Genomic DNA, 52,400 nt, shown 5'->3' on the forward strand with positions numbered 1-52,400 from the left:
CCGCGAACACCACCCACCGGAAGCCGTCCATGTTCTCCCGGTGCACCTCGGTGGCGCCCGCCGCGACTACCCGCTCGACCTCCGCGTCCAGATCGGGAGAGGTCATGTCCATGTGGAGCCGGTTCTTGCCCGGGGTCGGGTCGTCGACCTTCTGGAATCCCAGCTTCTGTCCCCAGCCGGGAACCCCGACCATGTAGAACCAGCCGTCGTTCTCCGCCTCGATCGTGCCGCCCGTCAGGTCCGCCCACCAGCGCGCGAGCGGCCCGGGATCCGTCGAATCGAACGTGATCATGCCCAGTGTCAGCGTCATGCCCGGACGTTAGCGCGTGGGACCGACATTCGGCCGTCGGAAGCAGACGCTAGATTGGCCACGCCCCCAAGATCGACTGCAGTCGCACGTGCGGCCGCGCCGCACGAACCGGAGTCCGATGAACGACGTGTCCCTCCCCCAGTCCCAGCCGGTGGCCACCCCGCTGTCCCCTGCCGCGATCTTCCTCGTCGCCACCGTGGCACCCGGCGGGGAGGCAACGGTCCGGGACCTACTCACCGATGTCACCGGGATGGGTCGTGCCGTGGGCCTGCGGGTTCCCGGCTCCAACCTCGAACTGGTGGTCGCGATCGGATCCGCTGCGTGGAACCGGCTGTTCACCGGGCCGCGGCCGGCGCAGTTGCACGAGTTCGTCGAACTGCGCGGCGACAAGCACGTCGCGCCCGCTACCCCCGGCGACCTGCTGTTCCACATCCGGGCCCAGACGCCGGACGCATGTTTCGAGCTCGCCCACCAGATCGTCAAGCGTCTCGACGGCGCGGCCACGGTGGTGGACGAGGTGCACGGATTCCGGTACTTCGAGAACCGCGACCTCATCGGGTTCGTGGACGGCACCGAGAATCCCAGCGGACAGCAGGCGGTCGCGGCAGTCACCGTCGGCGCGGAGGACGCGGGGTTCGCCGGCGGCTCGTACGTGCACATCCAGCGATACGTGCACACGATGGCCGACTGGGAGGCGCTGCCGGTCGACGAGCAGGAGCGGGTGATCGGTCGCAGCAAGCCCGACGACGTCGAGATGACCGACGACGTCAAGCCCGCCAACTCGCACGTCGCCCTCAATGCGATCAAGGACGACGACGGCAACGCGCTCGAGATCCTGCGCGCCAACATGCCGTACGGCCAGGTCGGCGACGAGATGGGCACGTTCTTCATCGGCTACTGCCGAACGCCCGCGATCACCGAGCGGATGCTCGAGAACATGTTCCTCGGCAGCCCGCGCGGCAATTACGATCGGCTGCTGGACTTCTCGGTGGCGGTCACCGGTTCGCTGTTCTTCGCACCCAGCGAGGACTTCCTCGACGCGCTGCCGCCGACCCCGGCCCTCTGACCCGGCCCTCTGACCCGGCCCTCTGACCCGGCCGTCTGACCCGGCCGTCTTACCCGGCTCAGCTGCCCGGCAACGCGCAGACGGTATCCAGTCCCAGCACGTGGTTGAGCCGGCCGAACGCGATCCAGGAGCCCAGACACATCGACAGCTCGACGATCTCGGCCTGGCTGTACCGAGCACTCATCCGCGCCCAGAACTCGTCGTCGAGGTTGTGGTGATCGAGCGCGTACCGCTCGGCGTACTCGGCGGCGAGCCGGACACGGTCGTCGAAGGCGTCGGTGGTGCGCCAGTTCTCGACGGCCTCGAAGAAGTCGTCCTCCACCTTCTGCCCGTCGCGCTCGGTGCGCCAGTCCATGCAGACGATGCAGCCGTTGATCTGCGCGATCCGCAGCCGGGCAGCCTCGAACTCCCGCAGGTCGAGCGTCGAGTTCGCGTACACGGACAGCGAGAATTTCGAGGCCGGGATCCCGATTCCGGGGACCATCTCGCCCCACACGTAGCCGACCGGGTCCTTGCCCTCTGGAATGTCGATGTTCATGGCGCCCAGTGTGCTCCGCCGAAGCCGTCGTGTGGTGCAGATTCTCACCACTCGGCAATCGAGTCCGGACTGCGTCGGAATTCGGGGGGCGGGTCAGCGGCGCGGCAGCATCGACGGAGACGGACGGAGCGGAACCTCGAGGGCGTCGTACAGGCCGGGCTCGGCCGCGACGAGCCAGTCGATCGCGTTGACCAGGCGCCCGACGGCGGTGGCGTTGCCACCGGCCGCGCGGCTGCCACCCTCGTCCGTGGCCTCGACGGTGACCTCGATCCGCGGCCGCCCCTCGACGATCACACGGTGCGCGCCGGCGCCGCCGTCGGGTGGCGTCGGCCAGTCCGGGGCGCACGACGGGTGGATCCGGGTGACGTGCTCGACGATGATCCGCGGGATGCCGGCGACGATGCCCTGCACCTCGAACCGCAGAGCGCCCTGGGTGCCCGCGGAGAAGTCCCCCATCGACGTGGTCGTGACGTCCGTTTCGAGGGCGCGCCGTTCGACGGTCTCGCCCACCTTGTCGAGTTCGAGCCCGAGCGCCCGCGCCATCAGCCGGATCTGGCCGCCCCACACCATCGTCGGGACGGTCGGCGCGATCATCGGCGGCTCGTAGTCCATCGGCTGGCCCATCCCGACGAGGTAGCGCACCGAGTCGGGCTGGTCGTAGTCCGCGTAGTCGAAGATCTCCTGGCAACGGATCACATCCACGGTGGAACCGAGCCCGCTGATCAGCAGCGGCAGCACGTCGTTGCCCCAGCCCGGGTCCACCCCGGAGACGAACAGCGACCCGCCGCCGAGCCGGATCGCCTCGAGCACGGGGTCACGGAGCTCGGGCGGCGCGCTGCGGTGGTCGTAGAGCGCGTACAGCGACGGCGTCACCACCACCGCACCGGTGCGCAGCGCGCGGACGATGTCGGCGAGTGCGTCGTCGGGCCGGACCTCGCCGGATGCCGCGTAGACGACCGCGCCGGGGCGAGTCGCGAGCACGTCGTCGATGTCGGCGGTCGCGGCGACACCGAGCTGCTCGCCGACGTCGCCCAACTCGCCGGCGTCGCGTCCCACCTTGTCGGGGTTGTGCACGACGACCGCGGACAGTTCCAGATGCGGGTTGGCGTGCACCGCGCGGATCGCCGCGCGGCCGACGTTGCCGGTGCCCCATACGACAGTGGTGATCATGCGCGGGACGCTAGCGAACCAGGTCGACTCGCGTACCCACTTCCGCACAGACGAAGGGACCCTTCGTCCGCTCGCAGCGGCCGAAGGGTCCCTTCAGGTCTCGATAAGTCGGCGGCTCAGGCCGTCAGCACGCTCTCGAGCGCGGAGTAGAACATGCCCAGGCCGTCGTCGCTCGGGCCGGTCAGCGACTCGGTGGCGTGCTCGGGGTGCGGCATGAGGCCGACGACGCGACCGTTGGCCGATGCGATGCCGGCGATGCCGCGCTGCGAACCGTTCGGGTTGTCGCCGGCGTAGCGGAACACGACGCGGCCCTCGCCCTCGAGCTCGTCGAGCACCTGCTCGGACGCCTGGTAGCGGCCCTCACCGGACTTGAGCGGCACGAGGATCTCGGCGCCGACCTCGTAGCGGGACGACCACGCCGTCGAGTTGGACTCGACCTTGAGCCACTGGTCGCGGCAGATGAAGTGCAGGCCCGCGTTCCGGGTCAGTGCGCCCGGCAGGAGACCCGCCTCGCACAGCACCTGGAAGCCGTTGCAGATGCCGAGGACCGGCATGCCGCCGTCCGCAGCCTTGACGACCTCGCCCATGACGGGCGCGAAGCGCGCGATGGCACCGCAGCGCAGGTAGTCGCCGTAGGAGAAGCCACCGGGAACGATGACCGCGTCGACACCCTTGAGGTCGGCGTCGCCGTGCCACAGGCTGACGGCCTCGCCACCGGCGAGGCGGACTGCGCGGGCGGCGTCGACGTCGTCGAGCGTGCCCGGGAAGGTGATGACTCCGATGCGCGCGCTCACTGGACTCGCGTGACCTTCCAGTCCTCGATCACCGTGTTCGCCAGCAGCGACTCGGCGATCTTGGCGAGCTCGTCGTCGCTGACGGTGTCGTCGACCTCGAGCTCGAAACGCTTACCCTGGCGAACATCCGACACACCGGCATGACCGAGTCGGGACAGGGCCCCGACAATGGCCTGCCCCTGCGGGTCGAGAATTTCGGCCTTGGGCATGACATCGACAACGACACGGGCCACGTGCTGCTCCTCGCTATGGCTGGTTTGCGCCCGGGATCGCACCGGGCATCCAGGAGTTTAGCGGGCTGCCCCGTGCGACTCCGCATCGAGTGAACGTCGGACGCCACCCCGCTGCCCGGTGTGATCCCGCATACTCGTCTCATGCGACTGACGCACTTCGGCCATTCCTGTGTCCTGGTGGAGCTCGACGGCGCGAAGATCCTGTTCGATCCGGGCAACTTCTCGCATGGATTCGAAGGGATCACGGGCCTCGACGCCATCCTGATCACCCATCAGCATCCCGATCACGCCGACCCGGCGCGGCTGCCCGCGCTGGTCGACGCGAATCCCGGCGCCGGGCTGTACGCCGACCCGCAGACGACGGCGCTGCTGGGCGAGGCGTGGACCGCGGTGTATCCCGGCGACGTGTTCAACGTCGGCGAGGTGCAGGTCACCGGCACCGGTGGCACCCACGCGGTGATCCACCCGGAGATCCCGTTGATCGACAACACCGCGTACCTGCTCGGCGACGCCGAGAACCCGGCCAAGCTGATGCACCCGGGCGACTCGCTGTTCGTCCCCGAGCAGAAGGTCGACGTTCTCGCGGTGCCGGCGGCGGCGCCGTGGCTCAAGATCTCCGAGTCCGTCGACTACCTGCGCGCGGTGCACCCGCGGGTCGCGGTCCCGATCCATCAGGGTGTGATCGCGAAGGAGGCCCGCGGCATCTACTACGGGCGGCTCACCGAAATGGGCCCGGGCGGAACCGAATTCCGCGTCCTGCCCGAGGAGTCGAGCGTCGAGGTGTCCTGAGGCGTCGGTCGCCATGGTGTGAAGCCCCGGGTGAATCTCGAACCGGTATCTCCGATCGGGACACCCGGGGCTTGTCCGTCGGTACTGTGCTGCACGAATGCCGCGCTCAGGGGGACGTTCGGCATCTCGGTGGACTACCGGCCGTGGGCACTTTCGTGATGCACGGCGAATTCGGCTCTCAGGGGAGGAAATTCGCATGGGGACTTCGACGCTCGGATGCGCCCGCGTCCTGGCCGCCGCGGCGGTCGTGTCCGCTTCACTGCTTGCGGTACCGGCGACGGCGTCCGCCGGTGGCGACACCTCGGTCAAGACCGCAGCCGCATCGGACGTCTCGGCTCCCTACCTGGTGAGCACCACGAAGAACTCCGACCGCAAGGTCACCATCTCGGTGTACTCACCGTCGATGGATCGCAACATCCCACTCGAGGTCATCCTCCCCGCCGACACCAGTCAGCCGCGCCCGACGCTCTACCTCGTCAACGGCACCGGCGGCGGYGAGGACCGGGCCACCTGGCAGCGGCAGACCGATGTCATGAACTTCTTCGAGGACAAGAACGTCAACGTCGTCACCCCGCTCGAGGGTGCGTTCAGCTACTACACCGACTGGGTGAAGGACGATCCGAAACTCGGTCGCCAGAAGTGGCAGACCTTCATGCTCGAGGAACTGCCGCCGGTCATCGACGAGGCCTTCGACACCAACCGGGTGCAGTCGATCGCCGCGATCTCGATGACCGCGACCTCGGTGCTCAACTACGCGATCGCCAAGCCCGGCTTCTACAAGAGCGTCGGCTCGTACAGCGGCTGCGCCGAGACCAGCACCTGGGCGGGCCAGAACGCCATCAAGGTGGTCACCGGCGTGCGCGGCGGCGTCGACATCACCAACATGTGGGGCCCTCTCGACGGGCAGGGGTGGATCGACAACGATCCCGTCGTCAACGCCGAAGGTCTGCGCGGAACCGAGCTCTACATCACCACCGGCTCCGGACTGCCCGGCCACCACGAGACGTTGGACGGGCCCGGCATCGACGGCCGGCCGATCGCACTGGCCAACCAGATGATCGTCGGTGGTGTGATCGAGGCGGCCACCAACTACTGCACCCACAACCTCGCGAATCGTCTCGCGCAGTTGAACATCCCGGCCACGTTCGATTTCAAGCCGGGCGGCACCCACTCGTGGGGCTACTGGCAGGACGACCTCCACAACAACTGGCCGATGATCGCCCGGTCGATGGGGATCTGACGCCTCACGCCACCTCGCGCACGCCCTCGCGCAGCGGCCAGCGGTACACGTCCGGCCGGGCGCCGTGGTGCAACGACAGGTCGACGGCGTCCAGCACGGCCTGCCGGGGCCCGACCTTGCCCAACTGCTTCGCGGAGACCGCCAGCCGGACGAGGCGTCCCCGCCGGGCGCCGCGGGACGCGCCGAGCACCATGGCGCGGCACCGCCACGGCTCGGCGCGGAAGCCGTCGCCGAGACCGATCACGTGGCTGCGCACGCTGGTCCCGTTCGCGAGGTCTCGGACCGCGCTCATCCCGGCGAGCAGCCGGAAACCGTTGGTCGGCAGGACCGCGACGGCACCGGGCGAGGCCACCCAGCGCGGCGCCGCGAACAACCGCGTCCGCAGCCCCACCTCCTCGAGCACCCGATCCGCGGCCAGCAACCGCAGCCGTGCCTCGTGCTCGGGCAGCAGCGCGAATTCGGCCCGCCGGCGTTTGGTGGCGGCCTGGTCGTAGCCGTGCAGGACGATCGCGTCACCACGGTCGCGCCGGCCGCGAAGCCATTCCTGCGTGAGCGAGTCCGAGACCAGTCGGTACTTGTCCTTGAGCCGCGGCGCGACCAGCAGCGACAGCGGCACGGATCTGCGGTCCAGTTCCGCCGCGAACTCGGCGACGACGTCGAGCGTCTCGTCCCTGATCCCCGACACCGACACGATCACCTGTCCGGTCATGCATCGAGGGTGGCAGCTGCAGGTGAACGCCGGACGGCGCCCACGCACACATTCGGTGGTCGAATGTGCGTGTGGGCGCCGTCGGGTGTCCTGAGGGGGACAGACCTAGCGGGGCAGCACGGCCTCGATCGCCGCGATCACCTCGGGGGCGTCGGGCTCGGTGCGCGGACGGAACCGGTTGGCGACGGTGCCGTCGGGGGCGATCAGGAACTTCTCGAAGTTCCACTGGATGTCGCCGGCCTCGCCGTCGGCGTCCGCGGCCTGGGTGAGCTCGGCGTACAGCGGGTGCCGGTTGTCGCCGTTGACCTCGATCTTCTCCGTCAGCGGGAAGGTGACGCCGTAGGTGGTGGAGCAGAAGCTCGCGATCTCCTCCGGCGTGCCCGGCTCCTGGCCCATGAACTGGTTGCACGGCACGCCGATCACGGTGAGGCCGCGCTCGGCGTACTCCGAGGCCAGCTTCTCGAGGGCCGTGTACTGCGGGGTCAGGCCGCACTTGGAGGCCACGTTCACCAGGAGGACCGCGCGGCCGCCGTACTCACCGAGGCTGGTCGGCACACCACCGAGGGTGTTGATCGTGATGTTCTGCAGGGGGCTCGTCATGTGCACCAACCTAGCGAAGGCCTCGGACTCGTGCTTCGGCCACGCGCGGGCACCCTGCGTCGGAAATGCCATCCGTCCCACGAACATCAGGCGCTCGCCAACTCTCGCTTGTCGGGAGCGGGTATCGGCGTGGAATGCACCTGCCCCTCCACCGGAGCCGACTGCGGCTCGTCGGGCCCATCGTCGTCGACCATGCTGTCCTCGTCGAACGGCAGCTCACCCGCCAGGACGGCCCGGACCCGATCGGTGTCGACGGACTTGGTCCACGTGCCGACCAGCAGCGTCGCGACGGCGTTGCCGGAGAAGTTGGTGACCGCGCGGGCCTCGGACATGAACCGGTCGATGCCGACGATCAGGCCGACGCCGTCGAGCAGTTCGGGGCGGTGGCTCTGCAGGCCGCCGGCGAGGGTCGCCAGTCCCGCACCGCTCACTCCGGCGGCGCCCTTCGATGCGATGATCATGAAAACCAGCAGCGAGAGCTGCTCGGTCAGCGACAGCGGCTTCCCCATCGCGTCGGCGATGAAGATCGACGCCATCGTCAGATAGATCGCGGTCCCGTCGAGGTTGAACGAGTAGCCGGTGGGCACGACGACACCGACGGTGGTGCGCTCGACGCCGATGTGTTCCATCTTCGCGATGAGCCGCGGCAGGGCCGATTCCGACGACGAGGTCGCGAAGATCAGCAGGTACTCCCGCGCCAGGTAGCGCACGAGCTTGAAGATCGAGACCCCGGCGACGGCGCGCAGGATGCTGCCGAGCACGCCGAAGACGAAGATCAGGCACGTCAGGTAGAAGCCGAGCATGAGCGCGCCGAGTTGGACGACGGCGCCGAGTCCGGTCTGCCCCACGACGTTCGCGATCGCACCGAACRCACCGATCGGCGCGAGCCACAGGATCATGGACAGGATCTTGAACACGAGCTTCTGCACGTGGCCGACGCCGCGCAGGATCGGCGCGCCCTGCTTGCCCATCGCCTGCACGCCGAACCCGACGAGCAGCGCGACGAACAGGGTCTGCAGGACGCTGCCCTCGGTGAGCGACGACAGCAACGACGTCGGGATGATCGACGCGACGAAGTCCATCGTGCCGCCGGACGCATGAGCCTTCTCGGCGAGGGCGGCACCGGTGTTCGCGGTGGCGGTGATGTCGAGGCCGCTGCCGGGGCTGAGCAGGTTGCCGACCACCAAGCCGATCCCGAGGGCGACGGTGGACATACCGATGAAGTACGCGAGCGCGAGACCGCCGACCTTGCCGACACTCGCGGCCGCACGCACCGACCCGATGCCAAGGACGATGGTGCAGAAAATGACGGGGCTGATCATCATCTTGATCAGGCTCACGAACATCGTGCCGAGCACGCCGAGAGACTTGCCCGCCTCGGGTGCCAGCCAGCCGACGAGGATGCCGGCGATAACCGCGACGACGACACCGGCGTACAACCAGTGGGTGCGGTCACGTGACTTCTTGTCCCGGGCGGGTTGCGCTGCGCCGGGTCTCCCTGTTGCACTCGTGCTCATCGGGTGTCCTCTTGATCGGGTGGATTCTCGACGAGTCGATACAGGTGATCAGGGTCACGTCGACTCGTCAGAGAATGTTGGTACCGATCCGAGCACCGGTGAAGGTTGTGTTCATTAGTTTCACGAGAGGACCGAGGTGCGCCGGGGCGTGACCCGCAAGCCCATGAGCGTCGCGACGCGACTGCTGATCTTGCAGCTCGTCGTGTTGACGCTGGTCATTGCCGCGCTCTCGGTGCTCATCGCACTCGACGAGCGACGTGATTCCGACGACGCCAGCCGTCGGGAGGTGACCGGTATCGCAGAGACCTACGCGTTGTCGGCGTCGACGATCGCGGCGCTGCGCAGTCCGGATCCCACCGCACTGCTGCAGCCCGAGGCCGAACGCATCCGGGCGGCGACGGACACCGACTTCATCGTGGTGATGGCACCGGACGGCACCCGGTACACCCACCCCGATCCGACACTGATCGGGCAACGTTTCGGGGGTCACATCGATCGCGCACTGGCCGGGGAGACGTTCACCGAGACTTATACGGGGTCGCTCGGCCCGTCGATTCGCGCGGTGACCCCGGTCCGCGACGGCGACGAGATCGTCGGTCTTGTCTCCGTGGGTGTCACCCGCGAGCGGATCGGCCAGCAGTTCGCGAACAGCCTGCCGTCGCTGCTGGGGATCTCCGCGATCGCCGTCGGGATCGCCGCGATCGGCGCGACCCTGGTCAGCAACCGGATCCGACGACAGACCCTGGGCCTGGACCCCGACCAGTTGCGCCGGATGTACGAGCATCACGACGCGGTGCTCCGCTCGATCGGCGAGGGGCTGATCGTGTTCGGACGGGACCGCGACGGGAGGGTTCGCGTGGACGTCGTCAACGACGAGGCCCGCCGGCTCCTGTGGCTGCCGGACGGTCCGATCACCGTCGACCAACTGCCCGAGACCCTCCGCCGCATCGGACCGGACGCCGACGAGGAACACGACGAGGTGCACGTGACCGCCGACCGCATCCTGGTGGTGGGACGGGCACCCGTGCTGTGGGACGGCAGACGCATCGGCACGGTCGTGACCCTGCGCGACCACACCGACCTGCAGAACGCGCTGGGTGAGCTGGACTCGACACGCAGCGTCGCCGAGTCCCTTCGCGCCCAGGCCCACGAGTACGCGAACCGGCTGCACACGATCGTGACGATGGTGGAGCTGGGCCACCACGACGAGGCGGTCGCGTTCACCACGGCCGAGTTGGCGACGTCGCAGCAGCTGATCGACCGGCTCATCGCGGCGGTGCACGAACCGGCGCTGGCGGCGCTGCTGCTGGGGAAAGTCACCGAGGCCGCGCAGCAGGGTGTGGAACTGACGGTCACCGAGGACACAGCCATGGGTCCGCTGACCACGCTGACGCCGCTGGAGATGGTGACCGTGGTGGGGAACCTGATCGACAACGCGATCGACGCGGCCCGCTCGACCGAGACCGACGAGACCGCCCCGTGGGTGGAAGTGACCGTCGCGGAGGAGGATTCGAACCTGGTGATCCGCGTCGCCGACAGCGGGCCGGGGATGGATCCGGACGCGCTGACACGAGCCATGACCCGCGGATACTCGACCAAGCAGGTCGACGGCCGCCCGGCGATGCAACGCGGACTGGGCCTGGCGCTGGTGGCGCAGGTGGTGGCCCGGCACGGCGGCCGTCTGCGCACCGAGCCGTCGCTGGCCGGAATGCTCGTCGTCGAGATTCCCCTGCACACGCCGGGTCGACGGGACGGCACCCGATGATCCGCGTCCTGATCGTGGAGGACGAGCCGTTGATCGCGGAGGCGCACCGCTCGTATGTCGAACGGGTCGAAGGCTTCTCGGTCCACTCCGTCGCCCATACCGCGAACGCGGCGATGCGGGCGGTCGCGGGTGCCGCGGCCGGCGACGACCCGATCGATCTCGTCCTGCTCGACATCGGACTGCCCGACGCCAACGGACTCGATCTGGCGGACGCGCTGAGCGGGCTGCGGCCCCGCCCCGACATCATCGCTGTCACCTCGGCCCGCGACCTCGCGGTGGTCCGGACGGCGGTCACCCGCGGCGTGCTGCTGTACCTGCTCAAGCCGTTCACGTTCGCCGCGCTGCGCGACAAGCTCGAGCACTACCGCGAGTTCCGGGCCACGATGTCGCGGGGCGGTACCGCCGCCAGCCAGCGCGACATCGACCGCGCGATGGCGGTGCTGCGCAGCGCCGACGAGCGCGCAACTGCACCGAAAGGTGTTGCACCGCAGACCGCGGACCTCATCGGCGCGTGCGTCCGCGACGCCGGCCGCCCGTTGACCGCGGCGGAGGTCGCCGCGGCCGTGGGGGTGTCCCGGGTGACCGCGTGGCGTTACCTCGAACGGCTCGCCGACGACGGTGCGGTGGGCCGGGAGACCGAGTACGGCAAGGCTGGACGACCCCAGGTGCGCTACGCCTGGGTCGCCACCACCGGCTGAGCGTGCTCGTCGAAGCGCCGCAGCTGCCGCAGCACCGTGAAGAGCAGCGCGGCCCGACCACCGGACGGAGCCGGTCCAGCCGCTGGTGAGCGAGCCCCGTACCGCACCCACCGCAGGGGCTGCGTACAGCAGACCCATCCCTGCCTGAACGAACGAGGGGCGTGGGCACCGTCGTGACCGGCACTCATCTCGGTCTTGAGCAGCAACGGCGCCTCACCGGACTTCGTCGCACGCAGCGCGGCAACCCATTTCGCGGGCTCCACGTACAGCACACGGGTGTCGTTGATGCTCGTGATCGCGAGGATCGCCGGGTAGTCCTTGGCGGCGACATTCTCGTACGGGCTGTAGGACCGCATGTACTCGTACACCTGCGGATCCTCGAGCGGGTTGCCCCACTCGTCCCACTCGATCACCGTCAGCGGCAGGTCCGGGTCCAGGATCGAGGTGAGCGGATCGACAAACGGCACGTTGGCGAGGATGCCGGCGAACAACTCGGGCGCGAGATTCGCGACCGCGCCCATCAGCAGGCCGCCCGCGCTGCCCCCGTCGGCGACCAACTGCGCCGGTGTCGTACGCCCCTCGTCGACGAGATGTCGTGCGCACGCGACGAAGTCGGTGAAGGTGTTCTTCTTCGTGAGCGTCTTGCCGTTCTCGTACCAGTGCCGACCCATCTCGCCGCCGCCGCGCACGTGCGCGACCGCGAACACCATGCCGCGGTCGAGCAGCGACAGCCGTGCCACCGAGAACGCCGGGTCCATGCTGGCCTCGTACGAGCCGTACCCGTACAGCAGTGTCGGCGCGGGGTCGCCACCGATTCCCTTGCGCCGCACGATCGACAGCGGGATGCGGGTGCCGTCCTCGGCGATGGCCCACTCGCGGTGCTGCTCGTAGTCGGCGGGATCGAACCCGCCGAGCACGGGCTGCGACTTGCGCAGCAGCAGCGCGCCGGTCGCCAGTTCGTAGTCGTACACACGGGAGGGTGTGATGAACGAGGTGTACCCCAGGCGCAGCATCGGCTGGTCCCATTCCGGGTTGGAGCCGAGCCCCACCGAGAACAGTTCCTCGTCGAACTCCATCTCGACCAGGTCGCCGTAGCCGTCCGCGGTGAGCGGCCAGATCGCCAGGCGCGTCAGCACGTCCCGCCGGTAGCTGAGCACCAGGTGGTCGGCGAACGTGTCGATGTCCTCGAGTCGGACGTCGTGGCGGTGCGGGATCAGGATCTCCATCGCACCGGGCTCCGACACCGGGGCCTGCGCCAACACGAAGTTCTCGGCCTTCTCGCCGTCGACCACGTCGTTGTGCAGGATCAGGAAGCGGTCCTCGCCGGCGATCACCGCGTGCTCGGCCGAGTACTCGACACCCTCGCGGCGCGGCAGGATCACCCGGAACTCGCCCTCGGGGTTCGCCGACTCGAGGATCCAGCCCTCGGTGGTCACCTTGGACCCGAGCCAGATCATCAGGTACTTCTCGCTGCGCGTGGACCCGACCGCCACCCAGTACCGCTCGTCCGGTTCGTGGAAGACCTGGACGTCCTGGTCCTGTGTGGTGCCGAGCTTGTGGCGCCACACGGTGTCGGGACGCCACGACTCGTCGACCGTCAGGTAGAAGATGTGCTGGTGGTCGATGGCCCACGTCGCACCGGGTGCGGTGTTCGGGATCTCGTCGGCGAGCAGCTCACCGGTCTCGAGATTCTTGAACCGCAGCGTGTAGCGCTCGTCACCGATGACGTCCACCGAGTACGCCAGCAGCGTGCCGTCGTGGCTGACCGAGAACGCGCCGACGGAGAAGAACTCGTGGCCCTCCGCCTCGATGTTGCCGTCGAGCAGCACCTGCTCGCCCGGCATCGCGGTGTCGGCCGACAGCTCCGGCGGCGTCCAGTCGTCCGGTCCCGAGATGGGGCACCGGCAGTTGACGCCGTACTGCTTGCCCTCGGCGGTGCGCGCGTAGTACCACCAGTTGCCCAGCCGCGTCGGGACCGACATGTCGGTCTCCTGCGTCCGCGACTTGATCTCCTGGAACACCTTCTCCCGCAACGGCTCCAGATGCTCGAGCTGCTGCGCGGTGTACGCGTTCTCCGCCTCGAGGTACTCGATGACCTCCGGGTCCTCCTTGGCCCGCAGCCACTCGTAGTGGTCCACGAACGTGTCCCCGTGATGGGTCCGCTCGAGCGGCACCCGCTTGGCGACCGGCGGAGTCAGCGCGCTCATCTCAGCCCACCCAATCCTCGAAGGACAGACCCGAGATGCGCTCGTAGGCCTCGATGTAGCGGGCGCGGGTCGCGTCCACGATCTCCTGCGGCAACGGCGGGGGCGGGGTGTCCGAGGCGCGGTCCCAGCCCGACGCGGGGCTGGTGAGCCAGTTGCGCACGAACTGCTTGTCGAAGCTCGGCTGCACCTTGCCCGGCTCGTAGCCGTCGGCCGGCCAGTAGCGCGACGAGTCCGGCGTCAGCACCTCGTCGGCCAGGACCAGGTTGCCGTCGGAATCGAGACCGAACTCGAACTTGGTGTCCGCGAGGATGATGCCGCGGTCGGCCGCGAACGACGACGCTCGGAAGTAGATGTCGAGGGTGTCCTCGCGCAGCTTGACCGCGAGATCCCGACCCACCTTGTCGACGACGGCCTGGAAGTCGATGTTCTCGTCGTGGTCACCCAGGTCGGCCTTGCTGGCGGGCGTGAAGATCGGATCCGGCAGCTTGCTCGCCTCGACCAGGCCCTCCGGCAGTTCGACGCCGCACACGGCGCCGGTGCTCTGGTAGTCCAGCAACCCCGAACCGGTGAGGTAGCCGCGGGCGACGCACTCGACGGGGACCATGTTCAGCTTGCGCACCACCAGCGCGCGGCCGAGCACCTCCTCGGGGATGCGCTCGTCGAGCGGGTCACCGGCAAGGTGGTTGGTGCCGCCCAACTTCTCGAAGAAGAAGACGCTCATCGCGGTGAGCACGCGCCCCTTGTCCGGGATCGGGGTGGTCAGCACGTGGTCGTAGGCCGAGATCCGGTCACTCGCGACCAGCAGCAGGTGCTCGTCGTCGATCGTGTACAGATCGCGGACCTTGCCGCCGGCCAGGTGGGTGTAGGAATCGAGTGAAGGACGCACGTGGCTACCCTATCGGTCCGGCGAATCGGCGCGCCCCACAGCACGCAACCGCTTGGTCAGTGTCTGCAGAACATGCCGTCCTCCTATCACCGACTGCCCGCCGAGATCACCGTCGCCTCGGTCCGGGACGGCGACGAGGGCTAGCGAGCGCCTGGGCGGAGCGGGCGCGACCGGGCGACACGATCGGCGCCGCGGCCGGTGGTGGCGTCACGCGTTCCCCGACGCCCCGGACGAGAAGGTGTTCGCGTGGGTGTCCGCCGAGTCGGCCGTCGTGCTCGACCTGCGCCACAACGTCGGCCTCGACCGCAAGTCGACGCTCGTCATCGGCCACTGGAAGCGCGGTGTCAGCGAGACCGGGTACGGCAAGGCCGCCGACCACGACCGCGACTTCACCGAACACGACGACCGACCCCGACTCCCCCGTCCCCCGTTCTCCCGCGTTTTGCGCACTTGTCGGGCCTTCCGAGCCCGGATTTGCGCGATAAGTGCGCGAAACGCGGGGTGGGTGGCGTCGGGAATAGGACCGCACCGAAGATCGTTAGCCTTGTTTCAGACTTGGTGTGCGCCGGGACACGGTCGGCTGATCCACCTCGGCATCGATCTACAGGAGAGTGATGGCGACCGACACGACCGCCGCAGCCAGGGCATCGGTGGGACTGCGCTCGGAACGCGGCCCGATCCTGTTGTCGCTGATGCTCAGCACGTCCCTCGTCGCGCTCGACAGCACGATCATCGCGACCGCGGTGCTCACCATCGTCGGCGATCTCGGCGGGTTCTCGCAGTTCCCGTGGCTGTTCTCGGTGTACCTGCTGGCGCAGGCGGTCTCGGTGCCGATCTACGGCAAGCTGTCCGACGTGTTCGGCCGCAAACCGATCATGCTGCTGGGCATCGCGCTGTTCGCGATCGGTTCTCTGCTGTGCGGCCTCGCGTGGAGCATGCCGGCGCTGATCGTCTTCCGCGCGATCCAGGGTCTGGGCGCCGGGGCGGTGCAGCCGATGAGCCTCACCATCGCCGGCGACATCTACACCGTGGCCGAACGCGCGAAGGTGCAGGGCTACATCGCGAGCGTGTGGGGCATGTCCGCCGTCCTGGGCCCGACGCTGGGCGGCGTGTTCTCCGAGTACCTGTCGTGGCGCTGGATCTTCCTCGTCAACCTTCCGCTGTGCGCGATCGCGGCGTGGATGCTGCATCGCAAGTTCACCGAGAAGACCACCGCCGCGCGGCGACGCATCGACTACCCCGGCGCAATCCTGCTCACCGGCGGCGCCGCGCTGATGATCCTCGGACTGCTCGAGGGCGGCCAGTCGTGGGAGTGGCTGTCCCCGATGGGTATCGGCATCTTCGTCGTCGGGGCGCTGCTGCTCGTCGGGTTCGTCCTCGTCGAGCGCCGCGTCGCCGAACCGATCCTGCCGCTGCACATGCTGACCCGCCGGGTGCTGGTCGCGAGCAGCCTGGTGTCGCTGTCCGTCGGCGCGATCCTGATGGGCCTCACGTCGTACGTGCCGACGTTCGTGCAGGGCGTGCTTGGCACCGGCGCGCTCGTAGCGGGCTTCGCGCTCGCAGTGCTCACCATCGGCTGGCCCATCGCCGCATCCCAGGCCGGACGGCTGTACCTGCGCGTCGGGTTCCGCACCACCGCGCTGATCGGCAGCGCCCTCGCACTCGTCGGCACCGCGCTGTTGCTGCTGCTCTCGGACGGCTCACCGGTGTGGCAGGTGGGCGCGACATGCTTCGTCATCGGATCCGGGATGGGCCTGATCGCCACCCCGACGCTGATCGCGGCGCAGTCCAGCGTCGACTGGACCGAACGCGGCGTGGTGACCTCGACCAACATGTTCGCTCGCTCGATCGGCAGCGCCGTGGGCGTCGCGGTGTTCGGAGCGCTGGTGAACTCGCGGGTCGGCGACACGGCCGAACCGGATCCGGGCGACCTGTCCGAAGCCATCCATCTGGTGTTCCTCGGCCTGTTCGGGATCGCGGTGCTGCTGACCGTGTCGTCGGCGCTGATGCCGAAGGCCGAGAAAGCCGACGAGGCCGAGGAGGCCGAGGAAGCAGACAAGGCGGACAGCGCCGCCTGACCCGTCGTCTATTCTTCACGATGTTGTCACGGTGTTCGGGAAGTCCGGTTGAAGCCGGCGCGGTACTCGCCACTGTGGGCAGGTACGTCGACTACTAGGGGTTCGACCCCAGCCACTGGATGCGCACGCATCCGGGAAGGCGTAGCCGGCGGCTATCCCTGCCGAGCCAGGAGACCGGCCGTGACGCACACCAGCACGTTTTCCACGAGTCATGGAAGGCGGGTCGCTTTGCGTACCCCTGTTTCACACCGAGTCATCTCCTCCGCGGCACTGTCGATCACTGCCGTACTCACGCTGTCCGCGTGCGGCGGATCGTCGGACTCCGACGCCGACACCGCTGCGATCTCCCTGCAGAACTGCGGTCGGACCGTCACCCTCGACGGCCCCGCCGAGCGGGGCGTCACCCTCAACCAGGGCGCCACCGAGACGGCGCTGTCGATCGGCGCCCAGGACCGGATGGCCGGCACGGCCTACCTCGACGACACCATCGCGCCGCAGTGGGCCTCCGCCTACGCGCAGGTCCCGGCGCTCGACGAGAAGGACTACCCGAGCCGCGAGGCCCTGCTCGAGATCAAGCCCGACCTGGTGCTCGCGTCGTACTCGAGCGCGTTCGACGACAAGGCCGTCGGCTCGCACGAGTCGTTCGACGCCCTCGGTGTCGCCACCTACGTCTCCCCGTTCGGCTGCAAGGACAAGTCGACCCGTCCCGCCGTGTCCTGGGATTCGATCGGCACCGAGATCACCGACTACGGGACCCTGTTCGGCCGCAAGTCCGAGGCCGACGCCGTCGTCGCACAGATGCGCGAGACCCTCAGCGGCATCGAGGCTGCGGCGCCCGCGAAGGGCAAGAGCATCTTCTGGTACGACAGCAACACCGATACCCCGTACGTCGGCGGCAACGCCGGCGGACCGCAGCTGATCATCGATGCGGTCGGCGGCACCAACATCTTCGCGAATGCCGACGGCGCGTGGCTCGACGGCAGCTGGGAGACGGTGCTGGCCGCGAACCCCGACGTCATCGTCCTCGCGGACGCGTCGTGGGACACGGCCGAGGAGAAGAAGAACTACATGCGGAGCGACCCGGCCCTGAAGGATCTGAAGGCCGTGCGCGACGACGCGTTCGTCGTGGTCCCGTTCTCGGCGAGCACGCCGGGACCGCGCACCATCGAGGGCGCGAGCCTGGTCGCCGAGCAGCTGGGCGACAACGGGGCATGAGTCCGACGACCCGGGTGCCGGCCCGGGTAGCCGCGACGACCAGCACCGGCTGGTCGGTGATCCTGGTCGCGCTGCTCGCAGTGAGCTGCGCGGCCGGGGTCGCGATCGGTGCGGCCGACCTGTCGATCGGCACGGTCGTCGAGTCGATCGCCGGACGCCTCGGCATCGGCCCGGGCACCGATCTGCTCACCACCCACATCGTCGTGGACCTGCGGATGCCGCGGGTGCTGGCGGCCGCGGCGATCGGCGCGGGGCTCGCCCTGTGCGGCGCCGTGCTGCAGTCGCTGACCGGCAATCAGCTGGCCGACCCCTACCTGCTCGGCATGTCCGGGGGCGCGTCACTGGGTGCGGTCCTGGCACTGACGACCGGCGCGAGCGCGGTGGGCGCCTTGGGATTCGGCGCCGTGTCGTCCGCCGCATTCCTCGGTGCCCTAGGGAGCCTGCTGCTGGTGTTCGTCATCGCGACGTCCCGGTCCGGGGCGCTGCTGCCCGGTCGACTCGTCCTCGCCGGTATCGCGGTGGGGCAGTTGACCGCGGCACTGACGTCGGCGTTGGTGTTGTTCGGCGACCGCGACTCCGCCCACCGGGTGCTGAACTGGACCCTGGGCTCGGTGGCCGGCGTGCGCTGGTCGGGTCTGGTCGGCATCGTCGTCGTCGTCGCCGCGACGATGACGATCTTCCTGGCGTACAGCCGGGTACTGGACTCGTTCGCGTTCGGTGAGCGTGCCGCCGCGAGCCTCGGCACCAACGTCGAGCGGTCGCGCTGGGTGCTGTACGCGGTGGCGTCACTGTGCACGGCGGCGCTGGTGGCGCAGGCCGGCATCATCGGCTTCGTCGGGCTCGTGGTGCCGCACGCGGCCCGGATGCTCGTCGGGCCGCTGCACGCGCGCCTGCTCCCGGTGGTCGCTCTGGTGGGCGCCCTGCTGCTCGTGTGGGCCGACATCGCCGCCCGCACAGTCATGCCCGGGCGGGAACTGCCGATCAGTATCGTCACCGCGGTCGTCGGGGTGCCGGCGTTCGTGTGGCTGCTCCGACGACGGGGAGCCACCTCATGACGCACCACTCTCCCGAGATCCGGGTCGAGGACGTCACCTGGTCGGCCGGAGGCACGCGGATCCTCGACCGGGTGTCGTGCACGGCCCCGGACGGTCGGGTCACCGGGCTGATCGGGCCGAACGGATCGGGCAAGACCTCGCTGCTGTCGGCCATCGCCCGGCTCGAACGTCCCGACAGCGGACGGGTGCTGATCGGCGACGTCCCGGCGACCGCGATGCACCGGCGCGAGTTCGCCCGGACCGTCGCACTGGTGGAACAGCATTCGGCCACCGAACTGGACCTGACGGTGGAACAGATCGTCGAACTCGGCGCCATTCCGCACCGCGGTGGCTGGGCCCGCCCCGCCGCACTCGGCACGGGTGAACTCGTCACCGACTGCCTTGCGACCGCCGGCATCGCCGACCTGCGACACCGGTTGTGGCAGAGCCTGTCCGGCGGCGAGAAGCAGAAGACCCAGCTGGCCCGCGCGTTCGCGCAGCGCCCCTGTGTGCTGCTACTCGACGAGCCCACCAACCACCTCGACGTCTCGGCGTCGCTGGAACTGCTCGAACTGATCCGGGCCCGCGGGCTCACCACAGTCGCCGCGATGCACGACCTGAACCTGGCCGCCATGTACTGCGATCACCTCGTGGTGCTGCGCGACGGCCGGGTCGTCACCGAGGGCCCGACGGAGTCGGTGCTCACCGCCGAACTGCTGGCGGACGTCTACGGCCTCGACGCCCTGGTGCAACCCCATCCACGAACGGGCCGTCCGATGGTGGTGCTGTGCGGCACCGTCGACGCGGCAGCCGAAAGGTCTTTCTCATGAACACGGTTGCGCAGAACCGGTGGGTGGTCGTCACCGCGCCCACCGATCGCGGCGCCGATCCCCGCGACCAGGTACTCGGGGCGCTGCGCACCCTGCAGGACCGGCACCCGGACACCGTCTTCGTGACGGCGGTGCTCGGCGGCTCGGGAACATCCGTCACCACGGCGCTCGACGAGGCGACCGCGTCCGGCGCGACCGAGGTCGTCGTGGTGAGCGCCCAGACGGTGCTGGACCGCAAGATCGACGCGTGGTTCCGCCGCGTCATCGGGCACTGGCTGCGCGAGCACTCCCGCGAGCACTCCGAGGAACGGATTCCCGACGTGCGGGTCGCGAATCCGCTCTCCGACAACGCGAACTACGCCGACCTGATCGACGCCGCGATCTCGGGCCCCACCACCCCGGCGCGCACCACCACCGCTCCCCTGACCTCCCCTGCCTGGGACGAGGTGCCCGGCTTCGCACGGCACGTCCTGGTGTGCCGGGGTCCGCGGTGCTCGGCCCGCGGCGGTCCGGAGGCCGCGCAGGCGCTCGACCACGCGCTCGAGGCCCGCGGTCTGGGTGACGACGACGTCCTCGTCACCCAGACGGGCTGCCTGTTCCCGTGCTCGCAGGCCCCGGTCGCCGTGGTGTACCCCGACAACACCTGGTACGCCGCACTGCACGCCGACCGGGTCGAGCGATTCGTCGACGAGCACCTCGTCGAGGGACGTCCCGTCACCGAGTGGCACGGTGCGCGGCGATCCTTGGACCCCGCCGAGTAGCTCCGCGTCACCACTCAATCGGGCTGCGGTACAACAGCCCACGCCTCCACCTCCATCAGCATCGCCGGATCCAGCAGACTCGCCACCACGACGGCCGTACCGGCAGGCGAATTGTCACCGAGGCACTTCGCCCTGGCGTCGCTGTAGGCACCGAAATATGAGGCGTCGGTGAGGTAGCAGACGAGCTTGACGACATCGGAGACGCGCGCACCGGCAAGGCTGAGGGCCGACTCGATGTTGGCGAAGCACTGTTCGGCCTGATCGCGCGGATCGTCGGAGACCACCGTTCCGTCGTCGCCCAGTGCGACCTGACCGGAGACGAGGACGAGTCCCCCACACCGGACGGACTGCGACATCCCGGCAAACGTCAGATGCGGTGGGCTGAACCCTCGTTGCACCCCGCTCGATTCGGAGATCTGCGTCATCAGGGCATCCCGGCCGTTGCGCCGGTACAGACGTCGAGCGTCGACCCGGTGACGTAGCGCGCCTGGTCCGAGACCAGATAGAGCACTGCGTCCGAGACGTCCTGCGGATCGACCCACGGTGTCCGCATGGGACTCATCCGTGAGTAGATGGGCTCGACGTCGCTGCGGTCCGGGGAATCGAGCCCTGGACAGAACAACTCGTACATCGATGCGTTGTGCACCATCGGCGTGTCGACAGTTGCCGGGCACACCGCGTTGACGGTGATCCCGTGTTCGGCCACTTCGAGCGCCAGGGTCTTGACCAGGCCGATGACGCCCCACTTCGCGACCACGTAGTGGGCCAGATTCGGGTTGCCCATGCGACCGCCCATCGAGGCGGTCGCTACGATCCGTCCGCGTCCCTGCCCCACCATCGTGGGCGTGACGGCACGGAGCGTCTTGAACACTCCGGTCAGATCGACTCCGATCATCTCATCCCACATGGAATCGGTTATCTCCCAGAACTTTCCATGCCCACAGATTCCCGCGTTCGCGACACAGATGTCGAGTGAGCCGAAACGGTCGACCGTCTCGGACACCGCGTCGTCGAGCGCGTCGCCGTCCCTCACATCGAGAGCGAAGGGCTGGCATTTCCGCCCCACCTCTGCGACGAGGCGGACCGTCTCGGCGAGATCATCCTCGGTGGCGAGTGCGTAACGGATCGAATCGAGGTCGCGGCAGATGTCGGACACGACGACGTCTGCACCCGCACGCGCGAGGGCCAGCGCGTGTGAGCGCCCCTGCCCGCGTGCGGCTCCCGTGACGAAAGCGACCTTGCCATCCAGATTGCCCATCGGGTTCTCCTCTCGTACCTTCTGTCGTTCCGGTCAGGTCGTCTTCGGGGTCTTGCGAATCTTGGTGAGGACCACGGCGAGGACAAGAGCGCCGCCCTGGAAGGTGGAGATGACCCAGAAGGGGATGCCCCACAGCTGCAGTCCGTTGATTCCGATTGCGATGATCGCGAGACCGACGAGCAGACCTGGGACGTTGAATCGTCCCGGCTTGATCATGGTCGATCCCAGGAAGGCGGCCGCGTAACACGGCAACAGATACTGTCCGCCGACATCCGGCTGCCCCGTGCCGATGCGGGCCGTGTACACGAGTCCGGCCAGGGCTGCGCAGAATGCCGAAGCCCAGAATGCAAGGTAGAGAATGTGATCCGTCGGCACCCCCGCCAACCGCGAGGCCTCACGACCGGCGCCGGTCGCATAGATCATGCGCCCGAGCGGGGTGTGTTCGAGGACGTAGTACACGATCGCCGCCAGCACGATGACGCACACGATGGGGTTGGGTATCCCGAGGATCTCACCCCGCCCGAGGTCGGTGAATGCGGTCGGGATGTTCTCCGATACCGCTTTGCCGTTCGCGACGAGCTGGGACAGCCCGAGGAAGACCGAGCCGGTTCCCAGAGTCACGATGAATGGATCGATCTGGAGTCGAACCACGAGGAGGCCGTTGACGAATCCCGCCAGCGATCCGGCCAGGAGGGTAACGACGATGACCGCGATCACCGGCATCCTGCCGGAGGTCGCCTGGAACATCGACGCGGAGGAGATCACCGACAGCGTGATCACACCTCCGATCGAGATGTCGAAGACACCGGCAGCGAGCGGGAACAGCAGCCCCAGCGCAACTATCGCGGCGATCGCCTGGTTGTTCACCACCGCAACGAGATTGCTGCTGGTGAGGAATACGCCGGGGAGGGCGATCGTGAATCCGATGATCATCGCGAGCAGCAGCGCCGGGCCGGCCCATTTCGATGCGAGCGAGTTCACGGACGTGCGTCTGGCACGAGTCCCGGCGATGTCGCGCGCCGAGAGATCAGGACGGGGCGTAACAGAGTCCAACGATTCTTTCACGAGTGATCTCCTCCTCCTGTAGCTCTGCTTGGACAGACCCGTCCCGGAACACCAGGACGCGATCACACGCTGCTGCGAGGTCGTCGGTATCCGACGAACAGAGCAGGACTGCGATGCCGTCCCGCGCTGCCGATTCGGACACGACTCGGAGTATTTCCGCTGATCCTCCGACGTCGACACCGTGCGTAGGTTCTTCGAGGACGAGTACACGCGGATCGATGCGCAGCCAGCGGAGAACGAACACCTTCTGGGCGTTGCCGCCGCTGAGCAGTTCGATCGGCCGGTCCGGGTCTCCCGGGCGGATGCCGAAGCGATCGATCCCGGCGAGTACCTCGGTCCGTTCCGCTCGCCGGCTGAGGATTCCCCTGCGCCACAGCGGCCGGAGCCTCGATATCGTCATGTTCTCGGCCACCGACATCGTGAAGATCGCCTTGAGGCGCCGCTCGCCGGGCAGTACTGCCACTCCGTGTTCGCGCATCGGCCGGGTTCCGAATCGACCCACGGGTCGCCCTTCCACCCTCACCTCCCCCGAGACCACTCGGGCACCGCCCTGCAGCAGTCGCACTACCTCGTGCACTCCGGATCCGGTGAGTCCCGCGATGCCGACAACCTCGCCGGCTCGCACACAGAAGCTGGCGCCCTTCAATTCCCTGCCTGCAACCACGTCGACGAACTCGAGACGAGTATCGCCCCGCACCCGGCCCTCGTTCCGGGGGCTTCGCACGGGCGTCAACTCCGTGCCCGCGATCACCCGCGCCAGTTCCGCTCCCGTCAGGTCGGCAACCCGCGAGCACAGGGCCACCTTGCCGTCCCGGAGGACGGTCACCTGGTCCGCGATTTCGAGGACCTCCTCCAGCCGGTGGGTCACGTAGACGACTCCCACGCCGCGCTCGACGAGCCGACGGACCAGGCGGAACAAGTTGCCGACCTGCTCGGAGGGCATCGCCGCCGTCGCCTCGTCGAGGATGAGCACCGTCACCGAACTCTGGTCCCCGAGGGCTCGGGCGACCGCGACCTCGGTCCGCTCCACGGCGGTCAGATCCGAGAGCGGGGCGTCGAGGTCGATGTGGCCCAGATCCAGTTCTTCGAGGCTGCGTCTCGCCAGTTCACGTTCACGGCGCCATTTGATGCGACCGAGGCGGCGGGCGTCGTAGTTCCCGACACCGAGCCTCAGATTCTCGAGGACGGTCAGGCCCTCGACCATCCCGATGTCCTGGTGGATGAACCGCATTCCCGCGTTGCGTATCCCGGCCACGTCGCCGAACCTGATCGGCTTCCCGGCTACCGAGTAACCTCCCGCTCCCGAATCCGGTAGGTGATATCCCGACATCACCTTGATGAGCGTCGACTTTCCCGATCCGTTGTGGCCGAGCAGGGCATGAATCTCCCCGGCTGCGACCGCGAAGTCCACATTGTCGAGCGCGCGCTGTCCCGGATAGGTCTTGGTGATAGCGGCCATTTCGAGAGCCGTCATCACGCACCCTCACCTCTACCCGGCGCATCCGAGATCACGCGACACCCCACAGCGTCTCGAACTGCTCTCGGAAACCCGTTGCACCCTCATAGGTTCCGCTCTGGGGAACGCTCGACTGGGTCATCAGGAGCTGGGTCGGATTCGAGATCCCGTCCGGGATCGACTGACCGGCGGCGAGACGCACGGCCGCGTCCACGACAGTCCACCCGTTCTCGTACACACCCGAGGCAACGTCGGCCTTGATGATGTCACCCTTGCGCACCAGCGCCAGTGACGGTTCGTCACCGTCGAAGGTTCCGACCGAGATGGAGTCGGCCTTGCCCGCCTGACGAACCGCATCCGATGCCATCAGACCGGAGAATCCGGGTGTTCCTACAATCCAGTTCAGCTTCGGATTCGACTGGATGGCCGCCTGGAGTGCGGGAGGTAGGTCCGTTTGTGCCGTGGCCGCCGAGAATCGCTTGATCGTGGTCTTGCACGAGTCGCACTTGTCGAGGGCGGCCTCGATTCCCTCTGCGCGCTGCCCGTTGCACCCGTAGACGGTGTCGGCGAACACTGCGACGTCGGCCTTACCACCGCTTTCGGCGACGATGAAGTTGCCGAGCATTTCGCCTTCCTGACGGCAGACGTTGCCAACCTCGACGGTGTTTCCCTTGGCGGGATCGGGCTGCTCCGAGGTGAACTGGCCGATGACGGGAATCCCGGCGGCGTGCGCACCGGCGTACGCCTCGGCGGCATCCGCCGCGGGCCGGGCATTGTTGACGATCACGTCGGGCTTGGCGTTCACCGCCTGGCTCATACAGTTCTGGAAGGACGCGACGTCGGCCTTCGCGTCGCACACCTTCACGGTGAATCCGAGGGCAGCGGCCGCTTCCTGAACCCCTGCCACCTGTGCAACGCATCCGGGTATCGATTGGTCACACCCGACGAAGAAGATGGTGCGGGTCGCAGGTGGGGTCACCGGACCGAGCTGGGCCGCTCGGATGACGGTGGGAACAGTGGTGGCGGCCTGCGCCGCATCCTGAGCGGCGGCCAACCACTCGCTACCAGCCGGATCAGAACCCGGATCGGTTGCGGTGTCACCGGTGGCGCCGGCGCATCCGACGAGCATGACGGTCGCCGTCACCGCCCCGAGAACGCCGAGCATGATCCTCGACAGGCGACGGCGCGTGGATCGCTGTGTTACCGACACGGTCATGTCAATCCCTCTCACTCGGTCGATGGAGTGCCCACCGCAGAACTCGGGGCAGGCTCCAGAGTTTTCGGACTATGCGGTGGCCCGGACGTTGGAGGTGATGGCGTCACCGAGCGCCTTGATCCCGCGCTCGATCTCGTGGTCGGGGGCATGGCTGTACGCCAGCCGCAGATAGCCCTGCCCCGCTTCCCTTCCGAGGAACTTCTCGCCGGGTCGACAGAAGACGCCACTCATCGCAGCGGCGTGCTGGGCTCGATCCCAGTCCACCGAGTCGTCGATCCGCAACCACAGATAGAAGCCCCCGTAAGGCACATCGAAGTCGACCAGACCGCCGCAATGCTCACGCACGGCTTGCACCGCGATGTCGCGCTTGCGGCGATAGACGGCGTTTGCCCTCTCGATGTGCGGATCGAGCTTGTTCTGGGCAAGGTAGTCGGCCATCATCCGGCACATCCACTGGCTGACGCCCAGGTCCTGCCGGACCGAGGCCAACGCGTGAATCATCTTCTCGGATGCGCACATCCACCCGAGACGCAGTGCAGGGGCGAGGACCTTCGAGAACCCGTGAGACTGGATGACCAGACCGGAGGTGTCCATGCTTCGGAGCGAGGGCACCGGATCTCCGCCGTAGCGCAGATCGGCGTAGATCGAGTCCTCGAGAACGATCAGCTCCCACTTCTCGGCGATCTCGAGGAGGCGCCGACGGCGTTCCTCCGGCATCACCACACATGTCGGAAGCTGAAATGTCGGAATCACATACAGCAGTTTCGGTTTCACGCCGTCCCGGCGGAACTCCTCCAGACGTGCCTCCAGGGACTCGATGACAAGGCCGTCCTGGTCGATGTCGACGGTTCGAATGTCGGCACCCCGCATCTGCATGAACCGCATTGCATACGGGAAGGTTGCCGCTTCGACGAGAACGCCGTCGCCGGGGTTGACGAATGCATTGACCGCCAAAGCGATTGCCTGGACCGACCCGGAGGTCAGGATGAAGTTGTCCGCGCCGAGACCGCCGATCCCCTGGGTCCGGCCCAGCCACGTTGCCAGCTCCGCCCGAAGACCGGTGTGGCCGAGCATCAGTTCGATGTAGGAGGGCAGATAGACGATCTGGTCGTTGGACTTGTCATAATCGAACGAGATGTACTCCAGCGCCAACCCGCCGTCACGGTCGAGTACATCACCCATCAGCTCCTTGAAGTCCTCGATGGGAAACGTCTCTTCGGCGGCGATGCCCTGGTCGAAGTTGAACGTGACTGCAGCCGGCGGGTCCGGGAAGAACAGGGCAGGTCCGCCCTGAGCGAGGTCCGACAGAAGATGCTTCGGGTCGATCGTCATCGAAGAACTCCTTCGTTGTTGCTGAGATCTGAATTCGGGGGGGCACGAGAAGTGATTACGCGACGTGGAATGCGTTCCATCCGGCGGCGACGTCGAAGGCGTTGCCGGTGACGTACCGGGCATCGTCCGAGGCGAGGAACAGCACTGCCGCACTCGCATCGGCCACCTCGAGCCACGGAACACCCATGGGATTGAGTCCTGCGAACACCTCACGCACATCGTCGGTCGTCGGCTCTCGGAGGTCCGGCCGGAACAGCCGATAGGTCAACTGGTTGTGACACATGTCTGTCGACACCGACATCGGGGCGAAAGCATTGACCGTGATGTTGTGCGGTGCCAGCTCGATCGCCAGTGATTTGACGAACCCGATGACACCCCACTTCGAGGCGGCATAGTTCGCGTTGTTGGGCCCGCCCTCTCGCGCGACCGACGACGACGTCGCGATGATCCGCCCGCTCCCCTGTTCGATCATCTGCGGCACAACCGCTCGAATGCTCGTCGCGACGCCGGTGAGGTTGACGTCGACCACCTCACGCCAAACGTCATAAGACATGTCGCGAAGCGGGCCGAACGATGCGAGGCCGGCGTTCGCGACGAAGACGTCGACCTTGCCGAACCGTTCGACGGCAGCGCCGACCAACTTGTCCATGTCGGCGCTCGAACGGGTATCCGCCAGCATCGAGATGCACTGACCACCGACCGACTCGACCATCCGGGCCGTCTCCGACAACTGCTCGGGAGTCGACATCGGCGACGCGCACGGGATCTGTTGTCCCAGATCACACAGCACCAGCGACGCGCCCTGCTGCGCGAACGACAGCGCATGGGAACGTCCCTGGCCCTTGCCGGCACCGGTCACGACGACGACTCGTCCTTCGAAGCTCCTCATCACCTCTCCTCACGCCGTATTGGTTGCGGCCAATCCGGCCGAGACATCGAGCACCGATCCCGTCATATCCAGCCCCGTTGCCCCGATCACAAACATCGCCGCATCACAGATGGATTCGATCGACACGTACGCGGATCTGCTGGGGTGAATCAGCTCGAGGGCGCTACGGGCGGACTCCTCGTTCACCTCTCCCACCGGGTCGTTTCCAGCACGCCCGGCCTGCGCGAGGGCCCAGAAGTCGGAGGTCCGCGACATCGTCGTATCGACGGGACCGGGAGCGAGGACGTTGACCGCGAGCCCGAACTCCGCGGACTCGAGCGCCAACGACTTGGCCAGCCCGATCAACCCCCACGCTGCTGCGGCGTAGTGGGAGAGTCCGGCAGCACCGCGTCTGCCTTCCTCCGCGGCCACGATCACCACGCGGCCCGAACCGGACGACTCGAGGTGCGCGAGCGACGACCGAATGCAGTGATACGCACCGTGCAGATTGGTATCGACCACCGACTCCCACTGCACGTCGGTCATCTCGGCAACGGGTACAGCACTCCGCACGCCCGCCGCACATACGAGTATGTCGAGCCCGCCGAGCGCGGACACGGTCTCGGCCACCGCGGACTCGACGGCGGCCGGGTCACGCACGTCGATGGCGATCGCATGCGCACGGCGCCCGTGCGCACGGACTTCCGTTTCGATATCCCGCAGGTCAGCCTCATCGCCGAGGGCGTATCCGAGCGGCGGATCGTTCCATTCAGGCGCGTCCCAGATCGCGACATCCACACCGGCCGCCGCCAGCCGCTTGGCGATCGCTGCACCTATACCGCGGGCGCCGCCTGTGACAACAGCGACGGATCCCTCTAGATCTCTCAATTGAACCGCCCTCACATCCAGGGTCATTCGAGCCTATTGAAGAACCATTCAGGTGAGGCGACTATCCACCCGGAGTCGACGGTTGTCAACGACTGGACGAATTCGATGCGATCTTGCACGTGCAGCCGAATCACTGTGTTAAACATCAGCGTTCAAGGACACGAACCATCCGCGTCACTCTGCACAGAGGAGCCTCCAGCCACGTTGAACAATTCCTCACCTCAGCACCCATCGGGCCGGGCGGTCGGCAGCGAACCGCCGAGTAGGATCGGGCACCGGCAACAGACAACGCCCCTGATCGGGGCGCAAACCAGGGCGGGGTATGGACAACAAGCGCAACTCCCGTGCGGCCGAATCCACCACCGGATCGACGCCCACCAGAACTCTCCTCGTGACGGCCGCCCGAGACGTCTTCGTCGATCGCGGCTTCTTCGACACACGCATCACCGACATCACGACGGCAGCCGGAGTCGCGTCGGGCAGCTTCTACACGTACTTCAGTTCGAAGGAACTCGTCTTCGAAGCCATGCTCGACGAACTGGACGCCGCGATCATGCCGGCATCCTGGTCACCGGAACACGGCGTCCACCAGTGGATTCGCACGAATGCCCACCACTATCTCGAGGAGTTCGCACGCCACGCCGACTTCTGGCGACGAGTCGAGCAGGCGGCACTCGGAAATCGCGACATCAGCCGCATGCTGGCCGCACGACGAGAGGTCTATGTCGCCCACGTGCGCGACACGATCGCCGCCTGGGTCGAGGCCGGATTGGTCACGCCCGGCGTCCCCGTCGACCTCACCGCACTCGCTCTCGTCGCAACTACCGAACAATGCGCCTTCCAGTGGTTCGTGCTCGATGACCGCCCTCCAGCGATCGATGCCGCCGCGGACCAGTTGACCGACCTCTGGTGCCGCGTTGTCGTTGTCGCTGCCACCGAGGGATTGACGAAATGAGCGACAAGACGTCCATGACCCGCCAGGGGCTACGCACCCGCGGATCGCTCCTGCGTGCAGCCCGGCGTGTCTTCTCCGAAAGGGGCTTCCATCAGGCACGCGTTGCGGACATCACCGCAGAAGCAGGCGTCTCCGTCGGTACGTTCTATCGGTACTTCGAGGACAAGAACGAGCTGTTCACGAATCTGATCATCGACGTCGAGGACGAGGTCTACGGCGAACTCTCGTCCCCAGTCGCCGGACCGGATCAACCGCGTGCCCGAATAGCCGAGACGAACCTGCTGTACCTTGAAGCCTTCCAACGCAATTCCGACTTCTGGAAGGTACTCGGCGAAGCCGCCCTCTCCAGCGCAGAGGCACGCCGGGCGCTCACCGACCGGCGCCGCTACTACCAAGGGCGAACCCGCCGCGCGTTCACCCGCTGGCAGGACGAGGGCCTGATCGACGCGAATCTCGACGTCGATGCCGCTGCCGCGATGCTCGGCGCCATGACGGAACGATGCGCGTACATCTGGTTCGTCTTCGGCGAGCCCCCGGCGTTGGAGGAGGCGTCCGAGCACCTGACGACTCTGTGGTTGAACGCGCTGGGGGTCGTAGCCGGCGGTCCGTCTGCCACCCTGGAGCCATGACCTCCGCCTCGCCCCGCGTCACGATCACGTACTGCACGCAATGCAACTGGCTGCTCCGAGCCGGATGGATGGCACAGGAATTGCTGAACACGTTCGGCACCGAACTCGGCGAGGTGGCAATGATTCCCGGTACCGGCGGGATCTTCCAGGTCACCGCGGGCGACACACTGGTGTGGGATCGTAAGCGCGACAGCGGTTTTCCCGACATCGTGACACTCAAGAAGCTGGTGCGTGACGCGGTCGTGCCGGACCGGGACCTCGGGCACGCAGATCGCAAGCACAACAACTGAGCTCGAGGTCTTGACGGTCACTCGATCAGCGACCACTGTTGATCAGAGACATATGGGGCGATACCGCACCCCATGAAACGGCCGATCCCGTCGCGCGTCGGCCGCACTGATACAGCTGTGCCACCGCACAATGGAGCTGAGGCCGTCATGACCACAGATCAGGCAGAAACCGGCGCAACCGATTCGGACACCACGAATGTGATCGCGGGAGTCGTCGCCAGGCTTCGCAAGGTGCACGCGAGCGGACGCACCAGAACCGCGCAGTGGCGGATCGAACAGCTCCGCGGCATCGAACGAATGCTGTACGAGCGCGAGGACGAGATCACCCGCGCCCTCGCCGAGGATCTGGGCCGCGACACCTTCGAGTCCTGGATGATCGACGTCCTCGACGTCAGGCTCGAGGCTGCGTACGCACGCAGACGGGTACGCCGGTGGATGCTCAGCAGGCCGCGGCGACTGCCGCTGCACCAGATGCCCGCACTGGGGTGGGTGCAGTACGAGCCGCTCGGGGTGGTGCTGATCATAGGGGCGTGGAACGTCCCGCTGACGGTCACGCTGGGACCGCTGATCGCCGCCGTGTCGGCAGGCAATTGTGCCGTGATCAAGCCTTCGGAGCTGGTACCCGCGTCGTCGCGCCTGCTGGCCCGGCTGCTGCCCGAGTACCTCGACCCGGATGCCGTCGCCGTGGTCGAGGGCGACGGGCGCACCACCCAGAACCTGCTCGCTCAGGGCCTCGATCACGTGGTCTTCACCGGCGGGACCGAGATCGGCCGGAAGATCATGGCGGGGGCCGCGCCGCACCTGACGCCGGTAACCCTCGAGCTGGGCGGCAAGAGCCCCGCGATCGTGATGCGGGACGCGAACCTCGCCGTCACCGCCCGTCGCATCGCCTGGACGAAGGTGTTCAACTCCGGCCAGTCCTGCATCGCGGCAGACTACGTGCTGGTCGAGCGCGCCGCGCGGGACGAGCTGGTGCATCACATAGTGCGTAGCCTCGAGGAGTTCCGGGCGGGACCACCTGGGCGAGGCGTGCGGATCGTGAACGAGCATCAGTTCGACCGGCTGGCCGGGTACCTCGCAGACACCGAGGCCACGGTTGCGCACGGCGGCGGATCCGATCGAGCCGCGCTGACGATCGAGCCCACCGTGCTGATGGACCCGAGCCCCGACGAGCCGGTCATGCGGGAGGAGATCTTCGGGCCGATCCTGCCGGTGCTCGCCGTCGACTCGCTGGACGAGGCGATCGCCTTCGTCAACGCGCGACCGAAACCCCTGGCCGCCTACGTCTTCACGAAGTCCACCCGGACCGGCCGCAGGGTGCTGTCCGAAGTCAGCTCCGGCGGAGCGGTGGTCAATCACCTCACCTACCAGCGCGTGGCACCCCAGCTTCCGTTCGGAGGCGTGGGATCCAGCGGGATGGGGCGGTACCACGGCAAGTGGGGGTTCGATGAACTCAGCCATCGAAAGGCCGTGCTGGTCAAGCTGTTCAAGCCTGATCTCCGGATCGCCTACCCGCCCTACACCGACCGCGCGGCCAAGCTGATTCGCAGGCTGTACCGGCCCTGAGAAAGCTGGGGTCGACCACATCGAGGAGGATCACGATGCCCCCGGTCACCGGCGCGAAACCCCGGACACTGTGTGAGGCATTCCAGTCCACCGTCGCGACCCACCCGGACGTCGTGGCGCTCCACACCCCCGACGACGGTGTCGTCATCACCTGGCGCCGGTACGGCGAGCGGGTCCGCCGGATCGCCGCCGGTCTGGCGAAACTCGGTGTCCGCCGAGGGGAGACCGTCGGCATCATGCTGACCAACCGACCCGAATCCACCTCGTCGACATCGGAGCGCTCCACGCGGGCGCAACCCCCTTCTCTGTCTACAACACGCTCGCCCCCGAGCAGCTCGAATACGTGCTGACCAACGCCGGGAACCGGGTCGTGGTCTGCGAGGAGTAGTTCCTGCCCGTCGTGCGGGAGGCGTTGCAGGGCACCGCGGTCGAAACGACCGTCTGCGTGGACGGCGCACCCGCAAGGCACCACGAGCCTGGAGGACCTCGAGGCGAACGGCGACCCGGACTTCGACTTCGAAGGAGCATGGAAAGCCGTCGGACCCAACGACGTTCTGACCGTCATCGACACCTCCGGCACCACGGGGTCACCGAAGGGCGATCGGCGTCGGACGGAGGAAGGCGCGCCTCGAATCCGACGGCGCACCACTCCCACGGAAACTACTGGTCCAGCACGCTCTAGCGGACCGGCTGGTCCTCACCACGATCAGGAAGAAACTGGGTCTCGACCGTGTCCAGATCGCGGTGACCGCGGCCGCCCCGATCTCACCCGACACCGTCGAGTTCGTCCTGGGCCTCGGTATCCCGTGCTGCGAGGCTTGGGGCCTGTCCGAAACCTGTGCCGCCGCCACGATGAACGCCCCGGACGCCTGACGAATCGATCAGACGAGGCCCGGGATCAACGCCTTGCGGTCGGTCGGGTACTCGACGAACTTGTCCCGATACCACTTGTGCGTCGCGAGGGCGCGCGGGATGAGGTTGCCGGCGGTGATGAGGAAGATGACGACGCCCGCGAGCGACCACGTCAGCAGGGCGAAGCCGGCCCATGCGATCAGTTCGCCGAGATACGCGGGGCTGGAGACGAATCGGAAGCCTCCGCCCTCCGGGATGCGATACTCCGTCGCGCCGGGGTTCTTCTTGTCCCGGAGGTTGCGGACGATGGATTCGGAGTTCACCAGCAAAGCGAACCCGCACAGGTAGACGACCAGGCCGATCAGGAACCGGGGATCGGTGAGCCACGCTGTGTCGTACTGATGCGTGTAGTCGTGGCTGAAGAACGCGCCGTTGAGGTAGCCGTGCATCGAGGTCACGATGACGCCCATCGCGATGACCGAGATGTTGAAGGTGCTGCGCTTGCCCGGCACCTGCCGGATCGACAGCGGGAAGAACCAGCCGCGATTCGCGTAGTGCAGCAGCCAGACCGCGGCGAGCACCATCGACGTGGGCTCGAACCTGTTGGGTCCGGTGAGGTAGAAGATCGCGAAGACGACGGTGGCGGGGATCTCCATCAGCCACCACCCGAGCTTCGGGTTGAGGTTGAAACCGAGGTTGGTCGAGGAGAACCTGCCGTACGAACTCTGCGCGAAGAACCCGCCGACGATGACGAACGCGGCGAACGCGAACGCACATGTGAGGACGGTGTCGTAGACGGTGTTGCCGGTGTACCAGTGCATCGAGATCCTTCGGTGGACGTGGCCGGTACAGCACGAGCACACGACGCACCCACCACGGACGAACAACGAACTGGAACGTGTTCTACCACACACCGGAGCGTTCCACGACACCTTTCTGGACATGGGTCCAGGTGGAATCGGTACAGATCAGCTCGCTGAGGCACCGAGTTCGATGACGAGCACCCCCGCGACGATGAGCGCGATCCCGAACCCCATCCGCGGCGTCAACGGGTCCTTGAAGATCGCGCGACCTAGGAGCGCCGTGAGCGCCACACCGCAGGCCGCCCAGACGCCGTACGCGACACCGACGGCCATGCCACGGTCGAGGACGACGGCGAGGAGGCCGAACGCCACCAGATAGCCGACCCCGGTGGGGATCAACCACCACCGCCGGGCGAGGCCGTCGGATGCCTTGAGGCACAAGGTACCGGTCACTTCGGCGATGATCGCCCCGACGAGCAACACCCAGGTCACGGCGTCGCCTCCAACTCCCGGCCGTCGCCGACCCTGTCCTTCTCGGCGGCCTGCGAACCGAGTTCGACGGTCAGCACGCCGACGGTGACCAGGGCGATGCCCACGCCCATGAGCGCGGTCAGTGCATCGCCGAAGAGCACGGTGGCCAGTACCGCCGTCAGGGTGATCCCGCACGCACCCCAGATCCCGTATGCGACACCGACCGCCATGTGACGCAGCACAACCGCGAGGAACGCGAAGGACGCGAGGTACCCGGTCACCACCAGGACGTACCACGCGGGGTGTTCGGTCGCGGCGCGCAACGACAACGTCGCCGCGACCTCGCACACGATCGCACCGGACAGGAGCCACCATTTCATGGCGCCACGGTATCGGTCAGTCCGGCCGCGGCCCGAAGGTGTCGAGCATGACGATGGGACCGTCGTCGACCCGCGTCTTCGCGTCGATCTCGAGCAACCCGGCGAATGCCTTTGCCGTGTACACGGGATCGAGCGGGACGCGGTACTCGGTACCGACGCGCTGCGCGGCGCGACCCTCCGCGGTGGCGTATCCGTAACCGGGACCCAGATATTCCCGCGTCACGGTCAGACCGGCCGAGCGGAGGTCGATCTCGCCCAGCTGCGCGCCGCGACGACGCAGCAGGGACTCGGCCCGACCCGCGAGGTCCCGGATCTCGGCGGCGCCCAGCGGCAGGGTGTCGTTGACGACGACCCCGACGACACCCGTGCGCAGGCCCGCCAATTGCAGACCCAGCAGCAGACCCGCCACGGTGCCACCCGATCCGACCGGCGCCACGATGTGGGCCGGTTCCGGAATGTCCCCGGCCTCGACCTGCGCAGCCAACTCCAGTGCGGCCTCGACGTATCCGAGCGCACCGATCGGGGACGAACCGCCCGGCGGCAGGTAGTACGGCAGCCGTCCGCCGCGAATGTGCCGCAGCATCAACCACGGTGCGGACGCGAACGTCCGCACCTTGTTCCGGGTGAAGTGCAGGGTCGCGCCCGAGCGCTGCAGCCGGGCCAGTTGCGCCCGCACATGGTCGTCGACGGGCTGATCGATCAGCGCGATCGCCGTTTCGATGCCGAACTCTCTGGCGTACAACGCGGTCGCCAGACCCCAGTTGGTCCCCAGCCCGCCCACCGTGATGATCCGCCGCGACTTCCGCGCCAGAACGTCGGGGATGATCCACTCCAGTTTGCGGACCTTGTTGCCGCCCCAGCCACCGGAGCCGAACGTGCTGTCGTCCTTGACCCAGATCCGGTTTCGCGTGCCCAGCCCGTCGAGCCTGCGGACCGGGGTGGGCGGTACACCGAGGGGAACATGGGGCAGCGACTCTGCGAGTTCGGGAAAGCGCTGATGCAGAAGCGGTGCCGTGGTCACGTCAGGCATCCCGCGAACCCAGCCCGACCGCGGATCGATCCGGCGAGGTAATCGAGGTCGGGCCTCGGTGGAACCGTGGGCCGGCCCCGCAGCCCGAACCCGTCCCCCACCGTCCGCGGAACGACATGCAGGTGCACGTGGAACACCTCCTGGCCGGCCACCACGCCGTCGGCGAGGAAGAAGTTCACCCCCTCCGCGGCCACCGAACTGTCTCGCAACGCTGCCGCGATCTGCTGCCCCACCTGGAACAATCGTCCTCCGTCATCGGGATCCAACTCAGCGAGATCCGCTGCGTGCTTCTTCGGCACCACGAGCAGGTGGCCGGGCGTGAACGGACGAATGTCCATGAACGCGATCGTGCGCGCGTCCTCGTACACGAGGCTCGATTCGGCCTCGCCGGCGACGATGGCGCAGAAGACGCAGTGGCTCATACTGGTTGATGTTATGTGTCGAATGCCGGAGCAACGAAGCGTTGTACCATCTGTCGCTCCATGCGCGTGTCGGCGGCGGGCCACGCGAGCAGGGTGAGCACCACGCGGACGACCCACTGCCCGCCCGCCTCGTCGGGCGCGATACCGGTGAGGGCGGTGGCCACCCGGCTCAGATCCGGCGAGGACGCCAGGTAGTCGTCGGCGTCACCGGTGCGGGTGTGGGCGAACCAGTAGGACAACGTCGCATCCGCTCGAACCGCCGCGACCAGTGCGGGCTTGCCACCGACGTAGCGATAGAGCGCTGCGCGCGAACAGCCGGCCCGTTCGGCGATGTCGTGGACCCCAACCTGATCGAACCCACGCTCGACGAACAACTCGGTCGCGGCGTCCGTGATCCGTTCGACCGCGAGCGCCCGACGGTTCCCACCCGTCAGCTAGTCGTACCGCTCCGCCACCGGTCCCCCTCCGATCATGGATCTCGATTCGCTCTCATAGCGAGTCCGCCTGGCCACGATGCTTACAACGAGCACCGCACCGGCGGCCCGCTCACCTGCACGGACATCGCACCGCTGGTGCCGACATGAGACACCGCATATGTGCAGTTCAACGCCGCATTCGGAGTAGCGCGTCGTACGTGAGGCGGCCCCGGCACGCGGTGGCGTCGGCGGTGTTGTCGGGGATCGGGTCGTCGAGCGCGAGAAGTCGGCGCRGCGCGTTGAGGACCGCGCGGTGCAGCGTCCACATTGACACCTCTTGCTTGCAGGATTGCGGGTACACCGGCACCAACAGGGCGATCGCGTTGCGCATCGGCACGATCAGCGCGCCCAGCATCTGCACGAACCCTTCCCATTCCGTGACGTCGCCCCACATCAGCACGAGGTCGCCGCGGCGGATGCRCTGTGTCATCTACAGCTGCTGGACTGCACAGACGTCACCCGATACGGGTCGACGCCGATCTAGATGCGCACACATTTCTTTCCCCAGTCCGCCTTGGTGGACGGCACCTTCCTGACCGTTGCGACGTTCTTCATCCCCAGCTGCAGTGCGCTCATCGGGCGTGATCTCGGATCGGTCGATGTAGCGCAGCGGGTTTCGCATCATCAGGTCGTAGACGGTCGCGCGGACCCACCAGTCGGGGGCATCGCCAGCCCCTGGTTATCCGTGCGACGCACTCGATACGACTGAATCCGCCAGGCCGGAGTCGAGCACGACCTGTACCGTGGCCTTGTAGTGAGCACAAACCAACTCCGCGGTACGCGCCGTGTCGCGAGCCAATGCAGCGTCGAGGATCTCTCGATGCTCGCGTTCGACATCGCGGATCGTCGCGGCAGTCGAAGGTGCAGCCCACCTGCGATAGAGCTCGGTGGAGTCGGCGAGATTAGCCGACAGTCTGATCATCGGATCGCACTCGCAGGCACCGATTATCGTCTGATGGAACCTACGATGGGCGGCTGCCCACTCCTCATTGATGTGCGCAGGGTCCGATCCGTCGCGGCGGGGGATGCGAGTCATCTGGTGATGAGCCGAGATCAGATCGGACTCCCACTGGAGACCTCCACGCTCGAGTGAGATTCGAACGGCCACAGATTCTGTGGCGCAACGTAATTCGGTGATATCGGACAGCTCCCGGATGCTCAGATCGCGGACAAAGAAGCCCCGATTGAGCTTGGCCACGACGAGATCATCTCCGGCCAGTCGGGTTAACGCTTCGCGCATGACCGTTGTACTGGTGTCGAACCGTTCGGCCAAGGCTGCCGTCGGAAGCTTCTCACCGGGCCGCCACTCGCCATCAAGGATCGCCCGGCGAACCTCATCGATGGGTCGAATCTCCGACTTGCCCTTCCCCTGGTCAGTTCCCATGCAGATAGTCTACCAATCAAGAAAAAAATATTCTTGATTGACTTGTGTACTTTTGCCTCCTACTGTGGTGACTGCAATCACATCGACGCAACGATGCCCTCCGGCCAATACGGGCCGAGGGCGTACCCGTCTCCCCGACTTCTCGGGCCCATTCACCGGAGCGTGGATCTATGTCCCAGGTTTCACCTGTTTCGAGGTCAACTGCGCCGCCGCCGGCGGCGGCCGATGACCGGAAGCACATGCGCAGAGTTCTGTTGTCGAGCTATCTCGGAAGTGCCGTCGAGTTTTACGACTTCCTCGTCTATGGCACGGCCGCCAGCCTGGTCTTCGGCCAGATCTTCTTCGCGGACCTCGACCCCGTTGTGGGGACAATCGCGTCATTCGGCACCTTGGCCGTGGGTTATGTGGCACGCCCGATCGGCGGAATCGTCTTCGGCCACTTCGGCGACAGACTCGGCCGAAAAAAGATGCTGGTGCTGACGATGTCACTCATGGGAGTCGCATCGACCCTCATCGGCTTGCTACCCACACAAGCGCAGATCGGTGTACTCGCACCGTTGTTGCTGGTGTTGTTACGCATAATCCAAGGCATCGCGGTCGGCGGCGAGTGGGGCGGCGCCACGCTCATGGCACTGGAACACTCCGATATGCGCAAGCGCGGCTTTGCCGCCGCCATCGTCAACTCCGGCGCGCCTACTGGCGCGGTACTGGCTGCAACAGTGATGGGCCTGTTCTCACTGCTGCCCGAGGACGACTTCATTTCCTGGGGCTGGCGCGTGCCGTTCCTGCTCAGTGCAGTCCTCGTGGCCATCAGCCTCTGGATCCGCCTGAGTATCTCGGAATCTCCGATGTTCAAGCACGCCCAAGACGCTACCGATCTGGAAGGAGCGAAGCCGAGCACCCTGCCGTTGATCGCCGTGCTTCGACGACCCCAGGTGGTCATCCTGGCCTCGCTGTCCGGCGCTGGAGCCTTGGCCTTCCAATCCCTCATGGCCACCTTCGGCCTGACTTACGCCACGCTCGGCGGCATTGACCGCTCCAGCGCCCTGTTCGCTGCTTCCGTTGGGGCAGTGATCAACGTGTTCACCATTCCGCTGTCCGGCGCCTTGTCGGATCGAATCGGGCGGCGGCCCGTCCTCCTGGCGGGATTTGGTACGGGCATCGTGCTCGTCTACCCCATCTTGCAGATGGTAGGCAGCGGAAATCTTGTCCTGCTGATGCTGGGGTACGTACTCGGGTACGGCTGCATCGTCGGTACCCTCTTCGGCACCTTGAGCTCGTTCATCAGCGAGCAGTTCAGCACGACCTCGCGATACACAGGCGCATCGCTGGGCTACCAACTCGCTGGAACCTTCGGCGGTTTCGCTCCGATGATCGCCGTCGCACTCCTCGACGCCACCGGTGGCACGAGCGCAACCTATGTCGCTGCATTCGTCGCCGCAGCGTTCGCCGTCAGCGCGACCGCTGTGATGCTGACGCGCGAGTCATTCCGCAAGGACATCGCGGCCTGATTTCCTGCGCTCTTCGAGCAACACCACCCACCAACAACAAAGGAAACCTCGTGCACTACGCCAGCTTCGCTGCCATCGACGGATCTCCCACGTGGGGTGTCATCGTCAACGGCACCGCCTACGACCTCGGCCCGTCCGGCCTTGCCCTCGCTCCTGACCTGAAGGCGACGATCGAGTCGGGCCTTTTCGGCCAGGTCGGGTCTCAGTACCTCACTGCTCCCTCTCGCCCAGAGTCCGAAATCGAATTCCTGCCGGCTCTGACGAATCCGTCGAAGATCTTGTGCATTGGTGTCAACTACCGAAGCCACCAGAAGGAGACGGGCCGAGCCGAGCACCGGGCTGAGCAGAAGGCACCGACTGTCTTCACGCGTTTCGCCGACACCCAGACCGGACACCTACAGCCTGCTCGTATGCCTGCTTCGACAACGAAGTTCGATTACGAGGGCGAGATGGCGTTGGTCATCGGCAAGGAGGCCTTCCACATCAACGAAGACGAGGCGTGGGACTACATCGCCGGATACGCCGCCTACAACGACTTCACTGCACGAGACTGGCAGCGCGCCACCACCCAGTGGATCCCGGGCAAGAACTTCCCCGAAACCGGTGCCTTCGGACCGTACCTGGTCCCGGCCAACGACCTGGGCGACATCAACGAGTTGACGCTCGAAACCCGCGTCAACGGTGACATCCGCCAGAAGGCATCAGTTGCCGACCTGTATTTCTCCATCCCCCAGTTGATTGCCCACATCACAGGCTTCACCCGGCTTGCGCCTGGTGATGTGATTGTCACCGGAACCCCCGGAGGAGTTGGGTTCTTCATGGAGCCGCAAGGATTGCTCTCGGACGGAGACGTCGTCGAAGTGGAGATCACCGGCCTGGGCGTCCTGCGCAACACCGTGGCGACAGAACACTGACTCGACGAGATATCGAATCACGTTCGGGTGAAAGGAAAGTAGTACAGTCGATGGATCCTGTAATTGACACTGACGTTGTTGTCATCGGGGCGGGCCCAATCGGGTTGGCGGCCGCGAATCTTCTGGCGGACTACGGTGTACGTGTACTGCTCGTGGAGAAGAACCTGAGCACAAGTGATGAACCCCGCGCGATCAGTGTTACGGACGAAACCCTCAGGGTGATGCAACAGATCGGCATCATGGACCGCCTCGGTCCAGAGATGCTGATGAATACTGGAGCGCGCTACTTCGGCCGAAAGGGCCAACTACTGGCAGAAGTCCGACCCGCGAACTCGCAACTAGGGCATCCGGGAAAATCCCAGTTCGACCAGCCAGTCATGGAGTCCTTGCTCCTCGACGCTGCCCGTGGTCGTGACAGTGTTGAGGTGCTATTCGAGACCGAGGCGTTCTCGGTGAAGGATCACGGCACCCATGTGGAGACGACCGTCCTGGGTCCGAACGGTAAAGCGACGGTGCGTTCTGCCTGGCTTATCGCGTGTGACGGTGGGCGTAGCCCGATTCGCACTCAGCTCGGCATAGCGATGGAGGGCTCCACACAGGTCGAGAAGTGGATCGTCATCGATGTGATCAACACCAACGCGCGGGAGAAGTTCGCCGAGTTCTACTGCAACGGAGTCAGACCCAGCGTCGTCGTTCCCGGCGTCAAGGGACGGTGCCGATTCGAGTTCATGCTCCTGCCCGGCGAGACTGCCGAACAGATGACCACACCGTCGTCAGTCGCCGCGTTGGTGGCACCGTACCTGTCTCAGCCGGTCCGTCCTGAGGACATTCGACGAGCATCGGTCTACGTCGCACACCAACGCGTCGCTCTGCAATACCAGCACGGCCGCATCCTCTTGGCCGGCGACGCCGCACACATGATGCCGCCGTTCGCCGGGCAGGGACTCAACGCCGGCATTCGCGACGCCGCCAACCTCGCATGGAAGGTCGCCTCATCCGTGCACGGTGCGGGGACCGACGAGTTGGTCTCGACCTATCAGACCGAGCGTCGACCGCATGCCGCGGACATGGTGAAGCTCTCCCACCGAATCGGGCAGATCGTGATGAGCACAGACCGGAAGGTGACCTTCCTGCGTGATCTGATCATCACCGCCGCCGGAGCAGTTCCGTCGGTGCAGTCCTGGATCGCTTCAATGAAATTCCTCAAGCGTCCCCGCTTCACTGAGGGCTGCATCGTTCCACCGGCGACGGGCCTCCCCACAGCAGTCGCGGATATCGTCGGCAGTGCACTGCCCCAACCGACAGTGCGGTCGTCCGACGGAAGTGCAGTACCGCTGGACGAAGTGATGGGAAGAGGATGGTGTTCGCTCGGCTTCGGCGGCGCATCCAGCGCCATCGAGGTCACACCCCTCGGCGGGGCCGCCTCGTCTCGCGTGGTTGTCCACGATGACACAGGCATCTTCAAGGAGCTCGTACGCGACCGGTACACCGTGCTCGTTCGACCCGACAGGTACGTCGCAGCCGTCGTCCAGGCCGGGCGAGAAGACGAGGTCTTCACCACCCTCGATGGACTCGTTCCGTCGCTGAGGCCGATCTGGCAGTCGAATCATCAAGCACCCCTGACCGCCTCGGCATCGAATAGAAAGTGAAGGAATTCGAACCATGTCCTTGGCACTTTGCACCTTGTCTCACTCGCCGCTGTACGGGATCAACGACCCCGGATCGGAGACCCTCGAGGCTGTGAACTCGGCATTCGACACTGCCCGTCGATTCGTCGAGGATTTCGATCCCGAGCTGACCGTCGTCTTCGGTCCGGACCACTTCAACGGGGTCTTCTACGACATGATGCCGGCATTCTGCATTGGGTCCGGAGCACGAGCGGTCGGCGATTGGGGCACTAGTCCAGGTGCACTCACGGTTGATCGTGGTGCTGCCCGAGACCTCGCCATAGCGGTCCTGAACGATGGCCTCGACGCCGCTCAGTCCGAAGAGATGCTCGTCGACCACGGCATTTCCCAGCCTCTCGAGTTCTTGTTCGGCAAGGGGTACGGCCACCCGGTAGTTCCGATCTTCGTCAATGCTGTTGGACTGCCGCTAGGACCGATGCAGCGTGTCCGCCTGCTCGGCGAGTCGATCGGGCGTGAACTGTCGTCGTGGAACAAGCGGATACTCGTCGTCGGATCCGGCGGGCTGTCCCACGATCCGCCCATTCCCCGGTTGGAGGAGGCCTCCCCGGACGTCGTGGCACGGTTGATCGACGGCCGGAATCCGTCGCCGCAACTACGCGCCGAACGCGAATTGCGTGTTATCGAGGCCGGGAAAGCGTTCGCGGCGGGGAACACCACCTATCAGGAGATCAACCCCGACTTTGACGCTGCAGTGATGAACACCCTCGCTTCCGGTGTCCTCGGTGGGGTCGACGACTGGTCCAACGAGTGGATGGAAAAGGAGGGCGGACATTCCGCCCATGAGATCCGTACGTGGGTAGCGGCATTCAGTGCGCTGGCTGCCAGCGGGCCGTACACCGTGACCAATCGCTGGTACTGGCCAGTGAAGGAATGGATGACCGGTTTCGGCATCATGACCGCAGTACAGGAGAACTGAAGATGCACCTCGCATCGGACAGCACTGTCCCAGACATCGAAACACGATTGGCCATCCAAGCGCTCACCGCCGAACACGCGTATCGCCTCGACCACGGATCGGCGGACACGCTGCATGAGTTGTACTCGCACGACGGCGAGCTGATCGGATTACCACCCCGCGATCTCATCGGGAATGCTGCGATCGCCCAGTGGGGTGAACAACGCGCTCGAATGACGCGGACGGCGAGACACATCGAAACGAATCATCGGCTCGAATGGCGAGACGGCATCCTGCACGGCACCCTCTACGCAACCGTCTATCGCAGCGACAGCCCCGATACAACCAACACATCCCCGTTCATGGTCGGAGACTACGACGACGAGTACGTGCTCGATGACGGACGGTGGAAGATCCGTCGCCGCATCATCCGCCGGGGATTCCGTGTTGCCGCCTCGCGGTCCGTCAGCGGTGCTGCGCAGTGACCGGGGAACGTGGCGGCAACTCCCCCTCGGGTGCCCAAGCGTTCAAGCTTGACGAAATGGTCCTCAACGAGGTCCGTCCAGGCTTCTCCCGTAGCGGCATCCGCTCCGACGGCGCTGTGACAACGGTCAACTGGTTCGAGCCCGGCTATACGACCGTTGGGCCACACTCACATCCTTTCGACCAGCTCAGCTATGTCGCGGTGGGTGCGATGCGCTTCTACGTCGGCGACGACGTGTTCGAACTGCACGCTCCGGCGGTCCTGCACATCCCACGCGACGTCCCTCACTGCGCCGAACCGATCGGCACCGAGCGAGCACTGAACATCGACGTATTTGCCCCCGTCCGCGACGACTACCTTCCACTGTGCGAACACAAAGGAATCACCGAATGAGAGCCGTACGTTCCCGCCAGCCAGGCGGCCCCGAAACGCTACATGTCGAACAACTACCCGATCCACAGATCAGTGACGGCCAGCTGATCATCGACATTGTCGGTGCTGGGCTGAACCGGGCCGACTCGCTACAGCGCCGCGGCCGATACAACCTGCCTGACGACGCATCCGACATCTTCGGTATGGAGATCTCAGGAAGGGTGAGCGACGTCGCCGACGACGTCAGCAGCTTCGCAGTCGGCGACGAGGTGGTTGCGCTCCTGGCCTCAGGCGGCTACGCGGAGAAGGTCGCCGTCGACGCCCGACATGTACTGCCGCGCCCCGCCGGCGTACCCCTGCTCGATTCGGCAGGCATCCCGGAAGTCGCAGCAACTGTGGTTGCCAACATCTTCATGACGGGTCGATTCCAGCAAGGGCAGACCGTACTCATCCACGGCGCCACCGGCGGCATTGGTTTCTTCGGCATCCAACTGGTCAAGGCGCTGGGAGGAACAGTTGCCGTCACCGCGTCAACCTCCGCAAAGCTCCACGCCGCCGAAGAACTCGGCGCCGACATCCTTATCAACTACACCACAGAAGACTTCGCGGAACGGATGATGGCACATGGCGGCGCCGACATTATCCTCGATACCGTTGCAGGCCCCTATCTACAACGCAACATCGAAGCCCTGCGGCCATTCGGACGGGTAGTGACGATCGGTATGCAGGGCGGCCGGACAGGCGAACTGGACTTCAGCCTCCTGCTGAAGAAGAAAGCCACCGTCACTGGAACGCTCCTACGGGACCGGTCTGCAGAACAGAAGGCTGAGATCATGGCCGAAACCCGACGGATCGTCTGGCCACTGTTCGAGAACGGCCAGATTCGCACCACGACCGATCACGTGTTCCCGCTCTCGGAAGTCGCTGCGGCACACTCATACTTCGACAGCAAAGGACACCTCGGCAAAGTCCTCCTCGACTGCAGGAGCTGACGCRGCCACCGACGGCACAATCGCATCGCTAGGTGCAGTTCCGGCAAGCCGGGGCGGCCTCCAGCCCGTGTATCTGGTGGAGATCTCTCCTGCACGAAGTGCTTGGGCGAATGCCGATAGACGTCATCGACGTCAACGTCCGAGATAGGCAGGTCACCAACCGACCGATCTGGCTGTACTGCCCAGGCAGGTTGGTTGAACGATTGCGACGACACGCTGTAGCCGGTCGTTGAACGAAGAAGGTCTCCTGTCGCGGATGTGGAGCTGCTTAGACACCCACTCACCGACAGGAGACCTTCGTGGTCCACGCTAACGCACCACTGACCCCACGCGGGCGACTGCTGCTCGCCCGCCGCATCGTCGACGAGGGCTGGCCCATCAGCACGGCCGCGGAACACTTCAACGTGTCCTGGCCGACCGCCAAGAGATGGGCGGGCCGCTATCAGGAGATGGGCGAGGCCGGCATGGTCGACCGATCCAGCCGGCCGCACCGGAGCCCGAATCGCACTCCGGAACCGACCAAACGCAAGATCGTCGATCTGCGGTGGCGACGCCGACTGTCCCCGCAAGCGATCGCGTCGCGGCTGGACATGCCGGCCTCGACCGTGCACGCCGTCCTGGTCTGCTGCCGACTCAATCGCCTGTCCCACATCGACATCCGCACCGGCGAAGTGATCCGCCGCTACGAACACCCGTATCCGGGTTCGATGATCCACGTCGACGTCAAGAAACTCGGCAACATCCCCAACGGTGGTGACTGTCGCTACGTCGGGCGTTCTCAGGGCTGCAAGAACCGCAAGGCCACTCCCGGAACCGAACGCCAACTCGACCGATCTGTGGAAGCGGAGATTAGTAGCGGCCCAGACGAATTCGAACCGATACCCGGCGTCCCGCTCAACGGACAACCACCTTCTCGGCCACGGACGCCTACCCTAGTGTGACGGGCACCACAGGCAGGTCAAGCCCCGAGGACACAGGAGTTCTGGATGAGCGCTCGCGTACCCGTCACACCGATCGACGCCGCGGAGATCGGCACCTACGACCACGAAACCGACGTCCTGATCGTCGGCTACGGCTGCGCCGGCGCGTCGGCCGCGCTCGAGGCCGTCGAGTCCGGGGCCGAGGTGATCCTGCTCGAGCGGCAGAGCGGTGGCGGTGGGTCGTCGGCGCTGTCCGGCGGCGAGATGTACCTCGGCGGCGGCACCCCGATCCAGGAGGCGTGCGGATTCGTCGACACCGCCGACGACATGGAGAAGTTCCTCCTCGCCGCGCTCGGCCCGGACGCCGACCAGGAGAAGGTGGGCCTCTACAGCCGCGAGAGCGTCGGGCACTACCAGTGGCTCGTCGATCACGGCGTGCCGTTCAAGCCGTCGCTGTGGGACTCCCCCACCTGGGTGCCGCCCACCGACGACGGTCTGATGTGGATGGGCGAGAACGCCTATCCGTTCTACGAGATCGCCAAGCCCGCCCCGCGTGGTCACCGCGTCACCTCCGACGGCTTCGGCGGCAAGGTCCTGATGGCGGTGCTGAGCGAGGCCGTCGGTAAGAGCGACATCGCGGTGCACGCCGACACCACCGCACTGCGGCTKATCCTCGACGGTGACCGCGTGGTCGGCGTCGTGGCCCGGCACTTCAACGAGACCGTGACGTACCGGGCCCGCCGCGGCGTGATCATCACGACCGGCGGCTTCGCGGACAACAAGGAGATGCTCGCCCAGCACGCGCCGCAACTGGTGGGCCTGGGCGTCAACAGCGACGGCGGCGACGACGGCCGCGGCATCGTCATGGCCCAGGCCGTGGGCGCGGCCGTCAAGCACATGTCCGCCGGCCAGGTCGGTATCTCGCTGGTGCCGGGAATGATGGTGCGCGGCATGATCGTCAACGGCGTGGGCCAGCGGTTCATCAACGAGGACGTCTACCCCGGCCTGGTCGGCCAGGCGGCGCTGTTCAAGCACAACCTGAAGGTGTGGGTGATCCTCGACGAGCAGGCGTACGAGGAGGTCCCGGTCGACGAACGCTGGGGCGTGCAGCCGCACTTCGTCGCCGAAACACTCGAGGAACTCGAACGCGAGATCGGGATGCCCGAGGGCGCGCTGTGCAGCACCGTGGGCGAGTACAACCGCTTCGCCGCCGACGGCGAGGACCCCTACTTCCACAAGTCCGCCCGGTGGCTGCGGCCGCTGCAGTCGCCGTTCGCCGCGATCGACGTCCAGCGCGGCATGGCCCCGCCGGAGTACGGCGACGGCGGGACCGGCGGGGGCGGCGCCGAGGTGTTCACGATCGGCGGCCTGCGGACCACCGTCGACGGCCGCGTCCTAGACCTCGACGGCGACCCGATCCCCGGACTCTTCGCGGCCGGCCGCGCCACGTCGGGCCTGCACTCGTGGGGCTACATCAGCGGCACCTCGCTCGGCGACGGCACGTTCTTCGGCCGCCGCTCCGGCATCGCCGCTTCCGCGGGCGAGTAGCGCCGCATACCGGCCGCCGAGCACGCGCAACTCCTCGTGGGTGCCGCGCTCGGAGGCGTGGCCGTGGTCGAGCACCACGATCTGGTCGGCGTCCCGGATCGTGGAGAGCCGGTGCGCGATCGTGATCGTGGTGCGGCCGCGGCTGACGACGTCGAGCGCGGTCTGTACGGCCCGCTCGGTCTCGTTGTCGAGCGCGCTGGTGGCCTCGTCGAGCACCAGAATCCGAGGGTCCCGCAACAGGGTTCGCGCGATCGCGATGCGTTGCTTCTCGCCGCCGGAGAACCGGTGGCCACGGGCGCCGACGACGGTGTCGTAGCCGTCGGGCAGCGACTCGATCAGCTCGTGCACCTGAGCCGCCCGTGCTGCGGACTCGATCTCGGCGTCGCTCGCCTCCGGCCTCGCGTGCCGCAGGTTCTCCCGGATCGTCGCGTGCAGCAGGTACGTCTCCTGCGAGACGACACCGACCAGTTCGGACAGTTCCGCGAGCGAGATGTCGCGCAGGTCGACGCCGTCGATGGTCACCCGGCCGGACGTCGGATCGTGCAGCCGCGCCACCAGCGATGCCAGAGTGGTCTTGCCCGAACCGGTTTCACCGACCAGTGCGAGCGACGATCCGGCCGGTACATCGATGGCGATGCCGGTGAGTGCGTCGCGGTCGGCGTTCTCGTAGCGGAAGCCGACGTCCTCGAACCGCACGCCGCCGTCGACCTTCTCGCACGGCATCGGCACCGGTTTCGCCGGGTCGTCGATCTCGACGGGCAGGTCGAGGTACTGGAAGATCCGGCTGAACAGCGCGAGCGAACTCGTCACGGACACACCGACGTCGAGCAGGCCCATCAGCGGGCGGAAGAGCGTCGTCTGCAGTCCGGTGAAGGCGACCAGGGTGCCGATCGTCATGCCGCCGGACGTCGCCGGCAGCCCCGCGGCCAGGTACAGCAGCGCGGGGATCGCCGAGAAGATGATGCTCATCGTCGCCATCCGCCAGCGTCCGGACAGCTGCGAGCGGACCTCGAGATCCACCAGCCGGTGCGAGGTGTCGGTGAAGCGGTCGGACATCGCCGGGCCGGCGCCGAGCGTCTTGCCCAGCTGYACACCGCTGATCGACAAGCTCTCCTCGATCTGGGTCTGCATGTCGGCGAGCGCGCGCTGGCGCTGCGCGGTGATCTCGCGGCGCATCAGCGCGACCTTGCGGGTGAGCCAGATCGCCGGCGGCAGCACGATCAGCGACAGCAGTGACAGCCGCCAGCTGAGGACCGCCATCGCGATCGCGGTGCCGACGACCGTGGTGACGTTGGAGGCGATCGAGGTCGCGGTCGACGTGACGACGGTCTGCATGCCGCCGATGTCGTTGGTGAGCCGGGACTGGATCTCGCCGCCACGGGTGCGGGTGAAGAAGCCAAGCGACTGCCGCTGCAGATGGGTGAACACGCGGGTGCGCAGGTTGTGCATGATCCGCTGGCCGACCGTCGTCGAGATCCAGGTCTGGATCACGCCCAGCACCGAGCCCGCGACCGTGATCGCGAGCATGCCGAGCACGGCCCACACCAGCAGACTGACGTTCTGTTCCGGGATCGCGCGGTCGATCACCTCGCGGACCAGGAACGGGTTGGCGAGCGAGATCGTGGACGACACCACGATCAGCGCCATCACCACGGCGATCTGCCAGCGGTACGGCGCGAACAGGGAGCCGATCCGGCGCAGACTCACGGGGGAATCCTCGAGCTGGGCGCGGTCGGCGGGATCGATCTTGCGGGAACGCATGGGACCCCCACCGGGTCCACCGAATGGTGGGCTTGTCATCTAACCACCCCTCTCAGAAGTCGGGGCAAGCCTTTACTGAGGTTGCCTCAACATGAGGTGACTGTCAAGTGAGGTAAGCTCCGAAACCATGACCGAGGCATCGTCCGAACAGCTCCGCGACCTCGTGATGTCCACGTCCCGCGCCCTGCGGCGCAAGTGGTTCACCGCGCTAGAACCATGGGAGCTCTCTCCCCACGAGTTCCGCGCGCTGCGCGTGATCGGCACCGAGTCCGACGGCCGCCCCCGCCTCGGCGACGTCGCGAAGGCGCTGCGCATCGCGCCCCGGTCGGCCACCGAGGTGGTCGACCGGCTGCAGAAGCGCGAGCTCGTCGAGCGCGTCTCCGACGGCGGCGACCGGCGCGCGGTGTGCGTCCAGCTCACCGACACCGGCCGCAAGCTGATCGCCGAAATGTCGGACGCCCGCGACGCCCAGGCCGCCGACTTCTTCGCCCCGCTCGACGCCGACGACCGCGCGCAGCTGCGCCGCATCCTCGGCAAGCTCACCGCCGGCGACGGCTGACCCCGCGCGCGCCCCGCGAACCCCTGAACGGGAGTTCACGGCACGATTCGAGCGCGACGGCGTGTGCTGAACTCCCGTTCAGGGGTTGGGGCGGGCCGCGAACTCGGCCGGGTCGAACGTGAACACGAAGTAGTCGCGCCCGTCGAACACGAACGTCGCCGCCTCGGTCATCCCGTAATGCCGGTGCACCGCAAGCGACTTCGCGTTCGCCGCCTCGACGAAGGCGACGCCGAGATCGAAGCGGTCCCGAAGCTCACGACTGAGCGCGGTGAGCAGCATCGTCAACACCCCGCGCCCCTGGAAGCCCGGGTCCACGGCCGCCGGCCCGTACAGGAACAAGCGGCCGTCCCCGTCCCCCAGCGCATCCAGCGCCAAGCGCGGCGGACCCGAGGCGACCGCGCCGGGCTCCGACGTCATCGCGAACCCGGCGAGTCGGCCGGTCTCCTCGGCGATGAAGACGCCGGTGCCCTCCTGGAACCGGGTGAGGACATCGGCGTCCATGCGCCCCTGGATGAAGCCGCGCTCGGCGCGCTCCTGGGCGGACAGGCCGTCACCGCGCGAGGCCGCCATCAGCGCGAGGATCGCCTCCCGGTCCTGCGGCCCGGATCGTCGCATGGTGATCGCCATACTCCGATTATGGGACGCAGCCCTCGGGAGCAACCTGTCGACTCTGTGACCGGCACTCCGCTCTGCCACCGCGTCGCGGCAGTCACCTGTCACACCCGATCAATCCTGTCTCGTCTACCGGTCCGGGCAGGTGTCCACCGCGAATTCCCCGACCACCTTCTCTGTGATGCTGCTCCGGACCGGACCTGGGATCCGGTCTGCAAACTTCTTCAGATAGGCGTCGACCCACTCGCTCCGCTCCGCCAGGAACGGAAAATCGGAGCCGACCATACTGCGCACCGCCAGAATGGGAAGCGGCGCGTCCAGTGCCGGGAACGCCTTGTTCCGTAGCCCGGACGTGGTGCATCCCGGATAGAACTGGCCGAGCATGAGTCCTTCCTGGACGAACTTGGACTTACCTTCGCGTTGCGCCTCCTCGATCAGCGAGTAGTCCGAGACATCGGCGAACACGAGGAGCACGGCCTTCAGGAGCGCATCGTCGCCGTCAACCGGCGGCAACTCGCGAAAAGCAGCGAACATCTCGTCCACCGCCTCGGTCATCTGCTGAACACCGACGTCGCAGCCATCGATGAATCCGACCCACAACAGTCCTCGCGAGATCGACGGATTGGTGAACGGGCAGACCGGACCCGATCTGCCGAGATCCGGATGCGGTCGGATCAGGTAGTCGCAAACCCAACTACGCAGCACCTCGGAGCACCGATGCTCGGAGCCCACGACCGCGTCCTCTCCGAACAACTTCTCGAGCCGAATCGCGGTCATTTGTCCTCCTACCCGATTCGCATCGCACCACCATCCGACGCGCAAAGGCGCCGACGAGAGGAAGGGACCGGTGGCGCTCCGCGCCATACGCAAAAGCATGCTTTCCGGGTCGACTGCGGTGCGTCCGCACCTGGCGATCAGGCGAAAGACCGACTAGAGACACTGCTTCGGCGAGTGCCGTGAACAGCTGCAGTCCTGAGGAACCCTCTCGGCGAATCGCTGTCCTCCAATGGGACTGCCGGGTCCGGGGCAGCCAAGGGCATCGAGCACGACCTGTACATCCATTCGGCCCGCTCGACACCACGGTAGTCCGCGCCGAAGAGTCGGGCAACGGGTGCACGGTTTGTGTAGTGCTGCGCATTACTCGGGTGCCCCCCGCTCTCGGTCGACCAGATTCAAGTGCCGGTTGAGGAGGGGGCCCACGACCGAAAGGCCCTGCGGGCTCGTCATTTGCTCGTGACGCGTAGGGATTCGGTACTCGCGTACTTCACCGATGATGTACTTTCTCCAGCCCGCTGCTCCGGCCTCACGGTCGAGACCGTGATCGTCGTCCGAGTCTGTCGCCGCGCTGAAGTACGCGACCACGGTACCTTCGAGGGTCGACGGCCGATGCGCGAGAGCGCCATGGACGAGGTCCTGGTACTCCCGGTAGAGGGTGTCGAGGTGATCAGGAGTCAGTGATGCAAAGAGTCCCCCCTTCGCACGCAGCAGCCGTGCGGCCTGCTCGGTCGTCATGTCCGATTCCCCCTCGTCGGCCAACTCCACCCCACCGAACTCGGCGACCAACCTTGCAGCCGTGGGCATCTCACCGTCGGTCTCGGCTCCGGACGGCGCGCGGCTGTCCATCATGGCAAGGGTGAGCACGTCGTCACCTTCTCGACGAAGTTGGACCGCCATCGCGTGCGCAATCTGCCCGCCCACCGAGTAGCCGAGCAGGTGATAAGGACCGTGTGGCTGCACAGACCGGATCTCCCGGACGTAGCGGTGGGCAAGGTCGTCGAGCGATCCGAAACGTACATCGGGATCGGTCAGCGCGGGGGAATTGATTCCGTAGATCGGTCGGTCGTCGTCGACGTGCTGCACCAGGCCGCTGTAACACCAGGCGAGCCCGATGGCGGGATGTATGCAGAAGAGCGGATTCCGACTGCCCGTGGCACGCAGCGGGAGTAGCACCTCGACCACTGAACCGGCGCCGTCGTTCTCGACGGTCTCGGCCTCGCGCGTCTCGATCCGGTGTGCCAGCGACTCGGGCGTCGAATGTGTGAAGATCCACTCGACCGGTACCTCCGTGGAGGTCGATTCCCGCAGTCGCGCAGCCACCCCCGTGGCCGTCAACGAGTTGCCGCCGAGGGCGAAGAAGTTGTCGTCTGCACYGACCCTCGCCACACCGAGTTCGACCGCGAAGGCAGCCGCCACAGCCGATTCGACGCCCGCTTTCGGTGCCCGGTACTCTGCTCGGCCCGCAGCAAAATCCGGCGCCGGCAAAGCCGCACGATCAAGCTTGCCATTCGGCGTCAGCGGCACGGCCTCGACCACCACCACCGCCGCCGGAACCATGTGCGGAGCCAACCGCTCCCCCGCAAACG

Annotated in this window: 52 protein-coding genes, 4 pseudogenes and 1 riboswitch (1 of these 57 only partly in view); of the genes and pseudogenes, 26 read left to right on the forward strand and 30 right to left on the reverse strand. The window is 66.7% G+C overall.

Annotated elements, in window-relative coordinates; all coding sequences use genetic code 11:
* Window positions 1–310, reverse strand: the 5' portion of a protein-coding gene (locus tag AB4Z09_RS22450; protein ID WP_114720712.1) for a VOC family protein. Its footprint begins 41 nt before the window's first position; only the first 310 of its 351 coding nucleotides appear in the window; its start codon is at window positions 308–310; its stop codon lies off the left edge, out of view.
* A gap of 118 nt (window positions 311–428) precedes the next feature.
* Here AB4Z09_RS22450 and AB4Z09_RS22455 point away from each other — a divergent pair, with 118 nt between their 5' ends.
* Window positions 429–1,376, forward strand: a complete 948-nt coding sequence (locus tag AB4Z09_RS22455; RefSeq protein ID WP_442240694.1) for a Dyp-type peroxidase — start codon at window positions 429–431, stop codon at window positions 1,374–1,376.
* 58 nt (window positions 1,377–1,434) lie between these two features.
* Here AB4Z09_RS22455 and AB4Z09_RS22460 read toward each other — a convergent pair whose 3' ends face one another.
* The 4 genes from AB4Z09_RS22460 to purS form a co-directional block, all read right to left on the reverse strand.
* On the reverse strand, window positions 1,435–1,914 hold the full coding sequence (locus AB4Z09_RS22460) for a carboxymuconolactone decarboxylase family protein (protein ID WP_114720709.1): 480 nt from the start codon (window positions 1,912–1,914) through the stop codon (window positions 1,435–1,437).
* Between the two features lie 93 nt (window positions 1,915–2,007).
* Complete coding sequence (locus tag AB4Z09_RS22465) at window positions 2,008–3,084, reverse strand: NAD(P)H-dependent amine dehydrogenase family protein (RefSeq protein ID WP_114720706.1); 1,077 nt, start codon at window positions 3,082–3,084, stop codon at window positions 2,008–2,010.
* Between the two features lie 116 nt (window positions 3,085–3,200).
* A complete protein-coding gene (purQ, locus tag AB4Z09_RS22470; RefSeq protein WP_114720703.1) occupies window positions 3,201–3,878 on the reverse strand; it encodes a phosphoribosylformylglycinamidine synthase subunit PurQ in 678 nt (225 codons plus the stop codon).
* Window positions 3,875–4,111, reverse strand: a complete 237-nt coding sequence (gene purS, locus AB4Z09_RS22475) for a phosphoribosylformylglycinamidine synthase subunit PurS (protein ID WP_114720701.1) — start codon at window positions 4,109–4,111, stop codon at window positions 3,875–3,877. The genes purQ and purS overlap by 4 nt, the downstream gene beginning before the upstream one ends.
* Before the next feature lie 141 nt (window positions 4,112–4,252).
* Between purS and AB4Z09_RS22480 the strand changes: the two genes are divergently transcribed.
* Both AB4Z09_RS22480 and AB4Z09_RS22485 read left to right on the forward strand, forming a co-directional pair.
* Complete coding sequence (locus AB4Z09_RS22480; protein WP_114720698.1) at window positions 4,253–4,900, forward strand: MBL fold metallo-hydrolase; 648 nt, start codon at window positions 4,253–4,255, stop codon at window positions 4,898–4,900.
* A gap of 196 nt (window positions 4,901–5,096) precedes the next feature.
* Window positions 5,097–6,140, forward strand: a complete 1,044-nt coding sequence (locus AB4Z09_RS22485) for an alpha/beta hydrolase (RefSeq protein WP_114720696.1) — start codon at window positions 5,097–5,099, stop codon at window positions 6,138–6,140.
* A 4-nt stretch (window positions 6,141–6,144) separates the two neighbouring features.
* Here the strand turns inward: AB4Z09_RS22485 and AB4Z09_RS22490 are convergent, their stop codons facing one another.
* The 3 genes from AB4Z09_RS22490 to AB4Z09_RS22500 form a co-directional block, all read right to left on the reverse strand.
* Window positions 6,145–6,849: a DUF2334 domain-containing protein gene (locus AB4Z09_RS22490; protein WP_114720693.1), complete on the reverse strand. Its 705-nt coding sequence runs from the start codon at window positions 6,847–6,849 to the stop codon at window positions 6,145–6,147.
* A 105-nt stretch (window positions 6,850–6,954) separates the two neighbouring features.
* Complete coding sequence (locus AB4Z09_RS22495) at window positions 6,955–7,449, reverse strand: glutathione peroxidase (protein WP_114720985.1); 495 nt, start codon at window positions 7,447–7,449, stop codon at window positions 6,955–6,957.
* A gap of 86 nt (window positions 7,450–7,535) precedes the next feature.
* Window positions 7,536–8,966 (reverse strand): cation:dicarboxylate symporter family transporter, encoded by a 1,431-nt coding sequence (locus tag AB4Z09_RS22500; protein WP_442240695.1) that lies wholly within the window; start codon window positions 8,964–8,966, stop codon window positions 7,536–7,538.
* 163 nt (window positions 8,967–9,129) lie between these two features.
* Between AB4Z09_RS22500 and AB4Z09_RS22505 the strand changes: the two genes are divergently transcribed.
* Together AB4Z09_RS22505 and AB4Z09_RS22510 are read left to right on the forward strand one after the other, a co-directional pair.
* Window positions 9,130–10,731, forward strand: coding sequence for a sensor histidine kinase (locus AB4Z09_RS22505; protein WP_429517863.1), 1,602 nt, complete (start codon window positions 9,130–9,132; stop codon window positions 10,729–10,731).
* Window positions 10,728–11,429 (forward strand): response regulator, encoded by a 702-nt coding sequence (locus AB4Z09_RS22510; protein WP_114720688.1) that lies wholly within the window; start codon window positions 10,728–10,730, stop codon window positions 11,427–11,429. Before AB4Z09_RS22505 ends, AB4Z09_RS22510 begins: the two co-directional genes overlap by 4 nt.
* A 167-nt stretch (window positions 11,430–11,596) precedes the next feature.
* On the opposite strand, the pseudogene AB4Z09_RS22515 reads toward AB4Z09_RS22510, so the two are convergent.
* Window positions 11,597–13,636, reverse strand: a pseudogene (locus AB4Z09_RS22515) (S9 family peptidase); the annotation flags it as partial.
* 1 nt (window position 13,637) lies between these two features.
* Entirely contained in the window at window positions 13,638–14,522 is an 885-nt protein-coding gene (locus AB4Z09_RS22520; RefSeq protein WP_114720682.1) for a phosphoribosylaminoimidazolesuccinocarboxamide synthase, read from the reverse strand.
* Between AB4Z09_RS22520 and AB4Z09_RS22525 the strand changes: the two genes are divergently transcribed.
* From AB4Z09_RS22525 to AB4Z09_RS22550, 6 genes are all read left to right on the forward strand, one after another.
* On the forward strand, window positions 14,523–14,666 hold the full coding sequence (locus AB4Z09_RS22525; RefSeq protein ID WP_442240696.1) for a hypothetical protein: 144 nt from the start codon (window positions 14,523–14,525) through the stop codon (window positions 14,664–14,666).
* Between the two features lie 470 nt (window positions 14,667–15,136).
* Window positions 15,137–16,600 (forward strand): MDR family MFS transporter, encoded by a 1,464-nt coding sequence (locus AB4Z09_RS22530; protein WP_442240697.1) that lies wholly within the window; start codon window positions 15,137–15,139, stop codon window positions 16,598–16,600.
* A 12-nt stretch (window positions 16,601–16,612) separates the two neighbouring features.
* Window positions 16,613–16,797, forward strand: a riboswitch (cobalamin riboswitch).
* Window positions 16,798–16,870: 73 nt separating this feature from the next.
* A complete protein-coding gene (locus AB4Z09_RS22535) occupies window positions 16,871–17,815 on the forward strand; it encodes an ABC transporter substrate-binding protein (protein ID WP_114720982.1) in 945 nt (314 codons plus the stop codon).
* A complete protein-coding gene (locus AB4Z09_RS22540; RefSeq protein WP_114720676.1) occupies window positions 17,812–18,870 on the forward strand; it encodes a FecCD family ABC transporter permease in 1,059 nt (352 codons plus the stop codon). Before AB4Z09_RS22535 ends, AB4Z09_RS22540 begins: the two co-directional genes overlap by 4 nt.
* Window positions 18,867–19,679: an ABC transporter ATP-binding protein gene (locus AB4Z09_RS22545; RefSeq protein WP_442240698.1), complete on the forward strand. Its 813-nt coding sequence runs from the start codon at window positions 18,867–18,869 to the stop codon at window positions 19,677–19,679. Before AB4Z09_RS22540 ends, AB4Z09_RS22545 begins: the two co-directional genes overlap by 4 nt.
* Window positions 19,676–20,440: a (2Fe-2S) ferredoxin domain-containing protein gene (locus AB4Z09_RS22550; RefSeq protein ID WP_442240699.1), complete on the forward strand. Its 765-nt coding sequence runs from the start codon at window positions 19,676–19,678 to the stop codon at window positions 20,438–20,440. Before AB4Z09_RS22545 ends, AB4Z09_RS22550 begins: the two co-directional genes overlap by 4 nt.
* A gap of 14 nt (window positions 20,441–20,454) precedes the next feature.
* On the opposite strand, the gene AB4Z09_RS22555 is transcribed toward AB4Z09_RS22550, so the two are convergent.
* The 8 genes from AB4Z09_RS22555 to AB4Z09_RS22590 all read right to left on the reverse strand — a co-directional run bounded on the left by AB4Z09_RS22555 (window position 20,455) and on the right by AB4Z09_RS22590 (window position 28,550).
* Window positions 20,455–20,865 carry a RidA family protein gene (locus tag AB4Z09_RS22555; protein ID WP_114720668.1) on the reverse strand — a complete coding sequence of 137 codons (411 nt, stop codon included), beginning with the start codon at window positions 20,863–20,865 and terminating at the stop codon, window positions 20,455–20,457.
* A complete protein-coding gene (locus tag AB4Z09_RS22560) occupies window positions 20,865–21,698 on the reverse strand; it encodes a mycofactocin-coupled SDR family oxidoreductase (RefSeq protein ID WP_442240700.1) in 834 nt (277 codons plus the stop codon). The genes AB4Z09_RS22555 and AB4Z09_RS22560 overlap by 1 nt, the downstream gene beginning before the upstream one ends.
* Window positions 21,699–21,731: 33 nt before the next feature.
* Window positions 21,732–22,679, reverse strand: coding sequence for an ABC transporter permease (locus AB4Z09_RS22565; protein ID WP_442240701.1), 948 nt, complete (start codon window positions 22,677–22,679; stop codon window positions 21,732–21,734).
* A 46-nt stretch (window positions 22,680–22,725) separates the two neighbouring features.
* Window positions 22,726–24,237 (reverse strand): sugar ABC transporter ATP-binding protein, encoded by a 1,512-nt coding sequence (locus AB4Z09_RS22570; RefSeq protein WP_442240702.1) that lies wholly within the window; start codon window positions 24,235–24,237, stop codon window positions 22,726–22,728.
* Between the two features lie 34 nt (window positions 24,238–24,271).
* Window positions 24,272–25,435, reverse strand: coding sequence for a sugar ABC transporter substrate-binding protein (locus tag AB4Z09_RS22575; RefSeq protein WP_442240703.1), 1,164 nt, complete (start codon window positions 25,433–25,435; stop codon window positions 24,272–24,274).
* Window positions 25,436–25,504: 69 nt separating this feature from the next.
* On the reverse strand, window positions 25,505–26,767 hold the full coding sequence (locus AB4Z09_RS22580) for an aminotransferase-like domain-containing protein (RefSeq protein ID WP_442240704.1): 1,263 nt from the start codon (window positions 26,765–26,767) through the stop codon (window positions 25,505–25,507).
* Between the two features lie 55 nt (window positions 26,768–26,822).
* Window positions 26,823–27,656 carry a mycofactocin-coupled SDR family oxidoreductase gene (locus AB4Z09_RS22585; protein WP_442240705.1) on the reverse strand — a complete coding sequence of 278 codons (834 nt, stop codon included), beginning with the start codon at window positions 27,654–27,656 and terminating at the stop codon, window positions 26,823–26,825.
* A gap of 9 nt (window positions 27,657–27,665) precedes the next feature.
* Window positions 27,666–28,550, reverse strand: a complete 885-nt coding sequence (locus AB4Z09_RS22590; protein ID WP_442240706.1) for an SDR family NAD(P)-dependent oxidoreductase — start codon at window positions 28,548–28,550, stop codon at window positions 27,666–27,668.
* A 295-nt stretch (window positions 28,551–28,845) separates the two neighbouring features.
* Between AB4Z09_RS22590 and AB4Z09_RS22595 the strand changes: the two genes are divergently transcribed.
* The 5 genes and pseudogenes from AB4Z09_RS22595 to AB4Z09_RS22615 form a co-directional block, all read left to right on the forward strand.
* Window positions 28,846–29,478: a TetR/AcrR family transcriptional regulator gene (locus AB4Z09_RS22595; protein WP_174908294.1), complete on the forward strand. Its 633-nt coding sequence runs from the start codon at window positions 28,846–28,848 to the stop codon at window positions 29,476–29,478.
* Window positions 29,475–30,107, forward strand: a complete 633-nt coding sequence (locus AB4Z09_RS22600) for a TetR/AcrR family transcriptional regulator (protein ID WP_442240707.1) — start codon at window positions 29,475–29,477, stop codon at window positions 30,105–30,107. The genes AB4Z09_RS22595 and AB4Z09_RS22600 overlap by 4 nt, the downstream gene beginning before the upstream one ends.
* Window positions 30,104–30,397 carry a SelT/SelW/SelH family protein gene (locus tag AB4Z09_RS22605; protein ID WP_174908291.1) on the forward strand — a complete coding sequence of 98 codons (294 nt, stop codon included), beginning with the start codon at window positions 30,104–30,106 and terminating at the stop codon, window positions 30,395–30,397. The genes AB4Z09_RS22600 and AB4Z09_RS22605 overlap by 4 nt, the downstream gene beginning before the upstream one ends.
* Window positions 30,398–30,544: 147 nt before the next feature.
* On the forward strand, window positions 30,545–31,963 hold the full coding sequence (locus AB4Z09_RS22610; RefSeq protein WP_442240708.1) for an aldehyde dehydrogenase family protein: 1,419 nt from the start codon (window positions 30,545–30,547) through the stop codon (window positions 31,961–31,963).
* Window positions 31,964–31,998: 35 nt separating this feature from the next.
* A pseudogene (locus tag AB4Z09_RS22615) lies at window positions 31,999–32,821 on the forward strand (AMP-binding protein); the annotation flags it as partial.
* 23 nt (window positions 32,822–32,844) lie between these two features.
* On the opposite strand, the gene AB4Z09_RS22620 reads toward AB4Z09_RS22615, so the two are convergent.
* The 8 genes from AB4Z09_RS22620 to AB4Z09_RS22655 all read right to left on the reverse strand — a co-directional run bounded on the left by AB4Z09_RS22620 (window position 32,845) and on the right by AB4Z09_RS22655 (window position 37,781).
* Window positions 32,845–33,636, reverse strand: a complete 792-nt coding sequence (locus AB4Z09_RS22620; RefSeq protein ID WP_442240709.1) for a 3-oxo-5-alpha-steroid 4-dehydrogenase — start codon at window positions 33,634–33,636, stop codon at window positions 32,845–32,847.
* A gap of 147 nt (window positions 33,637–33,783) precedes the next feature.
* Complete coding sequence (locus AB4Z09_RS22625; RefSeq protein ID WP_114720633.1) at window positions 33,784–34,110, reverse strand: DMT family transporter; 327 nt, start codon at window positions 34,108–34,110, stop codon at window positions 33,784–33,786.
* A complete protein-coding gene (locus tag AB4Z09_RS22630; protein ID WP_442240710.1) occupies window positions 34,107–34,469 on the reverse strand; it encodes a DMT family transporter in 363 nt (120 codons plus the stop codon). The genes AB4Z09_RS22625 and AB4Z09_RS22630 overlap by 4 nt, the downstream gene beginning before the upstream one ends.
* Before the next feature lie 16 nt (window positions 34,470–34,485).
* The gene (locus AB4Z09_RS22635; RefSeq protein ID WP_114720628.1) at window positions 34,486–35,499 is read right to left on the reverse strand and encodes a 1-aminocyclopropane-1-carboxylate deaminase/D-cysteine desulfhydrase; all 1,014 of its coding nucleotides are present in this window, start codon (window positions 35,497–35,499) and stop codon (window positions 34,486–34,488) included.
* Window positions 35,487–35,921 carry an HIT family protein gene (locus tag AB4Z09_RS22640; RefSeq protein ID WP_114720979.1) on the reverse strand — a complete coding sequence of 145 codons (435 nt, stop codon included), beginning with the start codon at window positions 35,919–35,921 and terminating at the stop codon, window positions 35,487–35,489. The genes AB4Z09_RS22635 and AB4Z09_RS22640 overlap by 13 nt, the downstream gene beginning before the upstream one ends.
* Before the next feature lie 11 nt (window positions 35,922–35,932).
* On the reverse strand, window positions 35,933–36,355 hold the full coding sequence (locus tag AB4Z09_RS22645; RefSeq protein WP_254622943.1) for a helix-turn-helix domain-containing protein: 423 nt from the start codon (window positions 36,353–36,355) through the stop codon (window positions 35,933–35,935).
* 169 nt (window positions 36,356–36,524) lie between these two features.
* Window positions 36,525–36,827 carry a hypothetical protein gene (locus AB4Z09_RS22650; RefSeq protein WP_442240711.1) on the reverse strand — a complete coding sequence of 101 codons (303 nt, stop codon included), beginning with the start codon at window positions 36,825–36,827 and terminating at the stop codon, window positions 36,525–36,527.
* Window positions 36,828–37,076: 249 nt separating this feature from the next.
* Window positions 37,077–37,781 carry a GntR family transcriptional regulator gene (locus tag AB4Z09_RS22655; RefSeq protein WP_174908277.1) on the reverse strand — a complete coding sequence of 235 codons (705 nt, stop codon included), beginning with the start codon at window positions 37,779–37,781 and terminating at the stop codon, window positions 37,077–37,079.
* 239 nt (window positions 37,782–38,020) lie between these two features.
* Here AB4Z09_RS22655 and AB4Z09_RS22660 point away from each other — a divergent pair, with 239 nt between their 5' ends.
* The 9 genes and pseudogenes from AB4Z09_RS22660 to AB4Z09_RS22700 all read left to right on the forward strand — a co-directional run.
* Complete coding sequence (locus AB4Z09_RS22660; RefSeq protein WP_442240712.1) at window positions 38,021–39,292, forward strand: MFS transporter; 1,272 nt, start codon at window positions 38,021–38,023, stop codon at window positions 39,290–39,292.
* A gap of 50 nt (window positions 39,293–39,342) precedes the next feature.
* Window positions 39,343–40,206, forward strand: a complete 864-nt coding sequence (locus AB4Z09_RS22665) for a fumarylacetoacetate hydrolase family protein (RefSeq protein WP_174908274.1) — start codon at window positions 39,343–39,345, stop codon at window positions 40,204–40,206.
* An 11-nt stretch (window positions 40,207–40,217) separates the two neighbouring features.
* Window positions 40,218–41,855, forward strand: coding sequence for an FAD-dependent monooxygenase (locus tag AB4Z09_RS22670; protein ID WP_442240717.1), 1,638 nt, complete (start codon window positions 40,218–40,220; stop codon window positions 41,853–41,855).
* A 13-nt stretch (window positions 41,856–41,868) separates the two neighbouring features.
* Window positions 41,869–42,810 carry a 3-carboxyethylcatechol 2,3-dioxygenase gene (locus AB4Z09_RS22675; RefSeq protein WP_174908270.1) on the forward strand — a complete coding sequence of 314 codons (942 nt, stop codon included), beginning with the start codon at window positions 41,869–41,871 and terminating at the stop codon, window positions 42,808–42,810.
* A 2-nt stretch (window positions 42,811–42,812) separates the two neighbouring features.
* Window positions 42,813–43,274, forward strand: a complete 462-nt coding sequence (locus AB4Z09_RS22680; RefSeq protein WP_174908268.1) for a nuclear transport factor 2 family protein — start codon at window positions 42,813–42,815, stop codon at window positions 43,272–43,274.
* Window positions 43,271–43,666: a cupin domain-containing protein gene (locus tag AB4Z09_RS22685; RefSeq protein WP_442240713.1), complete on the forward strand. Its 396-nt coding sequence runs from the start codon at window positions 43,271–43,273 to the stop codon at window positions 43,664–43,666. Before AB4Z09_RS22680 ends, AB4Z09_RS22685 begins: the two co-directional genes overlap by 4 nt.
* Window positions 43,663–44,637 (forward strand): NAD(P)H-quinone oxidoreductase, encoded by a 975-nt coding sequence (locus tag AB4Z09_RS22690; protein ID WP_174908266.1) that lies wholly within the window; start codon window positions 43,663–43,665, stop codon window positions 44,635–44,637. The genes AB4Z09_RS22685 and AB4Z09_RS22690 overlap by 4 nt, the downstream gene beginning before the upstream one ends.
* Window positions 44,638–44,936: 299 nt before the next feature.
* Window positions 44,937–45,467: pseudogene (locus tag AB4Z09_RS22695) on the forward strand (leucine zipper domain-containing protein); the annotation flags it as partial.
* Window positions 45,468–45,623: 156 nt separating this feature from the next.
* Window positions 45,624–47,033: pseudogene (locus AB4Z09_RS22700) on the forward strand (FAD-dependent oxidoreductase); the annotation flags it as partial.
* On the opposite strand, the gene AB4Z09_RS22705 reads toward AB4Z09_RS22700, so the two are convergent.
* Window positions 46,953–48,866, reverse strand: coding sequence for an ABC transporter ATP-binding protein (locus tag AB4Z09_RS22705; protein ID WP_442240714.1), 1,914 nt, complete (start codon window positions 48,864–48,866; stop codon window positions 46,953–46,955). The pseudogene AB4Z09_RS22700 and the gene AB4Z09_RS22705 sit on opposite strands and share 81 nt — an antisense overlap.
* A 127-nt stretch (window positions 48,867–48,993) precedes the next feature.
* On the opposite strand from AB4Z09_RS22705, the gene AB4Z09_RS22710 reads away from it, so the two are divergent.
* Window positions 48,994–49,425: a MarR family winged helix-turn-helix transcriptional regulator gene (locus AB4Z09_RS22710; RefSeq protein ID WP_114720622.1), complete on the forward strand. Its 432-nt coding sequence runs from the start codon at window positions 48,994–48,996 to the stop codon at window positions 49,423–49,425.
* 78 nt (window positions 49,426–49,503) lie between these two features.
* Here AB4Z09_RS22710 and AB4Z09_RS22715 read toward each other — a convergent pair whose 3' ends face one another.
* The 3 genes from AB4Z09_RS22715 to AB4Z09_RS22725 form a co-directional block, all read right to left on the reverse strand.
* The gene (locus AB4Z09_RS22715) at window positions 49,504–50,052 is read right to left on the reverse strand and encodes a GNAT family N-acetyltransferase (protein WP_174908260.1); all 549 of its coding nucleotides are present in this window, start codon (window positions 50,050–50,052) and stop codon (window positions 49,504–49,506) included.
* Between the two features lie 114 nt (window positions 50,053–50,166).
* Window positions 50,167–50,814, reverse strand: coding sequence for a DUF6875 domain-containing protein (locus AB4Z09_RS22720; RefSeq protein WP_174908259.1), 648 nt, complete (start codon window positions 50,812–50,814; stop codon window positions 50,167–50,169).
* Window positions 50,815–51,174: 360 nt separating this feature from the next.
* On the reverse strand, window positions 51,175–52,400 hold a 1,226-nt coding region (locus AB4Z09_RS22725), incomplete at its 5' end, for a thioesterase domain-containing protein (protein ID WP_442240715.1).

It is taken from the genome of Rhodococcus sp. TAF43 (assembly GCF_052113525.1).
Taxonomy (GTDB): domain Bacteria; phylum Actinomycetota; class Actinomycetes; order Mycobacteriales; family Mycobacteriaceae; genus Prescottella.

What these genes read in the sequence shown, in the direction of transcription:
- AB4Z09_RS22455 (WP_442240694.1), top strand. Translation starts at nt 429, where the DNA reads ATGAACGACGTGTCCCTCCCCCAGTCCCAGCCGGTGGCCACCCCGCTG.
- AB4Z09_RS22460 (WP_114720709.1), bottom strand. Translation starts at nt 1,914, where the DNA reads ATGAACATCGACATTCCAGAGGGCAAGGACCCGGTCGGCTACGTGTGG.
- AB4Z09_RS22465 (WP_114720706.1), bottom strand. Translation starts at nt 3,084, where the DNA reads ATGATCACCACTGTCGTATGGGGCACCGGCAACGTCGGCCGCGCGGCG.
- AB4Z09_RS22480 (WP_114720698.1), top strand. Translation starts at nt 4,253, where the DNA reads ATGCGACTGACGCACTTCGGCCATTCCTGTGTCCTGGTGGAGCTCGAC.
- AB4Z09_RS22490 (WP_114720693.1), bottom strand. Translation starts at nt 6,849, where the DNA reads ATGACCGGACAGGTGATCGTGTCGGTGTCGGGGATCAGGGACGAGACG.
- AB4Z09_RS22495 (WP_114720985.1), bottom strand. Translation starts at nt 7,449, where the DNA reads ATGACGAGCCCCCTGCAGAACATCACGATCAACACCCTCGGTGGTGTG.
- AB4Z09_RS22505 (WP_429517863.1), top strand. Translation starts at nt 9,130, where the DNA reads ATGAGCGTCGCGACGCGACTGCTGATCTTGCAGCTCGTCGTGTTGACG.
- AB4Z09_RS22510 (WP_114720688.1), top strand. Translation starts at nt 10,728, where the DNA reads ATGATCCGCGTCCTGATCGTGGAGGACGAGCCGTTGATCGCGGAGGCG.
- AB4Z09_RS22530 (WP_442240697.1), top strand. Translation starts at nt 15,137, where the DNA reads ATGGCGACCGACACGACCGCCGCAGCCAGGGCATCGGTGGGACTGCGC.
- AB4Z09_RS22540 (WP_114720676.1), top strand. Translation starts at nt 17,812, where the DNA reads ATGAGTCCGACGACCCGGGTGCCGGCCCGGGTAGCCGCGACGACCAGC.
- AB4Z09_RS22545 (WP_442240698.1), top strand. Translation starts at nt 18,867, where the DNA reads ATGACGCACCACTCTCCCGAGATCCGGGTCGAGGACGTCACCTGGTCG.
- AB4Z09_RS22550 (WP_442240699.1), top strand. Translation starts at nt 19,676, where the DNA reads ATGAACACGGTTGCGCAGAACCGGTGGGTGGTCGTCACCGCGCCCACC.
- AB4Z09_RS22555 (WP_114720668.1), bottom strand. Translation starts at nt 20,865, where the DNA reads ATGACGCAGATCTCCGAATCGAGCGGGGTGCAACGAGGGTTCAGCCCA.
- AB4Z09_RS22560 (WP_442240700.1), bottom strand. Translation starts at nt 21,698, where the DNA reads ATGGGCAATCTGGATGGCAAGGTCGCTTTCGTCACGGGAGCCGCACGC.
- AB4Z09_RS22570 (WP_442240702.1), bottom strand. Translation starts at nt 24,237, where the DNA reads ATGACGGCTCTCGAAATGGCCGCTATCACCAAGACCTATCCGGGACAG.
- AB4Z09_RS22575 (WP_442240703.1), bottom strand. Translation starts at nt 25,435, where the DNA reads ATGACCGTGTCGGTAACACAGCGATCCACGCGCCGTCGCCTGTCGAGG.
- AB4Z09_RS22580 (WP_442240704.1), bottom strand. Translation starts at nt 26,767, where the DNA reads ATGACGATCGACCCGAAGCATCTTCTGTCGGACCTCGCTCAGGGCGGA.
- AB4Z09_RS22585 (WP_442240705.1), bottom strand. Translation starts at nt 27,656, where the DNA reads ATGAGGAGCTTCGAAGGACGAGTCGTCGTCGTGACCGGTGCCGGCAAG.
- AB4Z09_RS22590 (WP_442240706.1), bottom strand. Translation starts at nt 28,550, where the DNA reads ATGACCCTGGATGTGAGGGCGGTTCAATTGAGAGATCTAGAGGGATCC.
- AB4Z09_RS22595 (WP_174908294.1), top strand. Translation starts at nt 28,846, where the DNA reads ATGGACAACAAGCGCAACTCCCGTGCGGCCGAATCCACCACCGGATCG.
- AB4Z09_RS22600 (WP_442240707.1), top strand. Translation starts at nt 29,475, where the DNA reads ATGAGCGACAAGACGTCCATGACCCGCCAGGGGCTACGCACCCGCGGA.
- AB4Z09_RS22605 (WP_174908291.1), top strand. Translation starts at nt 30,104, where the DNA reads ATGACCTCCGCCTCGCCCCGCGTCACGATCACGTACTGCACGCAATGC.
- AB4Z09_RS22610 (WP_442240708.1), top strand. Translation starts at nt 30,545, where the DNA reads ATGACCACAGATCAGGCAGAAACCGGCGCAACCGATTCGGACACCACG.
- AB4Z09_RS22620 (WP_442240709.1), bottom strand. Translation starts at nt 33,636, where the DNA reads ATGCACTGGTACACCGGCAACACCGTCTACGACACCGTCCTCACATGT.
- AB4Z09_RS22630 (WP_442240710.1), bottom strand. Translation starts at nt 34,469, where the DNA reads ATGAAATGGTGGCTCCTGTCCGGTGCGATCGTGTGCGAGGTCGCGGCG.
- AB4Z09_RS22635 (WP_114720628.1), bottom strand. Translation starts at nt 35,499, where the DNA reads ATGCCTGACGTGACCACGGCACCGCTTCTGCATCAGCGCTTTCCCGAA.
- AB4Z09_RS22640 (WP_114720979.1), bottom strand. Translation starts at nt 35,921, where the DNA reads ATGAGCCACTGCGTCTTCTGCGCCATCGTCGCCGGCGAGGCCGAATCG.
- AB4Z09_RS22655 (WP_174908277.1), bottom strand. Translation starts at nt 37,781, where the DNA reads ATGGGAACTGACCAGGGGAAGGGCAAGTCGGAGATTCGACCCATCGAT.
- AB4Z09_RS22660 (WP_442240712.1), top strand. Translation starts at nt 38,021, where the DNA reads ATGCGCAGAGTTCTGTTGTCGAGCTATCTCGGAAGTGCCGTCGAGTTT.
- AB4Z09_RS22675 (WP_174908270.1), top strand. Translation starts at nt 41,869, where the DNA reads ATGTCCTTGGCACTTTGCACCTTGTCTCACTCGCCGCTGTACGGGATC.
- AB4Z09_RS22680 (WP_174908268.1), top strand. Translation starts at nt 42,813, where the DNA reads ATGCACCTCGCATCGGACAGCACTGTCCCAGACATCGAAACACGATTG.
- AB4Z09_RS22690 (WP_174908266.1), top strand. Translation starts at nt 43,663, where the DNA reads ATGAGAGCCGTACGTTCCCGCCAGCCAGGCGGCCCCGAAACGCTACAT.
- AB4Z09_RS22710 (WP_114720622.1), top strand. Translation starts at nt 48,994, where the DNA reads ATGACCGAGGCATCGTCCGAACAGCTCCGCGACCTCGTGATGTCCACG.
- AB4Z09_RS22715 (WP_174908260.1), bottom strand. Translation starts at nt 50,052, where the DNA reads ATGGCGATCACCATGCGACGATCCGGGCCGCAGGACCGGGAGGCGATC.
- AB4Z09_RS22720 (WP_174908259.1), bottom strand. Translation starts at nt 50,814, where the DNA reads ATGACCGCGATTCGGCTCGAGAAGTTGTTCGGAGAGGACGCGGTCGTG.